The 43,001-nt window shown below is 73.3% G+C and carries 30 protein-coding genes and 1 pseudogene; 15 read left to right on the top strand and 16 right to left on the bottom strand.

Going from position 1 to position 43,001, the window contains the following annotated elements; all coding sequences use genetic code 11:
* The 6 genes from ACZ63F_RS01255 to ACZ63F_RS01230 form a co-directional block, all read left to right on the top strand.
* Positions 1 to 3,594, top strand: a 3,594-nt coding sequence (locus tag ACZ63F_RS01255; RefSeq protein ID WP_469707571.1) for a HAMP domain-containing protein, incomplete at its 5' end; no start/stop codon positions are given.
* 77 nt (positions 3,595 to 3,671) lie between these two features.
* A complete protein-coding gene (locus ACZ63F_RS01250; protein WP_469707569.1) occupies positions 3,672 to 6,182 on the top strand; it encodes a SpoIIE family protein phosphatase in 2,511 nt (836 codons plus the stop codon).
* 43 nt (positions 6,183 to 6,225) lie between these two features.
* Positions 6,226 to 6,582: a PRC-barrel domain-containing protein gene (locus tag ACZ63F_RS01245; protein WP_469707567.1), complete on the top strand. Its 357-nt coding sequence runs from the start codon at positions 6,226 to 6,228 to the stop codon at positions 6,580 to 6,582.
* A gap of 25 nt (positions 6,583 to 6,607) precedes the next feature.
* The gene (locus ACZ63F_RS01240) at positions 6,608 to 6,781 is read left to right on the top strand and encodes a hypothetical protein (RefSeq protein WP_469707566.1); all 174 of its coding nucleotides are present in this window, start codon (positions 6,608 to 6,610) and stop codon (positions 6,779 to 6,781) included.
* Positions 6,782 to 6,842: 61 nt separating this feature from the next.
* Entirely contained in the window at positions 6,843 to 7,307 is a 465-nt protein-coding gene (locus ACZ63F_RS01235) for a MarR family winged helix-turn-helix transcriptional regulator (protein WP_469707564.1), read from the top strand.
* Between the two features lie 116 nt (positions 7,308 to 7,423).
* The gene (locus ACZ63F_RS01230; protein ID WP_469709274.1) at positions 7,424 to 9,061 is read left to right on the top strand and encodes an MFS transporter; all 1,638 of its coding nucleotides are present in this window, start codon (positions 7,424 to 7,426) and stop codon (positions 9,059 to 9,061) included.
* On the opposite strand, the gene ACZ63F_RS01225 is transcribed toward ACZ63F_RS01230, so the two are convergent.
* From ACZ63F_RS01225 to ACZ63F_RS01200, 6 genes are all read right to left on the bottom strand, one after another.
* Complete coding sequence (locus tag ACZ63F_RS01225) at positions 9,039 to 11,126, bottom strand: xanthine dehydrogenase family protein molybdopterin-binding subunit (protein ID WP_469707562.1); 2,088 nt, start codon at positions 11,124 to 11,126, stop codon at positions 9,039 to 9,041. The genes ACZ63F_RS01230 and ACZ63F_RS01225 overlap by 23 nt on opposite strands.
* Before the next feature lie 32 nt (positions 11,127 to 11,158).
* Complete coding sequence (locus ACZ63F_RS01220; protein WP_469707561.1) at positions 11,159 to 12,154, bottom strand: FAD binding domain-containing protein; 996 nt, start codon at positions 12,152 to 12,154, stop codon at positions 11,159 to 11,161.
* Positions 12,151 to 12,681 carry a (2Fe-2S)-binding protein gene (locus tag ACZ63F_RS01215; RefSeq protein ID WP_469707559.1) on the bottom strand — a complete coding sequence of 177 codons (531 nt, stop codon included), beginning with the start codon at positions 12,679 to 12,681 and terminating at the stop codon, positions 12,151 to 12,153. Before ACZ63F_RS01215 ends, ACZ63F_RS01220 begins: the two co-directional genes overlap by 4 nt.
* A 146-nt stretch (positions 12,682 to 12,827) precedes the next feature.
* The gene (locus tag ACZ63F_RS01210; RefSeq protein WP_469707558.1) at positions 12,828 to 15,014 is read right to left on the bottom strand and encodes an RICIN domain-containing protein; all 2,187 of its coding nucleotides are present in this window, start codon (positions 15,012 to 15,014) and stop codon (positions 12,828 to 12,830) included.
* A gap of 32 nt (positions 15,015 to 15,046) precedes the next feature.
* Positions 15,047 to 16,411: a lectin gene (locus tag ACZ63F_RS01205; RefSeq protein ID WP_469707556.1), complete on the bottom strand. Its 1,365-nt coding sequence runs from the start codon at positions 16,409 to 16,411 to the stop codon at positions 15,047 to 15,049.
* Between the two features lie 194 nt (positions 16,412 to 16,605).
* On the bottom strand, positions 16,606 to 18,477 hold the full coding sequence (locus ACZ63F_RS01200) for an ABC transporter ATP-binding protein (RefSeq protein ID WP_469707554.1): 1,872 nt from the start codon (positions 18,475 to 18,477) through the stop codon (positions 16,606 to 16,608).
* Between the two features lie 159 nt (positions 18,478 to 18,636).
* Here ACZ63F_RS01200 and ACZ63F_RS01195 point away from each other — a divergent pair, with 159 nt between their 5' ends.
* Both ACZ63F_RS01195 and ACZ63F_RS01190 read left to right on the top strand, forming a co-directional pair.
* Complete coding sequence (locus ACZ63F_RS01195) at positions 18,637 to 19,620, top strand: lysylphosphatidylglycerol synthase transmembrane domain-containing protein (RefSeq protein ID WP_469707552.1); 984 nt, start codon at positions 18,637 to 18,639, stop codon at positions 19,618 to 19,620.
* Between the two features lie 22 nt (positions 19,621 to 19,642).
* Complete coding sequence (locus tag ACZ63F_RS01190; protein WP_469707550.1) at positions 19,643 to 20,407, top strand: crotonase/enoyl-CoA hydratase family protein; 765 nt, start codon at positions 19,643 to 19,645, stop codon at positions 20,405 to 20,407.
* On the opposite strand, the gene ACZ63F_RS01185 is transcribed toward ACZ63F_RS01190, so the two are convergent.
* Genes ACZ63F_RS01185 through ACZ63F_RS01170 form a run of 4 tightly spaced genes read right to left on the bottom strand, consistent with a single transcriptional unit; the run spans position 20,394 to position 24,253 of the window.
* Complete coding sequence (locus tag ACZ63F_RS01185; RefSeq protein ID WP_469707548.1) at positions 20,394 to 20,990, bottom strand: FAD-dependent oxidoreductase; 597 nt, start codon at positions 20,988 to 20,990, stop codon at positions 20,394 to 20,396. The genes ACZ63F_RS01190 and ACZ63F_RS01185 overlap by 14 nt on opposite strands.
* A 58-nt stretch (positions 20,991 to 21,048) precedes the next feature.
* Positions 21,049 to 21,426: an FAD-binding protein gene (locus tag ACZ63F_RS01180; protein WP_469707546.1), complete on the bottom strand. Its 378-nt coding sequence runs from the start codon at positions 21,424 to 21,426 to the stop codon at positions 21,049 to 21,051.
* A complete protein-coding gene (locus ACZ63F_RS01175; protein WP_469707544.1) occupies positions 21,423 to 22,805 on the bottom strand; it encodes an FAD-dependent oxidoreductase in 1,383 nt (460 codons plus the stop codon). The genes ACZ63F_RS01180 and ACZ63F_RS01175 overlap by 4 nt, the downstream gene beginning before the upstream one ends.
* Positions 22,802 to 24,253 carry an FGGY family carbohydrate kinase gene (locus ACZ63F_RS01170; protein WP_469707542.1) on the bottom strand — a complete coding sequence of 484 codons (1,452 nt, stop codon included), beginning with the start codon at positions 24,251 to 24,253 and terminating at the stop codon, positions 22,802 to 22,804. The genes ACZ63F_RS01175 and ACZ63F_RS01170 overlap by 4 nt, the downstream gene beginning before the upstream one ends.
* A 284-nt stretch (positions 24,254 to 24,537) precedes the next feature.
* Here ACZ63F_RS01170 and ACZ63F_RS01165 point away from each other — a divergent pair, with 284 nt between their 5' ends.
* Positions 24,538 to 25,614, top strand: coding sequence for a mechanosensitive ion channel family protein (locus tag ACZ63F_RS01165; RefSeq protein ID WP_469707540.1), 1,077 nt, complete (start codon positions 24,538 to 24,540; stop codon positions 25,612 to 25,614).
* A gap of 52 nt (positions 25,615 to 25,666) precedes the next feature.
* Here ACZ63F_RS01165 and ACZ63F_RS01160 read toward each other — a convergent pair whose 3' ends face one another.
* Entirely contained in the window at positions 25,667 to 27,319 is a 1,653-nt protein-coding gene (locus ACZ63F_RS01160; protein WP_469707538.1) for a M1 family metallopeptidase, read from the bottom strand.
* A 144-nt stretch (positions 27,320 to 27,463) separates the two neighbouring features.
* On the opposite strand from ACZ63F_RS01160, the gene ACZ63F_RS01155 reads away from it, so the two are divergent.
* The 3 genes and pseudogenes from ACZ63F_RS01155 (at position 27,464) to ACZ63F_RS01145 (ending at position 32,291) form a co-directional block, all read left to right on the top strand.
* Positions 27,464 to 29,680 (top strand): NADP-dependent isocitrate dehydrogenase, encoded by a 2,217-nt coding sequence (locus ACZ63F_RS01155; protein ID WP_469707536.1) that lies wholly within the window; start codon positions 27,464 to 27,466, stop codon positions 29,678 to 29,680.
* A 481-nt stretch (positions 29,681 to 30,161) separates the two neighbouring features.
* Positions 30,162 to 31,017 (top strand): annotated as a pseudogene (locus ACZ63F_RS01150) (N-formylglutamate amidohydrolase).
* Positions 31,014 to 32,291, top strand: a complete 1,278-nt coding sequence (locus tag ACZ63F_RS01145; RefSeq protein WP_469707534.1) for a cytochrome P450 — start codon at positions 31,014 to 31,016, stop codon at positions 32,289 to 32,291. Before ACZ63F_RS01150 ends, ACZ63F_RS01145 begins: the two are co-directional and overlap by 4 nt.
* A 4-nt stretch (positions 32,292 to 32,295) precedes the next feature.
* Here the strand turns inward: ACZ63F_RS01145 and ACZ63F_RS01140 are convergent, their stop codons facing one another.
* From ACZ63F_RS01140 to ACZ63F_RS01130, 3 genes are all read right to left on the bottom strand, one after another.
* Complete coding sequence (locus tag ACZ63F_RS01140; RefSeq protein WP_469709273.1) at positions 32,296 to 32,712, bottom strand: hypothetical protein; 417 nt, start codon at positions 32,710 to 32,712, stop codon at positions 32,296 to 32,298.
* Positions 32,713 to 32,783: 71 nt separating this feature from the next.
* Positions 32,784 to 33,383, bottom strand: coding sequence for an RNA polymerase sigma factor (locus ACZ63F_RS01135; RefSeq protein WP_390637952.1), 600 nt, complete (start codon positions 33,381 to 33,383; stop codon positions 32,784 to 32,786).
* 35 nt (positions 33,384 to 33,418) lie between these two features.
* Positions 33,419 to 34,861 (bottom strand): S8/S53 family peptidase, encoded by a 1,443-nt coding sequence (locus ACZ63F_RS01130; RefSeq protein WP_469707531.1) that lies wholly within the window; start codon positions 34,859 to 34,861, stop codon positions 33,419 to 33,421.
* A 112-nt stretch (positions 34,862 to 34,973) separates the two neighbouring features.
* On the opposite strand from ACZ63F_RS01130, the gene ACZ63F_RS01125 reads away from it, so the two are divergent.
* On the top strand, positions 34,974 to 37,577 hold the full coding sequence (locus ACZ63F_RS01125) for a CHAT domain-containing protein (RefSeq protein WP_469707529.1): 2,604 nt from the start codon (positions 34,974 to 34,976) through the stop codon (positions 37,575 to 37,577).
* A gap of 47 nt (positions 37,578 to 37,624) precedes the next feature.
* Here ACZ63F_RS01125 and ACZ63F_RS01120 read toward each other — a convergent pair whose 3' ends face one another.
* Positions 37,625 to 38,710 (bottom strand): DUF5937 family protein, encoded by a 1,086-nt coding sequence (locus ACZ63F_RS01120; RefSeq protein WP_469707528.1) that lies wholly within the window; start codon positions 38,708 to 38,710, stop codon positions 37,625 to 37,627.
* A 99-nt stretch (positions 38,711 to 38,809) separates the two neighbouring features.
* Here ACZ63F_RS01120 and ACZ63F_RS01115 point away from each other — a divergent pair, with 99 nt between their 5' ends.
* The gene (locus ACZ63F_RS01115) at positions 38,810 to 40,087 is read left to right on the top strand and encodes an MFS transporter (RefSeq protein ID WP_469707526.1); all 1,278 of its coding nucleotides are present in this window, start codon (positions 38,810 to 38,812) and stop codon (positions 40,085 to 40,087) included.
* On the opposite strand, the gene ACZ63F_RS01110 is transcribed toward ACZ63F_RS01115, so the two are convergent.
* On the bottom strand, positions 40,084 to 41,820 hold the full coding sequence (locus ACZ63F_RS01110; RefSeq protein ID WP_469707524.1) for a LuxR family transcriptional regulator AbsR2: 1,737 nt from the start codon (positions 41,818 to 41,820) through the stop codon (positions 40,084 to 40,086). The two genes, ACZ63F_RS01115 and ACZ63F_RS01110, sit on opposite strands and share 4 nt — an antisense overlap.
* A 94-nt stretch (positions 41,821 to 41,914) precedes the next feature.
* Here ACZ63F_RS01110 and absR1 point away from each other — a divergent pair, with 94 nt between their 5' ends.
* Positions 41,915 to 42,994 carry a beta-glucuronidase AbsR1 gene (absR1, locus tag ACZ63F_RS01105; RefSeq protein ID WP_469707522.1) on the top strand — a complete coding sequence of 360 codons (1,080 nt, stop codon included), beginning with the start codon at positions 41,915 to 41,917 and terminating at the stop codon, positions 42,992 to 42,994.
* The last annotated feature ends 7 nt before the right edge of the window (positions 42,995 to 43,001 follow it).

The following is a 43,001-nucleotide window of genomic DNA, read 5'->3' as shown; positions in this document are numbered from 1 at the left end:
CTCGAACTCAAGAACACCATCAACACCATGGTCGACCAGCTCTCCGCCTTCGCCGACGAGGTCACCCGCGTCGCCCGCGAGGTCGGCACCGAGGGGCGCCTGGGCGGGCAGGCCGACGTGAAGGGCGTCAAGGGCACCTGGCGCGACCTGACGGACTCCGTGAACTTCATGGCGGGCAACCTCACCGCTCAGGTCCGCAACGTCGCCCAGGTGGCCACCGCGGTGGCACAGGGCGACCTCTCCCAGAAGATCACCGTCGACGCCCGCGGCGAGATCCTCGAACTCAAGAACACCATCAACACCATGGTCGACCAGCTCTCCGCCTTCGCCGACGAGGTCACCCGCGTCGCCCGCGAGGTCGGCACCGAGGGCAACCTCGGCGGGCAGGCGATCGCACGGGGCGTGTCGGGGACCTGGAAGGACCTCACGGACAACGTCAACGTGATGGCGTCCAACCTGACCGGGCAGGTCCGCTCCATCGCCCAGGTCGCCACTGCGGTGGCGCGCGGCGACCTCTCGCAGAAGATCACCGTGGAGGCCAAGGGCGAGGTCGCCGCGCTGGCCGACGTCATCAACACCATGGTCGACACGCTGTCGGCGTTCGCCGACGAGGTCACCCGGGTGGCGCGCGAGGTCGGCACCGAGGGCCGGCTCGGCGGCCAGGCGCACGTGCCGAACGTGGCCGGCACCTGGAAGGACCTGACGGACAACGTCAACTCGATGGCCAACAACCTCACCGGGCAGGTGCGCAACATCGCCCTGGTGACGACCGCGGTGGCGGGCGGCGACCTGTCGAAGAAGATCGACGTGGACGCCCGCGGCGAGATCCTGGAGCTGAAGACCACCATCAACACGATGGTCGACCAGCTGTCCTCGTTCGCCGCCGAGGTCACCCGCGTCGCCCGCGAGGTCGGCAGCGAGGGACGGCTCGGCGGCCAGGCCGAGGTGGAGGGCGTCGAGGGCACCTGGAAGCGGCTGACGGAGAACGTCAACGAGCTGGCCGGGAACCTCACCCGGCAGGTCCGCGCGATCGCGGAGGTCGCCAGCGCCGTCGCCGAGGGCGACCTGACCCGCTCGATCACCGTGGAGGCCTCCGGCGAGGTCGCCGAACTCAAGGACAACATCAACGCCATGGTGGGGTCCCTGCGCGAGACCACCCGGGCCAACCAGGAGCAGGACTGGCTCAAGACCAATCTCGCGCGTATCTCCGGCCTGATGCAGGGCCACCGCGAGCTGCCCGTCGTGGCCGAGCTGATCATGGACGAGCTGACCCCGCTGGTGTCGGCCCAGTACGGCGCGTTCTACCTGGCGGAGGACACCGTGCGCGGGCCCGAGCTGCGCCTCGTCGGCTCGTACGGGGCTCCGGACGACGCGGACCGGCCCACCAGGATCCCGGTCGGCCGCTCCCTGGTCGGGCAGGCGGCGCGCAACCGGCGCCCCGTCACCGTGGAGGAGCTTCCGGAGGGCTACGTCACCATCTCCTCCGGCCTCGGGCAGGCGCTGCCCCGCGCCCTGGTGGTGCTGCCCATCGTGGTGGAGGAGCAGGTCCTGGGCGTCATCGAACTGGCCTCGCTGACCCGCTTCACGCAGATCCACCAGGACTTCCTGGCGCAGCTGATGCCGACCATCGGCGTCAACCTCAACACCATCGTGGCCAACGCCCGCACCGACGAGCTGCTGGAGGAGTCCCAGCGCCTGACCGCCGAACTGCAGTCGCGGTCGGAGGAGTTGCAGGTGCAGCAGGAGGAACTGCAGCGCTCCAACGCGGAGCTGGAGGAGAAGGCGTCCCTGCTGGTCGACCAGAACCGCGACATCGAGGCGAAGAACCTGCAGATCGAGCAGGCCAGGCAGGAGCTGGAGACCCGGGCGCAGCAGCTGGCGCTGGCCTCGAAGTACAAGTCGGAGTTCCTGGCCAACATGAGCCACGAGCTGCGCACCCCGCTCAACAGCCTGCTGATCCTCGCCCAGTTGCTGGCCCAGAACCCGTCGCGCAACCTCACGCCCAAGCAGGTCGAGTACGCGGGCATCATCCACTCGGCGGGCTCGGACCTGCTGCAGCTGATCAACGACATCCTCGACCTGTCCAAGGTGGAGGCCGGCAAGATGGACGTCGCTCCCGAGCGGGTCCCGCTGCGCCAGCTGCTGGAGTACGTCGAGGCGACGTTCCGGCCGATGACCTCCCAGAAGAGCCTGGACTTCGCGGTGGCCACCGCCCCGGGAACCCCTGCCGACCTGCTCACCGACGACTCCCGGCTGCGCCAGATCCTGCGCAACCTGCTGTCCAACGCGGTGAAGTTCACCGAGGAGGGCGGGGTGCGGCTGCGGATCGAACCGGCCGCCGACGCGGAGGTGCCGCCCGGGGTGCACCGCGGCGGGCCGGTGGTGGCCTTCCGGGTCGTCGACACCGGCATCGGCATCCCCCAGCAGCAACTGGAGACGATCTTCGGCGCGTTCCAGCAGGCCGACGGCACCACCAGCCGCAAGTACGGCGGCACCGGCCTGGGCCTTTCCATCACCCGGGAGATCGCGCACCTGCTCGGCGGTGCCGTCACGGTCGACAGCACGCCGGGGCAGGGCAGCACCTTCACGCTCTATCTGCCCGTCGCCCGTGCCGACTTCGAGGATCTCCTGGAGACCGGCGGCAGGCCGCTGGAGCAGCAGCGCGACGAGACCGGCGTCGAGGAGTCGCCGGTGCCGCGTGCGCTGACCGCTCCCGCGGCGGCCGCCGAGCCGCGCAGGCGCCGGCTGCTCGTGATCGAGGAACGGCCGCGCGGGCTGCTCACGCTGGTCGCAGAGCGGGCCGTGGCGGACATCGCGCAGCGCCCGGACGACCCGCACGGGGACATCGACATCATCACCGCGGTCGGGGCGCAGGAGGCGGCGAGCACCCTGGCGGCGCAGGCCTGCCACTGTGTGGTGCTGGAGCTCGGCATGCCCGGCCAGGAGGGTGCGGGCTTCCTCGAGGCCCTGCGCGGTGACTCGGCGCTGGCCGGCGTGCCGGTCCTGGTGCACACCGGGCACCGGGTGGACCTGGCCCAGGAACAGGGACTGCGGGCCCTGGCCGGCGGCCGGCCGCTGGACTTCCTGGCCAGCCTGGACGAGCTGCGCGAGCGCATCACCCTGCACCTGTCGGCCGAACAGCCGGGCGACGTGCTGTCGCTCGTGCGCGCCGAGGACTCGCACCCGCCGGCCGCGCAGGTCATCGACGACGCCTTCCGGGGCCGGACGGTCCTGGTGGTCGACGACGACGCCCGCAACCTCTTCGCCCTGAGCGGGGTGCTGGAACTGCACGGCTTCCAGGTCCTGCACGCCGACAACGGCCGCAAGGGCATCGAGATGCTGCTCGCGCACCCCGACGTCTGCCTGGTCCTGATGGACGTGATGATGCCGGAGATGGACGGCTACGCCGCCACCGCGGAGATCCGCGCCATGCCCCAGTACGCGGAGCTGCCCATCATCGCCGTGACCGCGAAGGCGATGCCGGGCGACCAGGAGAAGAGCCTCGCCTCCGGGGCCAACGACTACGTCACCAAACCCGTCGACACGGGGGAACTCATCGGCCGAGTCCGGCGCTGGCTGTCCGGGCCCGGGTGAGCACGCGGTACGGCCGCACCGTCCACCAGCCCACCGCGTGACGCCGCGCGGCGTCCCAGCCGAGGAACAGACTGACCGTGAGCGACCTCCGCAAACCGCCCGATCCGCAGGGCCCGCACCTGCCGGCGGACACCCGGCCCGCACCGGCGCAGACCATCCCGGCGGACACCGGGCCGGCCGACGCCGCTGGCGAGGCCGACGCCGCTGTCGCTGCCGGCACCGCCGAGCCCGGCGGCCCGTCGCCCGTCGGCAGGCTCACCGCGACCGTGGAGCGGCTGCGCCGCGAGGTGCGGGCGGCGCAGGCGGAGGCCGACGGGCGTGCCCTCATCGAAATGGCCAAGGGCATCCTGGTCGAACGACTGCGCTGCGGCCCGGCGCAGGCCGCGCGGCAGCTGGCCGAGCTGGCCGGTCAGGCGGGGGTCACGCCCCTGGAGTTCGCGGTCGACGTCATCAACCAGGCGGCCCGCGACCGGCTTTCGGAGGTGACCGCGACCTTCCTCGCGGCCACCACGGCCGCGGCCGACGCGCGGCCCGCGGAGCCGGCGGACGGCCGCTCCTCGGCCGTACGGCTGCGCGCCGCCGAGAGCGGCGCGCTGGCCGCCCACGACACCCAGGCCGTCGCCGACTCCCTGCTGGAGCACGCCCTGACCCCGCTCGGGGCCGAGGCGGTGGCCATCTGGGCCCTGGGCACCGACGGCTCGCTCGCCCTCGCGGGCTCCGCGGGGTTCCCCGCCGCCGAGGCGGGGCGGTGGCGGCACGTGCCGCCCGGGGTGACGACCGTGGCCCGGCGCGGGCTGGCGGAGCGCGCGGGTCACTGGATCCGCAGCCTGGCCGAGACGGGGATGCCGTCCATCGGCCAGCACCAGCATCCTCAGGGCGGCCGGGTCGCCGTACCGGCCGGGACCGCCGGACGGATCCACGGTGTCCTGGAGATCGCCTGGCCCACCCCGCTGGCCCCCCCTCCCCCGCCCGTCGTCCGCCAGATCGAGGCACTGGCCGAGCTGTGCGCGCACACCCTGGAGAGCTACGCCCGGCCTCACCCGGACGGCGCCGACGGCCCGCGCGTGCTGCCCGACGTGACGGAGCTGATGGACCTGGCCGACGGGCTCCACGACCCCGCCCTGGTGCTCGTCCCGGTGCTGGACGTCGACGGGGAACTCGCCGACTTCCGCATCCACCACGTGAACAGCCGCTTCCTGGACCCGGCCGGCCGGCCCCGGGGAGTCGTCAACGGGGCGCTGCTGCTGGAGACGTACCCGGTGGCCGCCGGTCACAGCGAGCTCTTCGAACGGATAGAGCGCGTCCACGCCACGGGCGAGCCCTACCGTGCCCACCGCATGCGGCTGACCGCCCTGGTCGACCAGGTCCCGCTCGCGGCGGTCGCCGACATCAACATCAGCCGCCACGGGAACTGCGTGCTGCTCGTCTGGCGCATCGAGGACGAGACGGCCCGGCTCGCCAACCTGCTCCAGCACGCCCAGCGGCTGGGCCGCATCGGCGGCTTCGAGGAGAACCTGCTCACCGCCGAGATCACCTGGAACGGGCAGCTGTACGAGCTCTACGGCAGACCCGTCACCGATGCCCCGGTGGCACTGGAGGACCTGCCCGCACACGCCCATCCGGACGACGCCGTGGCCATCGGACGGTTCCTGCGCACCCTGCTGCACCACCGCCGGGCGGCGACCACCGCGTTCCGCCTGCAGCGGCCGGACGGGGTCACCCGGCACATCCGGGTGGTGGCCGAGCCGGTCCTCGACTCCGACGGCCAGCTGTACGTCGTACGCGGCGCCTACCAGGACATCTCCGCCCAGCACTGGACCGAGGTCGCCCTCGCCGCCACCCGGGACCAGCTCGCCCACACCGAGCAGCAGGCCAGCGAGCGCAACCGGCTCACCCTCCAGCTGCAGCACGCCATCATGCCGCCCGCGCAGACCCCGCTGGCGGTTCCCGGACTGGACCTCGCCGTGCGCTACCGGCCGGCCGAGACCCAGCACCTGGTCGGCGGCGACTGGTACGACGCGGTCGTGCTGCCGTCCCGCAGGGTGCTGCTGTGCGTGGGGGACGTCGCCGGACACGGCATCGACGCGGCCACCAGCATGGTGGTCCTGCGCAACGCGCTGCGCGGGCTCGCCGTGACCGGAGCCGGACCGGGGCAGCTGCTGTCCTGGCTCAACATGGTGACCCACCATCTCACCGGATCGGTCACCGCCACCGCGGTGTGCGGCCTCTACGACCCCGACCGCCAGACCCTGCGCTGGGCCCGGGCCGGGCATCTGCCGCCCGTCCTGGTGCGCGGGGGCGAGGCGGAGCCGCTGCCCCTCGTGCGGGGCCTGCTGCTGGGTGCCGTGCCGGAGGCCGACTACCAGGAGCACGAGGTGCAGCTCGCGGTCGACGACACCCTGCTGATGTACACCGACGGCCTGATCGAACGCCGTGACCGGTCCGTGGAGGAGTCCCTCGCGCAGCTGCTGAAGGCCGCCCGCACGGTGCCCCAGGCCCTGGACCAGCAGGTGGACCGGCTGCTGACGCACAGCCGCTCCGACACCGACGACGACACGTGTGTGGTGGGCATCCGCGTGTCTCCATGACTGCCGGGGTCCGCACCGGGTACCCGCTCCGTGGAGGTGCCCGATGTTCGAAGCAACCGACATCCGAGAGTGGCGCGGTCACGACGTCGTCGACGTCGCCGGGCACAAGATCGGCGTCCTGGAGTCGGTCTACGTGGACACCACGACCGACAAGCCCCGCTTCGTGACCGTGACGGTCGGGCTGCCCACCCGCCGTCGCCTGGTGTTCGTCCCGGTCGCCGAGGCGACCGTCGGCCCGGCCTACCTGAAGGTCGCGTACCGCAAGGACATGGTCAAGAAGGCCCCGTCGATCGACACCGACGGCGAGCTGCCGGCCGCCGGGGAGCCCGCGGTGTTCGCGCACTACGAACTCGACTACGTCCCGGGTGCGGGCGGCGAGCGCCGCCTGGCCCGCCGCTGACCACCGAGCCCGTCCGGGAGAGCCGATGAGTCTGTTCCTGCTCCTGATCCTCGTGGCCGTCGTCCTCGGCATCATCGGATTCGCCGTCCACGGGTTGTTCTACCTGCTGGTCATCGGTGCCGTCGTGCTCCTCGCCGACCTCGGCTACGCCGCGTTCCGCCTGCGGCGCGGCGGCAGGCGCCACCACCTGGCCCGCTGACCGTCATATTTACTAACAGCAGGTTGAGCAGTTCGAACTGCTCAACCTAGTGTTAGTACATGTGAAGGCAGACACAGCCGCCGACGGCGGTATACGCGACCTGAGCGACGCCACCCGGCTCGCTTCCGACCTCCGGCTCGCGGTGGGGCGGGTGACGCGGCGGCTGCGGCAGGCCCACGCCGTGGGAGACGTGTCCCTGTCGGGCGTGTCCGTCCTTGCGCGGCTCGCGGGCGAGGGCCCGGCCTCCCCGAGCGCCCTCGCCGAGACGGAGCGGGTGCGGCCGCAGGCCATGGCGAGCACCCTCGCCCAGCTCGAACAGCGCGGCCTGGTCCGTCGTACCCCCGACGCCGCGGACGGGCGGCGGAGCATCGTGGCCGCCACCGACGAGGGGCGGGCGGTGCTGGCCGAGCGGCGCTCCGAGTCGGTCCAGCGGCTCGCGGCCGTTCTCGACACCTTCTCCGCGCAGGAGCGCGCGGCGCTCGGGGCGGCCCTGCCGCTCCTCGACCGGCTGGCGGAACGGCTGTGAACGGGCGCGGATGGACCGCCACCCTGCGCTCGGCCCGCCACAAGGACACCCCCGCCGGGCCCGGCTACAAGTGGGTGGCACTGTCGAACACCACGCTCGGCGTGCTGATCGCCACGATGGACGCGTCGATCGTGATCATCTCGCTGCCGGCGATCTTCCGCGGGATCGGGCTCGACCCGCTGGCGCCGGGCAACATCGGCTACCTGCTCTGGATGATCCTCGGCTACCTGCTGGTCTCCGCCGTGCTGGTGGTCGTGCTCGGGCGGCTCGGCGACATGTTCGGCCGGGTGAAGATCTACAACCTGGGCTTCCTGATCTTCGCGTGCGCCTCGGTCGCGCTGTCGCTCGATCCGTTCCGCGCGGGGGCGGGCGCCCTGTGGCTGATCCTGTGGCGGATCGTGCAGGCCTTCGGCGGGTCCATGCTCACCGCCAACTCGGCCGCCATCCTCACCGACGCCTTCCCGGCCCGGCAGCGCGGCATGGCCCTCGGCATCAACCAGATCACCGCGCTGGCCGGGCAGTTCCTCGGTCTGCTGGCGGGCGGGCTGCTCGCCGTCGTCGACTGGCGAGCGGTGTTCTGGGTGAGCGTCCCGGTCAGCATCACCGGGACGATCTGGTCGTACCTGAGCCTGCGCGAGACCTCGGCGGGCCGCCCCGGCCGGATCGACTGGCTCGGCAACCTCACCTTCGCGGCCGGCGCCGGCATCCTGCTGGCCGGGATCACCTACGGGATCCAGCCCTACGGCGGCAGCGCCACCGGCTGGGGCAACCCGTGGGTGCTGACCGGCCTGATCGGCGGCGTCGCCCTGCTGCTGGCCTTCTGCGTCATCGAGACGCGGGTCGCCGAGCCCATGTTCAACCTGGCGCTCTTCAGGAACCGGGCGTTCGCGGCGGGCAACGTGGCCGCCCTGCTGACCTCGATCGCGCGCGGCGGCCTGCAGTTCATGCTCATCATCTGGCTGCAGGGCATCTGGCTGCCGCTGCACGGCTACGACTTCGAGGACACCCCGTTGTGGGCCGGCATCTTCATGCTCCCGCTGACGCTGGGGTTCCTGATCGCGGGGCCGGTGTCCGGATACCTGTCGGACCGGTTCGGCGCGCGGTTCTTCTCCACCGCGGGTCTGGTCGTCGTCACCGCGTCCTTCCTGGGGCTGCTCGCCCTGCCCGTCGACTTCGGCTACGGGCTGTTCGCGGCGCTGCTGCTGCTCAACGGCCTCGGCCAGGGCATGTTCTCGGCGCCCAACACCTCGTCGATCATGGGCAGTGTGCCGGCCGAGTACCGGGGCGTCGCCTCGGGCATGCGGTCCACGTTCCAGAACTCCGGTACGGCGCTGTCCATCGGGGTCTTCTTCTCGCTGATGGTGTCCGGGCTCGCCTCCTCGCTCCCGTCGACGCTGAAGAGCGGCCTCATGGCGCACGGTGTGCCGGCCGCCTCCGCCGCGCACGCCGCGTCGCTGCCGCCGGTGAGCACGCTGTTCGCGACGTTCCTCGGCAACAACCCCATCGAGCACCTGCTCGCCTCGGAGGGCGTCCTGGACCACGTCACCAAGGCCCAGCGGTCCGTCCTGACCGGCCACACCTTCTTCCCGCAGCTGGTCTCGGGCCCCTTCCACCACGGCCTGGCCATCGTCTTCGGCGTGGCCGCCGGCATGGCCCTGGTCTCGGCGGTCGCCTCCGCCCTGCGCGGCGGCCACCGGCCCCCCGAAGGTCAGCAGGCCCCGGTCACGAAGGTCACCGTGCGTTCAGAGCGGTGAGGATCCGGTCCGGGGTCAGCGGCAGGGTGCGGAAGCGGATGCCCGTGGCGTGGTGCACGGCGTTGCCGACGGCGGCGGGGGTGCCCACCATGCCGAGCTCGCCGATGCCCTTGCCGCCCACGGGGTTGAGGTGCGGGTCGTCCTCGTCGATCCAGTGCGCCTCGATGTCGGGGACGTCGGCGTGCGCGGGGATGTGGTAGGCGGCCAGGTCGGCCTCCGCGAAGTCGCCGTGGGTCGCGTCCACCGTGCTGCCCTCGGTCAGGGCCATGCCCAGGCCCATCGTCATGGCGCCGACGAACTGGGAGCGCGCGGTACGGGAGTTGAGGATGTGCCCGGCCGCGTAGACGCCGAGCAGCCGGCGCACCCGGACCTCGCCGGTGACGGTGTCGACGGCGACCTCGGCGAAGTGGGCGCCGAACGCGTGGCGGGCGTAGGAGCTGTCGGCGTCGGCGCGCCCGCTGGTGTCGGCGCGCACCCCGATCCCCCGCTCGGGCAGCGGACCGGTGTGGTCGGCGAGCCGGGTCAGCAGCCGGGCGCAGGCCTCGTACACCGCCCAGCCCCAGGAGGCGGTCCCGGAGGAGCCGCCCGCCACCGGTGCCGGGGGCAGGTCGCTGTCGCCGATCTCGGTACGGACCCGGTCCAGGGGGACGCCGAGCGCGTCGGCGGCGATCTGGGCGAGGACGGTTCGGGCGCCGGTGCCGATGTCGGCGGCGTTCACGCGGATCCGGTAGAGGCCGTCCGGGCACGCCTCGGCGGTCGCCGTGCACGGGAAGGCCAGCACCGGGTAGGTGGCGGCGGCCACGCCGGTGCCGATCAGCAGCGGGCCCTCGGCGCGGCGCACCCGGCGGCTCCAGCCGAACCGGCGGGCGCCCTCGCGCAGGCACTCGACCAGGTGCCTGCTGCTGAAGGGCAGGCCGCCGGCCGGTTCACGGTCGGGTTCGTTGCGGATCCGCAGCTCGACGGGGTCCGCGCCGAGTGCGTCGGCCAGTTCGTCCATCGCCGACTCCAGGGCGTACATGCCGGTGGCCTCGCCGGGTGCGCGCATCCAGGAGGGGCTGGGCACGTCCAGCGGGACGACGTGGTGCACGTAGGACAGGTTCGGGGTGGCGTACATGACGCCGGAGGTCGTGCCAGCCAGCTCCACGAAGGACCGGACGGGCGAGGTGTGGGTGGTCACGTCGTGCAGGAGGGCGGTGAGCCGGCCGTCCGAGGTCGCGCCCAGCCGTATCCGGTTGAGGGTGGGGGCGCGGTGGCCGACGACCGTGGGCAGGTGGCGGCGCGGGTAGGCCAGGGTGACCGGCCGGCCGGTGTGCCGGGCGGCCATGGCGGCGAGGACCACGTCGGGGCGCGGGGAGCCCTTGGAGCCGAAGCCGCCGCCGACGTGCTCGGCGCGCACCGTGATCCGGTCGACGGGCAGGGCGAACAGCCCGGCGAGCACGCTGCGGACGTCGCTCGTGCCCTGGCTGGAGGTGTAGACCGTGAGCCGGCCGCGGTCCCAGTACGCGGTGCTCGCGTGGGGCTCCATCGGGTGGTTGTGCAGCGGCGGGGTGCGGTAGGTGACGTCCACACGGACGGGGGCCGCGGCGAAGGCGGACTCCGGATCGCCGCGCCGGCGGCGGGCGGGCTGGCCGCCGTTGGCCTCTTCTGGTTCGCGGGCGCCCGGGTGGCCGGGGGTGAGGACGACGTCGTGGCCGACGGTGTCGTAGGTGATCCGTACGGCGGCGGCTCCGGCGCGGGCCGCTTCCGGGGTCTCGGCGACGACCAGGGCGACGCACCAGCCCCGGTGCGGTACGTCGGGGCTCTGGAGCAGGGCGAGGGTGGCGTCCTCGGGTTCGGCGAGGTGCGGGGCGTTCTCGTGGGTGAGGACGGTGAGGACGCCGGGGACGGCGCGGGCCGGGCCGGTGTCGATGCCGGTGATCCGGCCGCGGGCCACGGTGGCGGGCACGGCGCGGGCGTGCGCGCGGCCGGGCAGCGGGTACTCGGCGGCGTAGCGGGCGGCGCCGGTGACCTTCGCGAGCCCTTCCCGGCGCTCGGCCGGGCTGCCGAGGGCGGCGGTGCGGGCCATGGGGACCTCCGGGTTCGGAACGGGACGCGTGGTCAGAGCGGGACGGCCGCCGGGGCGAGCCGGGCCAGGACGTCGAGGGCGAGGTTGCGGGCGAGGGGCACCTTGTAGGCGTTGTCCGGCAGCGGGCGGGCGGCGGCGAGTTCCAGGTCGACGGCGCTGGCGAAGACCGCCGGGGTGGCCGCCTCGCCCAGCAGGGCCGCCTCCGCGACCCGGGCCCGCCAGGGGCGGTGGGCGAGGCCGCCGAAGGCCAGGCCCACCTGGGTGACCAGCTCGCCCGCGACGCGCAGGACGACGGCGACGGAGGCGAGGGCGAAGGCGTACGACGCCCGGTCGCGGGCCTTGCGGTAGGCGGAGGGCGCGCCGGCCGTGGCCGCGGGCAGCAGCACCCCGGTGATCAGCTCGCCGGGGCGGAGCTCGGTGTCCTGCTCGGGGTGGTCCTCGGGCAGCCGGTGGAAGTCGGTCAGGTCCAGGGTGCGGGCGCCCTCGGGGCCGTAGAGCTCGACGCGGGCGTCGAGGGCGGCGAGGGCCACGGCCATGTCGGAGGGGTTGGTGGCGATGCAGTGCGGGGAGTGTCCGAGGACCGCGTGGTCGCGGTGGACGCCGTCGAGTGCGCCGCAGCCGCTGCCCGGATCGCGTTTGTTGCAGGGCTTGCCGGGGTCCTGGAAGTAGCCGCAGCGGGTGCGCTGGAGCAGGTTGCCGCCGGTCGTCGCGACGTTGCGCAGCTGGCCGGAGGCGCCGGCGAGCAGGGCCTGGGACAGCACCGGGTAGCGGTCGCGGACGAGCGGGTGGGCGGCGAGGTCGCTGTTGCGGACGGTGGCGCCGATGCGCAGGGCGCCGTCCGGCAGCTGTTCCACCCGGTCCAGCGGGAGGCGGCTGACGTCGATCAGCGCGGTGGGCCGTTCGACGCCGAGCTTCATGAGGTCGACGAGGTTGGTGCCGCCGGCCAGGTAGTGGGCGCCGGGGCGGGCGGCGAAGGCCTCGACGGCCTCCTCGGGGGTGCGGACGCGGACGTAGTCGAAGGACCTCACGGGATCACGTCCTCGACCGCCTCGACGATGCGGGGATAGGCCCCGCACCGGCACAGGTTGCCGCTGAGCCGCTCGCGGATCTCGGGCCGGTCGAGCGGGACGGGCCGGCCGGAGGGCGCGGCGGGGTCGGTGACGTGCGACGGGTGTCCGGCGGCGGCCTCGGCGAGCATGCCGACGGCGGAGCAGATCTGGCCGGGTGTGCAGTAGCCGCACTGGAAGGCGTCCCGGTCGAGGAAGGCACGTTGCAGCGGGTGGGGGCCCTCGCCGTCGGCGGGCAGGCCCTCGATCGTGGTGATCTCGCTGCCGTCGAGGGCGACGGCGAGCAGCAGGCAGCTGTTCACCCGGCGGCCGTGGGCCAGCACGGTGCAGGCACCGCACTGGCCGTGGTCGCAGCCCTTCTTGGCGCCGGTCAGGCCGAGGTCCTCGCGGAGCACGTCCAGGAGGACGCGCCGGTGGTCGAGGAGCAGGGTGTGCGGTTTGCCGTTGACCCGGAGGGTGGTTTCGGAGCGCTGGATCTCACTGCCCATGGCGTGCCTGACTTCCGGACGGGCCGTGCTGCCGTTTGGTCCGGGTATCCAGGTCACGCCGTTCCACACGCGCCGTCCGCGGGAAAGACCGCGGGTGACCCGGCGGACACACCGGGTCACCCACCGTCCGACTCAGGTACCGACGGTCACGGGTACGAGGTCAGGTTCGCGACGTTGGTCGACGAGTTCGACGGGCCTCCGCTGTTGTTGATGACGTGGGTGATGGTGCCGGTACCGCCGAGGGAGACCGTGACCATGCTGGTGAACTTGACGTTCGAGTTGGTCGGCGCCTCGATCGCGTGGTCGGCGACGACGCTGGAGTTGGTGCTGAAGTAGCAGTAGCTGCCGAGGCCGTACGCCTGGTGGCTGGTGACCGAGTCGGCGACCTTGTAGGCCGCGTAGCCCCGGGTCGAGCCGTTCATCCAGGACGACTGGTTCGGCGGGTCGTAGGGCATCTCGTTCTGGTAGAAGTACGTCTTGCCGCCGTTGCCGTTCCAGATGGTCTGGTACTTCTGGAAGTGCTCGACGAACAGGCCGTACATGGTCACGTTGTCGCCGTTGACGACGAGTCCGGTGTCGGCGGTGTTGCTGGTCCAGCCGACTCCGCTGCCGTGGTCGGCGCGCCAGATCCACATGTGGTCGCCGATGACGTTGTCGCTGTTGACGACGAGGCTCGTGGTGGCCTTGCCGACGCCCGCGCCGCCGATGCGGAAGTACACGTCGTGCAGCGAGGTCGGGTCGGACGCGTGCGAGGCCGAGGAGCCGCTCGGTCCGACCTCCACCAGGGTGGAGGAGTTGGTGGTGCCGGCGTCGAAGAGCAGGCCCGAGATGTTGACGCCGTCGACGTCGGCGACCTTCATGGCGGTGATGCCGTTGTCCGGGACGAAGGTGGCGAGGCCGAGGCCGAGGACGACGGTGTCGGCGCGGTTGATCTGCAGGGTCTGGTCGAGGTGGTAGACACCCGGGGTGACCAGGAGGTTCTTGCCCGCCGTCAGGGCCGCGTTGATCTGGGACGCGGTGGCGCCCGGCTTCACGACGTAGAAGCTGTCGAGCGAGAGCGACGTACCGGCCGCCGAGCCCGAGGTCCAGCTGGTGCCGGAGGAGTTGGTGCGGGTGGACGGGACGAACACCTGGTAGTTGCCGGAGCCGTCGACGTACAGGAACGGCTTCTCACGCGTGGTCGGGCTCTGCGCGACCGTGGTGTCCGGCGGGCTGGGGAAGGTGGTGGACGGCACGCCCGTGCTGCCGACGAAGACCATGTTCCAGTTGGAGCCGGTCCAGCTGCCGAGCTGCGAGTTGCGGGTCAGCCACTGCTGCTGGGTACCGGAGTTGACCTGACCGTTGATCTGGCTGTCGGCGATCAGGCCGCCGCTCGACCAGCCGCCGTCGTCCAGGGCGAGGTTGCCACGCAGGTGCACCCGCCGGTAGGCGGACGCCTGCGAGACCGCCCAGCGGTCGCTGCCGCCGGTCGGGTTGACGGAGAGGTTCTCGGCGCCGCGCCAGAAGTTCTGGGTGGCGTTGCCCTGGAACCAGTCGGCCTCCGCGTGCACCGCGCCGTTGATCGAGACCGCGTCGGGCGACAGGCCGAGGCCGAGGACCTGGGTGTAGAAGCCGACGTTGACGTCCGCGCTGTAGGCGCCGGGCTTGAACATCACGGCGTAGCGCTGGGAGCCGAACTGGTTGGTCTCCTGCTGCGAGAAGATCGAGTCCAGCTTGCTCTGGATGGTCGACGCGGACATCGACGGGTCGAAGATGACCACGTTGGAGCCGAGGTCCGGGTTGCTCGACTGGGTCACCGGGACGACCTGGAACCGCTGGGCCTGGGTGCCGTTGCAGGTGTACTGGACGAACTGCACGCTGTCCGCGGTCGAGGCGCTCGGGTCGTCGAGGCACTTGCCGCTGTTGCGGTTGACGAAGTGGTAGGCGCCGCCGCCGTCGTCGACGGGCAGCCACTGCTGGTTGTTGCCGCCGCCGTAGGTCCACATCTGGACGGGCGCGTTGTCGGCCGTGGAGACGCCTGTGACGTCCAGGACCTCGTTGGTGTTGTTGGCGTTGTTGATGCGGACGTAGCCGTCGCTGGTGGCGGTGAGACTCCACTGCTGGGCGGTGGTGTTGTTGCAGGTGTACTGCTGGACGACGGTGCCGTCGGCGGTGGCGGCGGCCTTGGCGTCCACGCACTTGCCGCTGGCCGCGTTGAGCAGGGTGGTGTTGCCGCTGGGCAGCGTGGCGGCGGACGCGGGCGTGGCGGCGCCCGCCGCGGTGAGCAGGGAGGCGGCGACAACGGCCACCGCTGCGGCGGCCGTTGCTCTGCGGCCCCGGGGAAGGGAAGGCACTGGTTCTCCTTGGAGGCGGCTTGCGGAGGGGGTCAGCCGGTGTATCCGGCGAAGACGCGCGTGTAGTCCCAGTTGGACTGGCTCACGCCGGAGCAGCTGTCGGCGGAGCCGCCGGTGCAGGGCCGGTCGCGGTTGGCGGACCAGAAGGTGAGCCGGGCCAGGTGGTGCTGCTGGGCGTAGGCGAGGATGGTGCGGAAGTCGGCTACCGTCACCGTCTCGTTGTTGTCGGTGATGCCGTTCATGGACGAGATGCCCATGTCCCGGTAGGCGGTGTCGTCGCTGTAGCCGTACGCGTTCTTCAGCGCGTTCTTGAGCCCCTCGGCCGCCTGGGTGGTGAGGTTGCCCATGTTCTGGCCGGCGCCGCCGAAGTCGAACGGCATGATGGCCCAGGCGTCGACGGTCAGCCCGGAGGACGCGGCCCGGTTGATCAGGCTGGTGTCCGGGCCGCTCTGGCCGGTGCCGATGGTGATGTACACCTTCAGGCCGGAGTTGTTGGCCTTCACCGTCTTCAGCGCGTCCACGACCCGCTGCTGCACGGTCCCGTTGCTGTAGGCGTCGGCTTCGAGGTCGATGTCGATGGCCTTGAGACCGCCGTAGGCGTTGATGACCTTCTGGTAGGCCGCCGCCAGCTCGCTCGCGCTGGAGCAGGAGCTCTCCAGCTTGTTGCCGCTGTAGCCGCCGAAGGACGGGATGACGTCACCGCCGTTGGCGCGAACGGTGTTGATGGTGCTCTGGTCGACGCCGCCGGTCAGCGCCCGGCTGCCGTCCCACTGCGGGTTGCAGTAGCCGTTGCTGAGGACGAACGCGAGCGTGTAGTACTTCACGCCGGTCGCGTTGGTGATGGTGGTCGGGCTCGGCGGGTCGCCCCAGCCGTTGTAGAGGTAGGGCGCCACGGCCATCGGCGAGGAGGGGGTGGTGCCGCCGCCGTCGGCCGCGGGGGCCGTCCACTTCTGGTTGGCGGTGCCCGCGCAGGTCCAGATCTGTATCCGGGTGCCGTTGGCGGAGTTGTTGTCGGTGACGTCCATGCACTTGTTCGCCTGCGGGTTGACGATGTCGTTGGCGGACGACACGGTCCACTGCTGGTTCGCGCCGCCAGTACAGGTCCACAGTTGCAGCTTGGCGCCGTCGGCGGTCGAGTTGCCGGTCACGTCGAGACACTTGCCGAGGGCCCGGAGGGTGCCGTCGCTGCCGCGGGTCCACTGCTGGGCCGAGGTCCCGTTGCAGTCGTAGAGCTGTACGGCGGTGCCGTCGGCGGAGTTGGCTCCGGCGACGTCGAGGCACTTGCCGGCGAGGCCGGTGATGGTGCCGGTGGCGGCCTGCGCGGGGGATGCGGCGAGCAGGCCTGCGGAGAGCGACAGGGCGGCGAGGGCGACAGCCGCGGGCAGAGGTCTGGCCATTGCGGGGGTTGGCCTTTCACGCGGGGGGTGGCAGCACGGGGTGGGCCCAACGCGCGTGGGTACACTGGGCGTTGGGCACATCCGTGAGGCTTTGTTTAAGGCGTGAAGCTAAAGGTCCGGACCACCGCCGTCAAGTGGGGGAGCGCTCCCCCGCACCACTCACAGGAAAATGTGACGCCGCGGTGAACGCTACGTCAGGGCGCGGTCACCTCCGCGAACTGGGTGCGGTGCAGTTCGGCGTACCGGCCGTCCGCCAGCAGCAGTTCCTCGTGGGTGCCGCGCTCCACGATCTCTCCCGCTTCGACCACCAGGATCTGGTCGGCGGCCCGGATCGTCGACAGCCGGTGCGCGATGACGACCGCGGTACGCCCCTCCAGCGCCTCGGCCAGTGCCTCCTGGACGGCCGCCTCCGAGGTGTTGTCGAGGTGGGCGGTGGCCTCGTCGAGGATGACCACGCGCTGGCGGGCCAGCAGCAGCCGGGCGATGGTCATCCGCTGCCGTTCGCCGCCGGAGAGCCGGTAGCCGCGTTCGCCGACCACCGTGTCCAGGCCGTCGGGCAGCGACCGGACCACCTCGCCGAGCCGGGCGCGGTCCAGGGCGTCCCACAACTCCTCGTCGGCGGCGGCGGGTCGTGCGAGCAGCAGGTTGGCGCGCACGGAGTCGTGGAAGAGGTGGCCGTCCTGGGTGACCATGCCGAGGGTGGCGCGCAGCGAGGCGGCGGTCAGGTCGCGGACGTCCGTGCCGCCGATGCGGACGGTGCCCTCGTCGACGTCGTACAGGCGCGGCAGCAGCTGGGCGATGGTGGACTTGCCGGCGCCGGAGGAGCCGACGAGGGCGATCGTCTGGCCGGGTTCGGCACGGAAGGAGATGCCGTGCAGGACCTCGCTGCCGCCGCGCGAGTCGAGGACCGCGACCTCCTCGAGGGAGGCGAGGGAGACCTGGTCGGCGGCCGGGTAGGCGAAGCGGACGTCCTCGAACTCGACGGCGACCGGGCCCTCGGGGACCTCGCGGGCGTCCGGTCTCTCCTCGATCAGGGGCTTCAGGTCGAGCACTTCGAAGACCCGCTCGAAGCTGACCAGCGCGCTCATCACCTCGACGCGGGCCCCGGCGAGCGAGGTCAGCGGGGCGTAGAGGCGGGTCAGCAGCAGGGCGAGGGAGACCACCGCGCCCGGCTCCAGGGTGCCGCGCAGCGCGAACCAGCCGCCGAGGCCGTAGACCAGAGCGAGGGCGAGGGCGGAGACCAGGGTCAGGGCGGTCATGAACACCGACTGGGCGGTGGCGGTGCGCACGCCGATGTCCCGGACCCGGGCCGCGCGCGCGGCGAACTCCGCCGACTCCTCCTCGGGGCGGCCGAAGAGCTTGATCAGGGTGGCACCGGGCGCGGAGAACCGCTCGGTCATCCGGGTGCCCATGGCCGCGTTGAGCGCGGCGGCCTCCCGCTGCATCCGCGCCATCCGGCCGCCCATCCGGCGTGCGGGCACGACGAACAGCGGCAGCAGCACCAGCGCGAGCAGGGTGATCTGCCAGGACAGGGTGAGCATCACCACGAGCGTGAGCAGCAGCGTGACCAGGTTGCTGACGACGCCGGAGAGGGTGTTGGCGAAGGCCCGCTGGGCGCCGATCACGTCGTTGTTGAGACGACTGACCAGCGCTCCCGTACGGGTACGCGTGAAGAACGCGACGGGCATCCGCTGCACATGATCGAACACAGCCGTGCGCAGGTCGAGGATGAGGCCCTCCCCGAGCGCCGCCGAGAGCCGCCGCCCGAGCACCCCGAGCGCCGCCTCCGCGACCGCGACCAGCGCGATCAGCAGCGACAGGCGTACGACCGTGCCGGTGTCGTGACCCGACACGATCGCGTCGACGACATGCCCGGCAAGCACCGGGGTGGCGACCGCGAGCAGGGCGGTGACCACCCCGAGGAGGACGAAGCGGACTATCCCGGCCCGGTGCGGGCGGGCGAAGGCGGCGATACGGCGCAGCGTCGCCCGGTCGAACGGGCGCCGCTCCTGCTGGGCGGTCATGACGCTGTGCAGCTGCGTCCAGGCGGTGGTCTCCATACTCATGGAGGAGAACGTAGGACCTCAAGCATCGTTGAGGTCAATGTCCGCGCGCCGTCCCCCCGTACGAAGGACCCGATGAGCCCCCACCCGCTTCGCGGCCGTCATCCGGTGTCTCCTCTTCCGCCACCCGCAGTTGGGGCGGCGCGGAAAACCTCTCCCGGTGTGACAGCGGAAAGAATCCCCGGCTTCCGTGAGAGCCGTCTCCCCCGGCTCGCCCGTCGTGTTCCCTGGCGGCACGTCCTCACGCTCGTTCCGCTCGTGCTGGTCGCGGTCATCGCGGTGCAGCACTGGCCGGTCCTCGTCGACGGCTTCGGCCACCTGCGCGACGCCTCCTGGCCCTGGCTGCTCGCGGCCGGCGGTGCCACCTGCCTGACCTGGGTGGCCGCCGCCTTCACCCGGCAGGGCGCGGTGATCCAGCCGCTGCCCCGCTGGCGGCTGCTGGCCACCCAGCTCGCGGCCGGCTCGGCCAACCACCTGCTGCCCACGGGTCTGGGCTCGGGCGCGGTCAACCTGCGGTTCATGACCGTGTGCGGGGTGCCGCTCGCCACCTCCTCCGCCGCGCTCGCCCTCTATCTGCTCGCCGAGTCGATCGCGCGCGTGGGCCTGATGGCCGTGTTCTTCGTCGCCTTCCCGGACGCCCTGCGGCTCGACGGCCTGCTGCCCGACGGGGACGTCGGACCGGTCCTGGCCGTTGCCGGCGCCCTGGTCGCCGTGGCGCTGGCCGGACTGCTCCTCGTCCGGCGGGTGCGCGAACCGGTGTTCCGCTTCGTGCGCAGCGCCCTGGGCGAGGCCCGCTCGGTGCACACGCGGCCGTCGCGGGCGCTGGCGCTGTGGGGCGGCTCGCTGGCCTTCCCCGCGCTGCAGGCGGCCGGTCTGGTGGCGGTGGGGCGGGCCCTGGGCCTCGACGTGCCGCCCGCGCACATGGCACTGGCGTACCTGGCGGCCACGGTCGCCGTCGCCCTCATCCCCACGCCGGGCGGCCTGGGTTCGGTGGAGGCGGCGCTGATCGTGGCGCTGGTGGCGGCCGGCGGACCGGTGGCGGTGGCCACGGCCGTCGTCCTCGCGTACCGGATCATCACCGTGTGGGTGCCGTTGCTGCCGGGAGCACTGACACTGGGAGCGCTGGTGCGACTGAAGGTCATCTGAGAGCTCGCCGCGGAGGAAACGCATGCCGGTCCGTCTGGAACGCAAGGGTCCCGTCACCACCGTCGTCCTCTCCCGCCCCGGGGTGCGCAACGCGGTCGACGGGCCGACGGCGGCCGCACTGGCCGACGCCTTCCGGGAGTTCGAGGCGGACGACGACGCGCGCGTGGCGGTGCTGTGGGGTGAGGGCGGCACGTTCTGCGCGGGCGCCGACCTCAAGGCGATGGGCGCCGGGCACGGCAACCGGGTGGCGACGGACGGCGACGGCCCGATGGGCCCGACCCGGCTGCGCCTCTCCAAGCCCGTGATCGCGGCGATCGCCGGGCACGCCGTGGCCGGGGGCCTGGAATTGGCCCTGTGGTGCGATCTGCGGGTCGCCGAGGAGGACGCGGTGTTCGGCGTCTTCTGCCGCCGCTGGGGCGTGCCGCTGATCGACGGCGGCACGGTGCGGCTGCCCCGGCTGATCGGCACCAGCCGGGCGATGGACCTGATCCTCACGGGCCGCCCGGTCCCGGCCCCGGAGGCCTACGACATGGGCCTGGCCAACCGGCTCGTCCCCACCGGCCGCTCCCGGGCGGCGGCCGAGGAACTGGCCGCCTCGATCGCGGCCTTCCCCCAGGCGTGCCTGCGCAGCGACCGCGCGTCGCTGCTGGACCAGGAGGGGCTGCCCGGGCCGGCGGCGATGGACGCCGAAATCCGGTACGGCATGGGCGTGCTGGCGGAGGGCCTGGAAGGCGCGGCGCGGTTCGCGGCGGGGGCGGGCCGGCACGGCTCCTTCACGGGCGACTGACCAGCCACTCCAGCACCGCCCCGGCCGCCCCGGCGCCCTGCCGGGCCGCCGCCCGCACGTCCAGCCCCGGCCGCCGCAGGCCGCCGACGGCGAAGACCCCCGGCCGGCCGGTGTACGGGGCGGGCCCGCCGCTCAGGGCGATCCGGCCCCGGCGGGCCAGTTCGTCCTCGGCGGCGAAGTCCCCGGTGAAGACGACGGTGTCGCAGGCCAGGACGCCGGTACGCCCGTCGCGGTGCCGGATCCGCACGCCGGACAGCCGCCCGTGCCCGAGGATCTCGGTGACCGCCGTGCCGGTGAGGAGCGGCACGCGGGAGCGGAGCCGGGCGTCCAGGGCCCGGACGGATCCGGCGCGCGGCCGCTCGGTGACCATCGCGACGACCTCGGCGCCCGCCGCCCGCACGGTCCCGGCGGCGACGTACGACACGTCCTCGGCCCCGACCACCACCGCCCGCTCGCCGATCGGCTGCCGGTAGCGGTGCACGGCCTGCAGCAGCTCGCCCCCCGTGTACACCCCCGCGGGCCGGGTGCCCGGGACCAGCCGTGCCGCGCGCGGTCGTTCGTAGGCGCCGGTGGCGAGGAGCACGGCCCGTGCGGTGACCGTCTCCGGGCCGCGCTCGCCGATCGTGGCGAGAACCGAGCGGTCACCTCCTGTGTCTACCGCGGCATCGCCGTGGCTGGTCGCGCGGTTCCTCCCCCAGCCTTCGGCCGGGGGTACTCCCAGCGCCCTTCGGGGCGCTGGGAGTACCGGCCCAGTCCAGCACGGTCACCCCGGTACGGACCACCGCTCCGGCCCGCGCGGCCGCCTCCACGAGCAGGCCTGCGTACGCCGGGCCGGTCAGCGGCCGGGTCCAGGTGCCGAAACCGCCATGGGCGCAGTAGCGGGGCACTCCCCCGGCCTCCTGTTCCCGCTCCAGGACCTCCACCCGGCCGGCTCCGGCGGCGGCGAGCCGGGCGGCGGCCGCGAGACCGGCTGGACCGGCGCCGACGACCAGGACGTCGACGTGCCGTTCGGCCCTCACGGCCGTCCCGCCCGCTCGAACAGCTGCCGTACCGTCGCCCCGCAGTGGAAGCCCTGGCAGCGGCCCGCCCCGGCCCGGGTACGGCGGCGCAGGCCCGCCAGGCTGCGCGGCGGGACGGTCCCGGCGAGGGCGTCCCGGATCTCGCCGAGGGTGACGTGCTCGCAGTGGCAGACGAGGACGTGACCGCCCTCCTGCCAGGGGCGGGGGAAGGCCGCACCGAGATTCGGCATGCGCACCGGTTCCAGGTCGACGGGGTCCGCCAGGGCGAGGCCCGAGTCCCTGAGCAGTCCGGTGACATGGGAGGCGATGGCGAGCGAGGCGGTGAGGCCCGTGGAGCGGATGCCGCCGACGGTGACGTACGCCTGGTCGGGGTGGGCAAAGACGCGGTAGTCGTCGTGCTCGGTGGCGGCGCGCAGACCGGCGTAGACGGCAGTGACCTCCTCGTCCAGGAGCGCGGGCAGGATCCGGCGGCCCTTGTCGCGCAGTGCGGCGAGGCCCTGCGCGGTCGACTCGGTGGCGGCCTTGTCGTCCAGGTCCTCGGCGGTGGGGCCGAGCAGGACGTTGCCGTAGACAGTGGGGGTCACCAGGACGCCCTTGCCGAGGGCGGTGGGGACCGGCAGCAGGATGTGCCGGACGAGGCCGCGGGCGAGCCTGTCGTAGACGATGAGCTGGCCCCGGCGCGGGGTGACGGTGAAGGTGCGCCGGCCGAGCAGACGGTCGAGGGTGTCCGCGTGCAGGCCGGCCGCGTTGACCAGGTGACGGGTGTGCAGGGGGCCGCGCGAGGTGGTGAGGGTGTGCACGCCGTGGTGCCGGTCCGCGCCCGTCACACGGGTGTTGAGGTGGAGGTCGACGCCGCCGCGGACCGCCTGGGTGGCGTACGCCAGGGTGGTGCTCCACGGGCAGACGATGCTCTCACCGGGCACGTGCAGCGCGCCGAGGGCGCCGGGGCCGAGGTGGGGTTCGCGGGCGTACAGCTCGGCGGCGGCCAACCGGGCGGTGTCGTGGCAGTCGTTGCGTACGGCCTTGCGCGCGAGGTCCGGCAGGGCGGCCAGTTGCTCGCGGTCCCAGGCGACGAGCAGCGCGCCGACCGGCTCGACCGGGATGCCGGACTCGGCGGCGTACGCGGCGAGGAGGCGGCCGCCCTCGCGGACCAGGCGGGACTCCAGGGTGCCGGGGTGCGCGTCGAAACCGGTGTGCAGGATGGCCGTGTTGGCCTTCGAGGTGCCCTGCCCGACGTCGTCCTGGGCCTCGGCCAGGGCGACCTTGAGATGCGGGTGGCGGGCGAGTTCGCGGGCGATCGCGCAGCCCACGACCCCGGCGCCGACGACCGTCACGTCGTACGGCACGGCCGGCAGGGGTCCGGCGGCGGTGACCGTCACCGGGGCGCTCCCGAGCCCGCTCCGGCCACCGGCCCGTCCAGCAGGGCGGCGACGGCGGCGCGGAAGACCCCGAGGCGCTCCGCCGCCTCGGCGGCGCCGATGCGCGGCTCGTAGACGGCCGAGGGGCTGCCGTCGGGCAGGAAGTCGACGGGGTCGCTGCCGAGGTGGGCCAGCGCGCCCACGCCGAGGGCGGTGGCGTCGGGCAGCGTGGACACCTCGACGGGGCGTTGCAGCAAATCGGCCTGGGTCTGCATGAGCACGGCCGAGCGGGTCAGGCCGCCGTCGACACGCAGGGCGGTCAGCGGGGTGCCGAGGTCGCCCTCGGCGGCTTCGGCGAGCTCCGTCACCTGGGCGGCGAGGCCCTCGCACAGGGCCCGCACCAGCTGCCCGGGGCCGGTGTCGAGGCCGAGCCCGGTGAGGGAGCCGCGCAGTTCGCCACGCCACCAGGGGGCGGCGAGCCCGGCCAGCGCGGGGACGAAGGTGACCCCGCCGGCGTCGGGGACGGCGCCGCCCACCCGGTCCAGGTCGGCGGGGCCCGAGATCACGCCGAGGTCGGTGAGCCAGCGCACCGCGGAGGCGGCGGTGTACACCTGGCCGTCCAGGCAGTAGGCGGTCTCTCCGGCGAGGCGCCAGGCGACGCAGCCGACCAGTCCGGAGCTGCTGTGCCGGGGCGTGTCGCCGGTGTGCGCGAGCAGGAAGGCCCCGGTGCCGTAGGTGCACTTGGCGCCGCCGGGGCCGGTGATCCGCTGGGCGAGGAGAGCGGCCTGCTGGTCCACGGCGAGGCCGGTGAGCGGGATCCTGTCCCCGAACTCCTTCGTCGTACCCACGAACTGGGCGTTGTCGACGATCTCGGGGAGGTGCTCGGCGGACAGCCCGTAGAGGTCGAGGGCGCGGGAGGACCACCGCACCTGGTCCAGGTCGAGGAGGTGGGTGCGGCTCGCGGTGGCGGCGTCGGTGACGTAGGCGCCGGTGAGCCGGTGGACAAGCCAGGCGTCCGTGGTGGTGACGACTCCCTCGGTGGTGAGGTGCCGGCGGATCCAGGCCATCTTGGGCGCGGCGAAGTAGGGGTCGAGCGGCAGGCCGGTGAGGGTGCGTAACTCCTCGGCGTGCTCGGCGAGTCCGGCGCAGACCGGTTCGGCCCGGCGGTCCTGCCAGACGATGGCGTCGGTGAGCGGCCGCCCGGTGCCGGGGTCCCAGGCGAGGACGGTCTCGCCCTGGTTGGCCAGGCCCAGCGCGGTCACCGGTTCGCCGGCCTCGGCGAGCGCCCGGCGGCCGGCCACGAGCACCGACTCGTACAGCTCCACGGGGTCGGCCTCCACCCGGCCGCCCGGCAGGTGCCGGGTCCGTACGGCGACGAATCCGGTGCCGATGACGCCCCGTTCGGGACAGATCACCAGGGCCTTGGTGCCGGACGTGCCCTGGTCGACCGCGAGCACCGGACCTGTCATCGGACCTCCCAGACGATCACTGCGCGACAGCCTGCCGCCGGGCGGCAGGCCGCGTCAACCGAGCGCGGTGGCGTGGCCGGTCGCGTGCCGGGTGCGGACCACCTCCTGATCCTGCTCCGTCACCGGTCCGGTGCGCCGGCAGGTCGTGGAAGCCGTTGCCGCAGCCCGTACACCGACGGCAAGTTGACAGGCTCCGCGTGGTCTCCGTGCGGGCGGGCGCCGGTCCGGACCTTCGTGCGGATACGGCAGGATGAGCGGCTGCACAACCGAAAGGGAGGTAACCGGTGAACCGAGCGCTCACCGTCGATGACCTGGTTCTGGCCGGAATCGCCCTCGCGGCGGGCCTGTTGGCGGCCTTTCTGTCACGCGGGCTGCTGCGCTGGCTGGCCAGGCACGCGAAGCGGACCCGCTGGAGCGGTGACGACGTCGTCGTGGACGCGCTGCGCACGGTGGTCCCGTGGGCGGCGCTCGCGGGCGGGGCGGCGGCCGCGGCGGCGGTGCTGCCGCTGACCAGGACGGTCCAGCACCACACGAACCAGTGCCTCCAGGTGCTGCTCATCTTCGCGGTGACGGTGTCGGCGGCGCGGGTGGTCGCCGGGCTCGTGCAGTCGGTCACCCAGTCCCGCTCCGGGGTCGCCGGTTCGGCCACGATCTTCGTGAACATCACCCGGGTGCTGGTCCTGGCGATCGGTTTCCTGGTGATGCTCCAGACGCTGGGCATCTCCATAGCGCCCCTGCTCACGGCCCTGGGCGTGGGCGGTCTTGCGGTCGCGCTCGCTCTCCAGGACACGCTCGCCAACCTCTTCGCGGGCATCCACATCCTCGCCTCCAAGACCGTCCAGCCGGGTGACTACATCCAGCTGAGCAGCGGCGAGGAGGGCTATGTCGTGGACATCAACTGGCGCCAGACGACCGTCCGTCAGCTCTCCAACAACCTGGTGGTCGTCCCCAACGGCCAGCTGGCCAAGACCAACATGACCAACTACACGCGTCCCGAGCAGCAGTTGACGATCCTGGTGCAGGTGGGTGTGGCCTACGACAGCGACCTGGACCACGTCGAGCGGGTCACGCACGAGGTCATCGCCGAGACCATGACCGAGACCACCGGCGCGGTCCCGGACCACGAACCCGCCATCCGCTTCCACACGTTCGGCGACTCACGGATCGGCTTCACGGTGATCCTGGGCGTCGGCGAGTTCAGCGACCAGTTCCGCATCAAGCACGAGTTCATCAAACGCCTGCACCGACGCTACCGCGAGGAGGGCATCCGCATTCCGGCACCGGCCCGCACGGTGGCCCTCCAGCAGGGGGCGGTGGTGATCCCGCACCAGCGCACCCGGGAGGATGCGCCGGCCGAGTAGCCGCCCGCTGGAGTCCGGCACGCCGCCGGCCTGCGACTTCGGTTCCCGTTGGTCACAGCGTGGCCGAGTTGTCGTGGTGGTGGCCGCCGCGCAGGCTGTGCGGGGTGGCCAGGGACGGGGTCACCGGGGTGACGGTCCAGTCGGGGTGGCCGGGCATGCGCGGGGTCGTCGTGCCGTAGAGCCAGTCGCGGAGGAAGCCCGACCGGTCCTGGCCGGTGACCTCGCCGACCACCGCGATGTAGTCCTCGGTCGAGGCCGAGCGGTGCCGGAAGCGGTCCAGGAAGGTGCGCTCGACGGCGTGGAAGGCGTCCTCGCCGACCAGCTCGCGGAAGGCGTACAGGACCAGGACGCCGCCGAGGTAGCGCTGGCTGTCGAAGAGGTCGACCTCGTTCGGGGCGGCCACCGGGCCGGAGTCGTGGCGCCACTGGTCGCCGCGGGCGTAGGTGTCCTTCATCCGGGCCTCCATGGTGGTGAGGCCCAGGGAGTCCGGCCAGCCGCGTTCGTAGCGGTAGAGCAGCCCGTAGAAGTCGGCGTGGCCCTCGTTCAGCCAGAGATCGGCCCAGGTGGCGGGCGAGACCAGGTTGCCGAAGTAGGAGTGGACCAGCTCGTGCATCATGTGCGAGCCGATCTTCGCCTCCTCCTGGAGCAGGAAGTTCGGCTTGTAGAGGGTGAGGGTCTGGGTCTCCAGGCCCGTGAAGTCGAAGGCGTCGGGGTCGTCGGAGTTGCAGGGCAGCAGGCCGTACGTCTCGAACGGGAAGGCGGCGCCGAGCCGGTCCTCCAGCCAGGCGACCTGGCCCGGGGTGAGGGCGAGCGCCGGTTCCAGGGCGGCGGCGCGGGCCGTGGGGACGACGTCCCGCAGCGGCAGGCCGTGCGGGCCCGGCCGGTCCTTTACCACGTAGTCGCCGACGGTGATCTGCACGAGTTCGGTGGCGATCGGCGAGCGGGAGCGGTACGCGTACGCGGTCCGGTCGCCAGGCAGGTGCTCGACGCAGGTGAGCAGGCCGTTCGCGACGCCCCGCAGGCCGTTCGGGACGGTGATGCGGAAGGTGAAGCCGGCCTTGTCCGAGGGATGGTCGTTGCACGGGAAGACGGTGTGCGCGGAGTTCGGCTGCGGGCAGACGGCGAAGCCGTCCGGGGTGGGCACCCAGGCGGTGTGCGGCAGGGTGCGGCGCGGGTCGGCCGAGTAGGTCACGCACACGGTGGCGTCGGTCCGCCGGCACAGCGGCCGGGCGGGGGTGATCCGCAGTTTCTCGTCCGCCTGCTCGAAGACGGCGTCCCGGCCGTCGACCCGGACGGCGGACACGTCGAGGCCGAGGGCGTCCAGGGAGAGGCGGGACAGGTCCTGGGTGGTGCGGATGCGCAGGGTCGCGGTGGCGTCGACCAGGCGGGTCGTGGCGTCGTAGGCGAGGTCGAGGTCGTAGGCGCGGACGCGGTAGCCGTCGTTGCCGAGGGCCGGGTAGACGGGGTCGCCGAGGGTCTCGGAACCCGGCGCGGGTGTACTGCCCCCGGCCCTCGCGTCGCCGCTTTTCTCCCCCGCGGAGAAGGGGCGCGCGAGGGCCGGGGCCCCGTGGCCAGGACGGTCGCCGTGCCGAGCAGGGCGGCCGCCGGGGCCGTGACTCTGGTGCGATGTCTCATGGTCCGCTCTCGCTCGGGCGGGCCGGGTGGTCGGTCCGGCCCACCGGGTCGGTGGTGACTCGTTTGTCATGACCACCGTTGTGGCCGATTCGGTTGCCCGTCGTACGGCAACCGGACAACCGGATCTTCCGAGTCGCGGACCCCTGTCGAGCACGGGTCGATCACGAGATATCTTGATGTCGAGCAATGTTGCAGACGTGGAGCGGAGCACCCGGTGACTGACTCGACCATCATCTACACCTACACAGACGAGGCCCCGGCCCTCGCGACGCACTCGTTCCTGCCGGTGATCCAGGCGTACGCCTCGCAGGCCGGTGTCGCCGTGGACACCCGCGACATCTCGCTGGCCGGGCGCATCATCGCCGTCTTCCCGGAGTACCTGAACGAGGACCAGCGCATCCCGGACGCGCTCGCCGAGCTGGGCGAGCTGGCCAAGACGCCCGAGGCCAACATCGTCAAGCTGCCGAACATCTCGGCGTCGATCCCGCAGCTGAAGGCCGCCGTCGCCGAACTCCAGGGCAAGGGCTACGCGCTGCCGGACTACCCGGACGACCCGAAGACCGACGAGGAGCGCGACATCCGCGCCCGCTACGACAAGGTCAAGGGTTCCGCCGTGAACCCGGTCCTGCGTGAGGGCAACTCGGACCGCCGTGCCCCCGCCTCGGTGAAGAACTACGCCAAGACCCACCCGCACCGCATGGGCGCCTGGTCCTCCGAGTCCAGGACCAACGTGGCGACCATGGGCGAGAACGACTTCCGCTCCACCGAGAAGTCCGCGGTGATCTCCGAGGCCGGCCAGCTGAAGATCGAACTGGTCGCCGAGGACGGCACCACCACGGTCCTCAAGGAGTCGGTACCGGTCCTCGCGGGCGAGGTCGTCGACGCCTCCGTGCTGCACGTCGCGCAGCTCAACGACTTCCTGGCCGCGCAGGTCGCCCGCGCCAAGGAAGAGGGCGTCCTCTTCTCGGTGCACCTCAAGGCCACGATGATGAAGGTCTCCGACCCGATCATCTTCGGTCACGTGGTGCGCACGTTCTTCCCGAAGACGTTCGCGAAGTACGGCCAGACCCTCAAGGCGGCGGGCCTCAGCGCGAACGACGGTCTCGGCGGCATCCTCAAGGGCCTGGAGAACCTGCCCGAGGGCGCCGAGATCAAGGCCTCCTTCGACGCCGAGATCGCCGAGGGCCCGGCCCTGGCGATGGTCGACTCCGACAAGGGCATCACCAACCTGCACGTGCCCTCCGACGTCATCATCGACGCCTCGATGCCGGCCATGATCCGCACGTCCGGCCACATGTGGGGCCCGGACGGCCAGGAGGCCGACACCCTCGCGGTGATCCCGGACTCCTCCTACGCCGGCGTCTACCAGGCCGTGATCGAGGACTGCCGCGCCAACGGCGCCTTCGACCCGGCCACCATGGGCTCGGTCCCGAACGTGGGCCTGATGGCGCAGAAGGCCGAGGAGTACGGCTCCCACGACAAGACCTTCGAGATCGCCACCGCGGGCACGGTCCGCCTGGTCGACGCGGCCGGCAACGTCGTGATCGAGCAGCCGGTCGCCGCCGGTGACATCTTCCGCGCCTGCCAGACCAAGGACGCGCCGATCAGGGACTGGGTGAAGCTGGCCGTCACTCGCGCCCGCGCCACCGGCGACCCGGCCGTCTTCTGGCTGGACGAGGGCCGCGCCCACGACGCGCAGCTGATCGCCAAGGTCGAGCAGTACCTGACCGAGCACGACACCGAGGGCCTGGACATCCGGATCCTCTCCCCCGTCGAGGCCACCAAGCTGTCGGTGGAGCGCATCCGCCGCGGCGAGAACACCATCTCCGTCACCGGCAACGTGCTCCGTGACTACCTGACCGACCTGTTCCCGATCCTGGAGCTGGGCACCAGCGCCAAGATGCTGTCGGTCGTCCCGCTGATGGCGGGCGGCGGCCTGTTCGAGACGGGCGCCGGCGGCAGCGCGCCGAAGCACGTCCAGCAGCTGGTCAAGGAGAACTACCTGCGCTGGGACTCCCTCGGCGAGTTCTTCGCCCTGGTGCCGTCCTTCGAGCAGTACGCCGACTTCACCGGCAACGCCCGCGCCAAGGTGCTCGCCGACACCCTCGACCGGGCCACGGCGACCTTCCTCAACGAGGACAAGTCCCCGACCCGTCGCGTCGGCGGCATCGACAACCGCGGCAGCCACTTCTACCTGTCCCTGTACTGGGCGCAGGAGCTGGCCAAGCAGACCGACGACGCCGAGCTCGCGAAGGCGTTCGCGTCGCTCGCCGAGACGCTTTCTGCGAACGAGCAGAAGATCGTCGACGAGCTGCTCGCCGTCCAGGGTTCCCCGGCCGACATCGGCGGCTACTACCAGCCCGAGAAGGCCAAGGCGGACGCGGTCATGCGCCCGTCGGCCACCTGGAACGCGGCCCTCGCGGCCCTCTAGGCCCGCCCGGCCCTCCGGGCCGCCCCGTCACCGTCTCCGCCCCGTCAGGCACCACCTGCCGGGGCGGAGCCGTGACCGGCTCCGTACGCCCCTCGGACCAGTCCGGTTCGGTGCGGTCAGCGGCCGGTGGGGCCGTCCCCGCGGAACGCCCCTGCCGCCACGGGGACCGGCTGCCGCTCGATCTGCTCGGCGGGCAGCGCGACCGGCTCGGTGCCGATGGGGGCCAGCCGCGAGCCAGTTCAGCAGGCCGGCCGCGCAGCGCGTGCGGAAGATCAGTTCCTGCTCGTCGAACCCGGGGAGGTTCGCCGTCAGCACCCGGAGGGCCGCCCGGCGGCTGCACTGACCCGCTCCCCGGCGGGTGGTGCCCGGTCCTGCCGGGCGCCGCCCGTCGGCGCGGCCGCGCCGACGGTGCCGGCCCGTCGATGTGACACCGTGGTCCCGTCCTGCACGCCACCCCGGACAGACGCACCCGGAGCCGCCCGTGTCCCAGCCCTCGTTCACCCTCCTGCCCGGCGCCGACGAGTCGCCCGTGATCCTTCACGTGCCGCACTCCGCGCGAGCGGTCCCGGCCGGTGTCCGGGCGGGCATCGTGCTCGACGACGCCGCCCTGGAGCGGGAGCTGGACCACATCACGGACGCGCACACGGCCGAGATCGCCGCGGCCGCGGCCGGGCTGGCCGCGGTGCCCCCCTGGCGGTTCGTCAACCGGCTGTCGCGGCTGGTGGTGGATTCCGGAACGGTTCCCGGACGAGCGGGAGGAGATGCTCGCCGTCGGGATGGGGGCCGTGTACACACGGACCACGCACCGGGGCGTGCTCCGGGCGGAGCCGCACGACCCCGGGCCGCTGGTCGAGCGGTACTTCCGGCCGTACGCGCGGGCGATGACGGAAGCCGTCGCCGGACGGCTGGCCGCGACCGGGCGGGCCGTGATCGTCGACGTGCACTCCTATCCGAGCCGGCCGCTGCCCTACGAGCTGCACGCTGCCGGGCCGCGGCCGCCGGTGTGCCTGGGCACGGACGCCTTCCACACGCCGGCCGAGCTGACGGAGGCGGCCCGCGAGGCCTTCGCGGAATGCGGGGGGACGGGGCTGGACAGCCCGTTCGCCGGGACCTACGTACCGCTGGAGTTCTACGGGACGGACGCGCGGGTCGCCGCGCTGATGGTCGAGATCCGGCGCGACCTCTACATGACCGAGCCCGGCGGGAAGGCGGGCCCGGGAGCGGACCGGCTCGCAGCAGCCCTCGCCGCCCTGGTGGACGCCGCCGGGCGCCGGCCCTCCGGCTGGAGCACTCCGGCAGGACACGGGGGTGAGGGCCGTACGACCGTGGAGACATGACCACGGAGAGCACCGCGTCCACCCCCACCACGGAGCCGGCCGAGTCCGGGACGGCGGGGCCGCTCCCGACCGGGTGCGAGGCCGCGCCGCCGGTGCGGGACTGGCCCGCGCTCGAACTGGCGGGGACGGACTTCGACCCGGTCCTCGCGGACCTGATGAGGGAAGGGCCGGTGACCCGGATCCGGCTGCCCCAGGGCGAGGGCTGGGCGTGGCTCGCGACCCGCTACGAGGACGTCAGGACCGTCACCAACGACCCGCGGTTCAGCCGCGCCGAGGTCACCCGGCGCCAGGTGACCCGGCTGGCCCCGCACTTCGACCCCCGTCCCGGCTCGCTCGCCTGGGCCGACCAGCCCGATCACAACCGGCTGCGCAAGCCGCTCGCCGGTGCCTTCACGGTCGGCGCGATGAAGCGGCTGCGGCCCCGCGCGCAGGAGGTCCTCGACGCACTGGTCGACGGGGTCCTGCGGGACGGGCCGCCCGCCGATCTCGTCGAGCGGGTGCTGGAGCCGTTCCCGGTCACCGTGGTCAGCGAGGTGATGGGGGTGCCGGAGGCGGACCGGGAACGGGTGCACGCCTGGACCCGGCGGATCATCTCCACCTCGGGCGGCGCCGAGGCCGCCGAGACGGCCAAGCAGGGACTGTACGGATGGATCACCGAGACGGTGCGCGCGCGGGCCGGCAGCACGGGCGAGGACGTGTACTCGCTGCTCGGGGCCGCCGTGGCCCGGGGCGAGATCGGCGAGGAGGAGGCCGTGGGACTGGCCGGCCCGCTGCAGATCGGCGGCGAGGCGGTCACCCACAACTGCGGGCAGATGCTGTTCCTGATGCTGACCCGGCCGGAACTGATGGCGCGGATGCGGGAGCGCCCCGCGGAGCGCGGACCGGTCCTCGACGAACTGCTGCGCTGGATCCCGCACCGCAGCACGGTCGGCCTCGCCCGGATCGCCCTGGAGGACGTCGAACTGAGCGACGGCACCCGGATCCCGGCGGGCGATCCGGTCTACGTCTCCTACCTCGCCGGCAACCGGGACCCGGCCGTCTTCCCGGACCCGGACCGCATCCTGCCGGACCGCGATCCCCACCCCCACCTCGCCTTCGGCCACGGCACGCACTACTGCACGGGCGCGGTCCTGGCCCGGCTGCAGACCGAACTGCTGGTCGACACCCTCCTCGACCGGCTGCCCGCGCTGCGGCTCGCGGTGCCGGCCGAGGACGTGGAGTGGCGGCGCAGGACGATGATCCGCGGGCCGCGGGCGCTGCCTGTCACCTGGTGACGCCTCACGCCCGCAGCCACTCCGTCACGATCACTTCCCCGCCGGTGCGCAGCCGGAGTGCGAACGGGCCGGCCGGCGGGGTGTCGTGGGCGAAGCGGCCCATGGCGTCGACCGTGAGCGCGAGCGCCGCCGCCGGACCGCCGAGCACCTCGATGCGCGCGGACTGCGGGGGCAGCAGCTGGCCGAGCAGCCCGTCCTCGGTGACCTCGACGTCCACGGTCAGCTCGCCCGCCTGGAAGGTCAGCATGCGGGGCGGGTCCTCGACACCCCTGACCGGGATCGCGTCGACCAGGGAGTCGAAGGTCAGCTCGGCGACCCGGGCGTCCAGGTCGTGCAGCAGGTAGGCGTCCATGGCCAGTTGGAGCAGCTCGGCCGGGAGCGGGTCGAGGACGGCGGCCGCGCCGCGCAACTCCTCCTCCAGGAGGTCCGCGTCGAAGCCGACGTCGCCCGTGACCTCGTCGAGGGCCTCGTCCGCCGGGAACTCGTCGTCGCTCACGCCGCACCCCTCGCGTCGAGCCGGGCCCGCAGCCGGCGCAGACAGCGCTGGCGCAGCGGGCCGATGCTGCCCACGGCGATGCCCAGCGCGACGGACACCTCGACATAGCTGGGCGGCGGTGAGGCCATCAGGACCCGCAGCAACTGCCTGCAGCGGTCGCCGAGTTCCTCGAACTCCTGCCACAGCAGACGGATCCGCTCGGCCTCGTCCGCCTCGTCCTCCGCGTCGATCAGGGACTGTTCCGGCGTACGGTCCTCGCTGACCCGGTCCAGGACCTGCGGATCGTCGGTCGGCAGCAGCCGGGTCAGGCCGCGGATCACCTTCAGGCACTCGTTGCGCGCCGTGCTGGCCAGCCAGGAACCCGCCTTGTCGGGCTCGCGGATGCGGCCCAGGTGCTGGGCGAAGCGGAACCACACGGTCTGGTACACCTCGTGCCCGTCGGCGTCGGAGAGCCGGTGCGCGCGCACCACGGACCACACCAGGGGGCTCAGCCCCTCCACGAGCGCCTTCCAGGCCGCCGCGTCGCCGTCGACGGCGGCCCGGACCAGCGCGCCGACCTCTGCTCGGTCCACGGTCCCACCCCTCGTGTACGGCAAGTCATGGTACGCCGTGGAGGGGAGTGTTCCGGACCTCAGGCCGTGGCGGCCGGCATCACGACCGGCACCGGCTGCCAGCCGGCCGGGCGGAGCGCCGGTACGTGGGCCCCGCGCACCTCCGCGTACTCCGTGATGTTCTCCAGGAGTCGAGCACGCGCCGCGCGCGGGTCGGACTCCTCGAGCGTGGTCATCAGGTCGGCGACGAGGCCGGCCACGATGGGGGTGGCGAACGATGTTCCACTCCACTGTGCGAACCCTTCGAACATCACTTGGTCCGGTTTGCCGGGGCCGGTCGTCCCGGTGTCGGTCAACACGCCGGTGTGGCGCGGGTACTGGCAGGTGCAGGCGTAGGTGAAGCCGAACCGGCAGGCGTCGTAGGTGGTGTGCTGGTACACGTACGGCACGGGCGCGTCGAAGCCGGCCATGGCGCCGATGAGCTGCTCGCCGGGGGCGTAGACCTTGACCCAGTCGCCGTGGTTGGTGAAGCAGGCGCCGTAGTCGCCGTCGCTGCGCAGCGCGCCGACCGAGAGGACCGTGTCCTCGTAGCCGGACAGGTCGGCGCAGGCGGCGGGCCAGAAGCGGCTGGTGCTGCCGTTGTTGCCGGCGGCGGCGACGAGCAGGGTGGACTGCTCGCGCAGGGCGTCCATGAAGGCCTCGACGGCGAGCAGTCCGTCGGCGCTGCCGTTCGGCGTGCCGGCGGAGAGGCTGATGATGTCGGGCCAGCCGTGCTGGTCGATCGCCTCGAAGAGTCTGGCGCCGAACTCGGACTCCAGGATGGCGCCCGCGTCGTTGAGGGTGTTGGTGACGGTGATGTCGGTGTTCGGGGCGAGGGCGGCGATGAGTCCGGCGATGAACGTGCCGTGGCCGACGTACTGCTGGAGGATGCCGTCGGCGTCGGTCTCGTTGAGCTGCGGGTCGCCCTGGACGCGGGCGAGGAGCGGGTAGGTGCGGTAGTCGTGCACCAGGCCGGTGTCCATCACCAGGACGCTGACGGCGGTGTCCGGGTCGTGACCGCCCTCCGCCGGCGTCGGGTTGGGGGCCTGGGTGAGCAGGGCGGGGAGCGGTTCGCAGGGGTTGCAGGAGTTGGCGTTCGGCGTGGTGGACACCACGTGGTTGCGGCTGACCAGGCGGCGGCCGGCGCGGCCCTCGGCCTCCCGCAGGGCGCGCAGCGCGTGGCCGACCGCGGGGTCGGCGGTGCGGTCGCGGTGGTTCGGGTCGCCGACCCGGATGCGGGTGACCCCGGTGCGGTTGGTCTCCGGTCCGGTCCTGCCCACGTGGTCGGCGACGAGGCCGGCGGTGGCGGTGAAGTGGGCGCGCACGGTGTCCTCGACGACCCGGGCCTCCTCGCCGTCGCGGGCGAGGACCACCCCCTTCTCGTACAGGAACTCGGCCGCGTCGTCGGGCCCCATCGCCAGTGGAACGTCCGGCATGGAGCGCTGGATCTGCTCGAACTGCTCATGGAATCGCTGAGGTGCCATGGCCTGTCTCCTCCCCCAGAAACGGCGTTCTTCAGTCAGACTCGCGAGACCGCCGCTTGATACAGCGTCAAACCAGTGGGGCATGTATGCCCAGGCCACTACCATCCGAGGGGTGAGTGCGGGAAGCGATTCGGTTACGGAACTCCTGCCGATGGTGTTCGCCGCCCCGGGCGAGGCCCTGGCGCGGGCGGAGGGCGTCCTGCGGGCCGATCCGTCGCCGCTGGACGCGTCCGTCGCGCATCAGGTGATCGGCATCTGGCAGCGGGACTTCGGGGACCTGGCCGTGGCCCTCGACCATCTGCGGCGGGCCCGGGACTGGGCGGCGCGCGCGGAGTCCGCGGATCGGGAGGCGGATGTTCTCGCCACCCTCGGAGTCGCCCTGGTGCACGCGGGGCGCACCCGGCAGGGGCTGGCCGCGCTGGACCGCGGGGTGGCCCGGGGCAACGGGCACACCCGGGCGCGGGTGCTGTACCGGCGGGCGTTCGCCGGGTGGGTGCTGGGCCGGCACCGGGAGTCCCTGGAGGACCTGCGGCGGGCGATACCGGTGCTGCGGCAGGCCGACGACGTGATCTGGACCGCGCGGGCGCTGAGCGTGCGGGCCACCGTGCATCTGGCGATGGGCGCGGTGGAGCGGGCCGACGCGGACTTCACGGCGGCCGAACTGCTGTGGGAGACGACGGGCCAGGAGCACGACAAGGCGGTCGCCGTGGAGAACCGGGGCCTGGCCGCGTACCGTTCCGGCGACATCCCGGCGGCACTGCGGCTGCTGGCCGAGGCCAAGGAGCGGTACGACGAGCTGGGCACGCCCTCGTTCATGCTGTACATCGCGCGCTGCGACGTGCTGATGGCGGCCGGTCTCGCCCCGGAGGCGCTGGCCGAGGCGGACGCGGCGATCGCGACCCTGGACCGGATCGGCGGGCAGTCCACCCGCAAGGCCGAACTGCTGCTGACCGCCGCCCGGTCCGCGCTGTCGACCGGGGACGCGCAGACCGCGATCGCCCGTGCGGCCGTCGCCGTACGGCTGTTCTCGGGGCAGCGGCGGAGCTGGTGGGAGACGCATGCCCGGCTGGTGCTGATCGAGGCGCGGGTGGCCGGCGGGGCCGCGTCGGGGCGGCTGGTGCAGGACGCGGCGGCGGTCGCCGACCGGCTGGCGTCCTTCGGCGCGCCGGCCGCGCCGGAGGCCTCGCTGCTCGCCGGGCGGATCGCGCTGGCACTGGGCTGGACGGCGGACGCGGAGCGGCATCTGGCGGTGGCCGCGCGCAGCAGGCACACCGGCCCGCCGCTGGCCCGGATGACCGGCTGGGCGGCACAGGCGCTCCGGGCGCGGGCGGCCGGTTCGGGCCGTGGCGTCCTGGAGGCGTGCCGGCGCGGCCTCGCCGTCCTGGACGACCACCGGATGACCCTGGGCGCCTCTGAGCTGCGAGCCCGGGCCACCGCGCAGGGCGCCGAGCTGGCGGCGCTGGCCCAGCAGGCGAGCCTCGCGCACGGCGGTCCGCGCCGGCTCCTGGAGTGGAGCGAGCGCTGGCGGGCCACGGTGCTGTCCACTCCGCCGACCCGGCCGCCCGCGGACCCTGCCCTGCTCGCCTCGCTGACCGCGTTCCGGGAGATCGCGTCCCGCGCGGAGGAGGCCCGCCGGGAGCGCCGTCCGGTGCCCGCCCTGGAGCGGGAACAGCGGCGCCTGGAACGGGAGATCCGCGCCCGCACCCACCACACCCGGGGCGACGCCCCCGGCGGCGGCGACCGTTTCGAACCGGCCAGGCTGCTGGAGCGGCTCGGCGACGCCCGGCTGGTCGAACTCGCCGTCCTGGACGGCCGGGTGCACGTCCTGCTGTGCGGACAGGGCCGGGTACGGCGCTTCGCGGGCGGCCTGCTGGCGGAGGCGGTCGCCGAGGCGGAGCACGTCCAGGCAGGGCTGCGACGGCTCGCGCACCCGGGTGCGGAGGGCCGGCTGCCGGTGGTGGAGGCCGCCGGGAAGCGGCTGGAGGAGCTGCTGCTCGGCGCGGCGGCGGACCAGCTCGGCTCCGGGCCGGTGGTGATCGTCCCGCCGGGCGCGCTGCACCGGGTGCCGTGGGCCCTGCTGCCTTCCCTGCGGGATCGGGTGCTCAGCGTGTCCCCGTCGGCGTCGAGCTGGCTGCGGGCCCGGGAGACCGAGCCGCCGCCGGGCGGCCGCCATGTGCTCGTCCGGGGACCGGGGCTGGCGACCGGCGGCGCGGAGGTGCCGGAAGTGGCGGGCCGGTACGCGGCGGCGCGGATCCTGGAGCACGACGAGGCGCACGTTGCGCGGGTCCTGGAGGAGTTGGACGGCGCGGCACTCGCCCACATCGCGGCGCACGGCACGTTCCGCGCGGACAGCCCGCTGTTCTCCTCGCTGCGGATGGTGGACGGCCCGCTGATCGTGCACGACTTCGAGCGCCTCGCCCGCAGCCCCTACCGGATCATCCTCTCCAGTTGCGACACGGCCCGCCTCGCCTCGGTCGGCGCCGACGAACTCCTCGGTCTGGTCACGGCGTTGCTGCCGTTGGGCACGGCCGGAGTGGTGGCGAGCAGCGCACCCGTGAACGACGCGGCCGTGGTTCCGCTGATGCTGGCCCTGCACAAGGGGCTGGGTGCCGGGCTGTCGCTGGCGGAGGCGCTCCGCGACGCCCGGGCCGCCCTACCGGGCGACGCCCTCCACCAGGCCACCGGGTGGGCGTTCGCCGCGTTCGGGGCGGCCTGAGCCGGCGGCACCGGACGGCTCGGCGGGACAGGGGCCGCCGCAACCGCTCAGCGCAGTACGGCCGCCAGCAGGTCGGCGCCCAGCGCCGCCAGATCAGGAACGTTCAGGGTGTAGCGGACGTAACGCCCCTGCCGTCGGGTGGTGAGCAGGCCCGCGCGGCGCAGGACGGCGAGGTGGCGGGAGACCTCCGGCGGCGTGAGTTCCCAGGCCTGGGCCAGTTCACCGGTGGTGTGCGGGCCGCGGGCCAGGGTGCGCAGCAGCCGCAGCCGTACCGGATGCGCGAGTGCCTCCAGCCGCAGCGTGACCGTCTCCAGCGGCACCGGTTCCGACGGGCTCGCCTCGGCCACGGGGTACTGCAGCACCGGCTGCCATCCAGGCGCGTGGATCGCGACCAGATGGGGGCGGCCGAAGACGCTGGGGAGGAAGGTGACACCGCTGCCGTGCGCGGCGGTCGCGTTGTCCTGCAGCTTGTCGACGACGATGCTGCCGCCGTCCGGCGCGAGGGCGACGGCGCCGGAGACCGACGCGAGGGCCGCCCCGAGGCCCTGGCGCTTCAGCAGGTCGTTCTTCAGGCGCAGGTCGGTGGCGAGCCGCACGGTGGCGCCCGCCCAGGCGGTGTCGAAGAACGCCCCGGCGCACTGTTCGAGGGTGTCACGCACCCGGGCCCGCACGGCTGCCGGGTCCGCGAGCAGCCGTTCCGCGAACGCCTCCTGGAGCACGCCGCGGGCCTGGGCCAGGTCCAGGGCCCGCTCGCGGGCCGTCGCGTCGGCGAGCGGCGACGGCCCGGTGAAGTGGACCCGGTTGCTGCCGCACGTGGTGGTCAGCGCGGCGGTCACATAGGCCTCGTCGTCGATCCGGTCCACGTCGTCCAGTTCCTCGGCGAGGGTCGGCCGGGGACGCGCGGGGACCAGGAAGTCGGCCCGGGAGGAACGCCACAGGAACTCCGCCTCCCTGAGCCGCTCGGCCAGTTCCGGCGGCAGCCCGGCCCAGACGTCCGCGGCCCAGCCGGCGAACTGCGGGTGGTGTCCGGGTTCGGCCAGCACGTGCAGCATCGCGGTCAGCTCGGCCAGCGGGGAGGCGGCGAATCGCAGTCGCCCGGACGGCAGGCCCGCGATGTCGATCCTCAGCGTCATCCCCTCATCATCGCCGGCCGGTCGGGTGCCGACCGCGTCGGTTGACGGGGTTCGTCAATCGGCGTGGCCGTCCCGGCGGCCGTACGCACCGTTGGCGCCATGACAACCATCACCAAGGTCCGGCCGCGCGCTCTCGTCCGTGCGTCGGGAGGCCCCCGCTATGCCGTCGCCCTGGCCGTGGACGCGCTCGGCACCGGCCTGCTGCGGCCCTTTCTGCTGCTCTTCGGGGTGACGGTGCTGAGGCTGTCCGCGTCGGCGACCGGCATCGCCATGACGGTCGGCGTCGTCATGGGTCTGGCGTGCATGCCCGCTGTCGGCCGATGGCTGGACCGCGGTGCGCGCAGCACGGTCGTGGCGGCGTCGATGCTGGTACGGGTGGTGGGCGTGGCCCTGCTGCTGGCCACCCCGGCAGGGCACGCCGGGCTGTTCGCGGCGGCGGCCCTCTTCCTCGGCATCGGCAACCAGGCCTGGCCGGCCGCCCACGCGGCCCTCGTGGCGACGGTCGCCCACGGTCGCGAGCGCGACGCCGCGCTCGCGGGAGGCCGCGCCCTGCGCAACGCCGGGCTGGGCGCGGGCGCCCTCCTCGCCACCGCATGCCTGGCGGGCGGCACCACCGCCCTGCGGGCGCTGGCGGCCGGCACCGGACTCGCCTACCTCGCCGCGGCAGCCCTGGCCTGGTCGGTCCACCTGCACGCCCGCCCGGTCGCCGCTCCGGCCGGGGACAGGACCGACGCAGCCGCACCCCGGATGGGCGCGCTGCTGGCCGCCAACGTGGTCTACGCCTTCTGTCTCAACGTCACCGAAGTCGCGCTCCCCCTCGTCCTGGTGACTCAGTTGCACGCGTCCCCGATGTGGTCGGCAGCCGTCTTCGTGACGAACACGGTGCTGGTGGTCACCCTGCAGGTGCCGGTAACCGTCCTGTTGTCCCGGTTCTCCCGGCGGACCGTGCTGGCTCTCGCCGGCCTGGTGGTCGCCGCGTCCTACCTCGGCTTCCTCGCGGCCACCTCGCTGCGACCCGGCTGGAGTGCCCCGGCCGTCGCGGCGGTGTCCGTGGTCTGCACCCTCGGCGAGATCATCTACGCCGGCAGCGCCACGGCGCTCGTCACCGCCCTCGCCCCGGCCCCTGCCCTCGGGCGCGCCCTCGCCCGCTTCCAGCTCTCCACGGGCGCCGGCCTCGCCGTCTCCCCGGCGGTCATCACCACGCTCGCCGCCCGCGGTCCGGCCGTCCTGTGGGGCACCCTCACCGCCGCGACGCTGCTGTCCGCGACCGCCGTCGCCACCGAGCAGGACGACACCACGCAGCTGGGCGACACCACGCAGCTGGGCGATCGCCCGTGTCGGGCGCGAGCGGGCTCCTCGGCTCCCCGGTCCTGCTAGGCCGACTGCCGGTCCGGCTGGTCCACCAGCCACGGCAGTGCCGCGCGGTCGTTCGCGCCGAGGCGGGTGTAGGCGCCGTAGAGGTGGTTGCCCACCGTCCGTACGGAAAGGGTCAGGTGCTCGGCGATCTGGCGGTTGCTGAGACCCGCGGCGGCGAGGGTGACGATCTGCCGCTGACGGGCGGTGAGTTCGCCGAGCACCAGGCCGGACAGGGCCGGGGTGCGGGCGCCCTGGCAGCGGCGGGCGAGAGCGAGGGCGCGGGTGCGGGACATCCGGGCGGCACGCGGGTCGCGGTGGGCGCGGACCGCCTGGGCGTGGGCCTCGGCCGCGAACAGCAGCAGACCACGGGCCGCCAGCGCCTCGGCCGCCCGGTCCAGGGCGGGGCCGGCACCGCGGGCGACCGCCTCCGCGTGCCGGCCCAGCACGCCGTCCAGCCGCGCCGCGGCCGCCGCGGCCCCCTCGGGGTCCCCGAGCCGTACGGCGCCGTAGTGCGCGAGACCCCCGTCCCCGCGCACTACGGCGTCCTCCCCCCGTTCGGCGGCGGCACGGGCGAGTTCGGTACGGCAGGCGGCGTCGTCCGGCGCCGCCCGCAGTCCCTCCCTCGCCCACGCCGCCGCCTCTCGCAGCTCCCCCCGAAGCCACGAGTACCGGGCACGCACGGCCGCGTACCCGGGCGGTACGGGCAGGTCTCCCGCCGCCAGCCACTCCCCCACCGGGGCCGGCACCTCCCGTACGTCCAACTGCTGGATGCGCTCCTCCAGTTGTTGCTGTTCGGCCGTCAGGGCGGGTTCGCACTGCTCGGGGGTGCGGGCCAGCCGGCGGGCCCGCAGCCGGCCTGCCGAGGCGCGCAGCGCCGGGCCGTGCAGGGGGTGGGCGAGGCGGACGGCGCCCCGGTCGTCGACGTGGACGAGGCCGTCGGTCTCCAGTCGTTCGAGGGCGGCCAGGTCGGGGGCGTCGTCGAGGCGGAGCGGCAACGGCTCGGCGAAGGCCAGGCGTTCGAGGGTGTCGCGCTCGCCGGGCCCCTGCCCGTCCAGCAGGGTGGCGATCCGGTCCCGTACGGCCGCGGTGCGGGGCAGCGGGCCGCGCCAGGCCCATTGGCCGGTGTCCGGGACCCGGGTCAGCGGGCCGGACTCGCGCAGCGCGCCGACCAGGTCGCGCAGCAGCCTGAGGTCGCCCCGGCAGATCCGGTGCAGGCGGCGCACGGTGAGCGGTTCCAGGCCGCCGCCTTCGAGCAGCGCGGCCGTCTCGTCGTACGGCAGCGGTTCCAGGGCGAGGTGGGTGAGGAGTTCTCCGGTCCACAGCCGGGCGACCGCGCCGGGGACGGGTGCCGTGCCGGTGGCGGCCACCACGAGGCGGGTGCGGCCGTGCGCGGCGAGCTGGTGGACGAGGGCGGCGGAGGCCTCGTCGAGGAGGTGGGCGTCGTCGACGACCAGGAGCCGTACCCCGGACAGGTGCCGGACCGCGCCGGGCAGCGAGACGCGGTCGGAGAGCAGGTGCGCGAACGCGGCGAACGGGAGGGCGCCGGTCTCGGGGGTGCCCGTCACCCGGACGCAGTCGGTGCCGCGGACGGCCTCGGTGATCAGCCGGGTCTTGCCGACGCCGGCCGGGCCGGTCACCACGACACCCTGCCGTCCTGCCACCGACGCCCGCCTGACCAGCTCCAGTTCGTCCTCCCGGCCGGTGAAGGGCCAGGGGAGTTCGAGGGTTCGCGCATCCCGTCCGTAAGTCGTCACGTGAGTATGAGCCGCGTTACTCAGCTCTGATACAGGGGGACTTGAGTAGCTTCCGACTCAGGCGTGCGGCCGGGTCGAACGGCAGTCTGGGCGCATGACCCGACGCTACTGCTCGCTTGCGCAGCAGCCTGCTCCGGCGTTCGCGCCGGGACTGGCCTCCGAGCGGCTCGGCGCGCTCGTCGGCGGGCGGCGGATGTGGGTCAACGGCACGGTCCTGCACTACTACTTCTTCGACGCCGACACGGACGCCTCGGTGATCCCGGTCCCGGGGACCGGGGAGACCCGCCGGGTGCCGTGGGCGGGTGCGAGGGAGCAGCGGGACGTGGTGCGCGCGTCCTTCCGGGAGTGGCAGGACCTCGGCATCGGGGTGACGTTCGCCGAGGTCTTCGAGCGGTGCGAGGCGGAGCTGCGGATCGGCTTCCAGCCGGGGGACGGGTCCTGGTCGGCGGTGGGCCGGGACGCGCTCTCGGTGGGGGCGGGCGAGCGCACCATGAACCTGGGCTGGGACCTGACCGAGCCCGGCGGGCGCTGGACGGCGCTGCACGAGATCGGGCACGCGCTCGGGATGCGGCACGAGCACCAGAGCCCGTTCGCGGGCGTCCACTGGGACGACGAGGCGGTCTACGCCGACCTGGCCGGACCGCCGAACCACTGGAGCCGGGACCGGACCCACTTCAACATCCTGCGCACGCTCGATCCGTCCGAGGCCAACGGTTCGGTGTGGGACCCGCAGTCCGTGATGCAGTTCCCCTTCGGCCCGGGGCTGGTCCTGGAGCCGGAGCAGTACCACAACGGCGTGTACCCGCCGGGGTCGCTGTCCCCGGCCGACAAGGAGTTCGTGCTCCGCTGGTACCCGCCGGCCGAGCCGCCTGCCGAGCTGGTGCCGTTCCGCTCGGTGCCGCTCAGCCTGGGACCCGGCGAACAGGCCGATTTCGCCGTGGAGCCGCCGGAGACCCGCGTCTACCGCGTGGGCACCTTCGGGGAGAGCGACTCCGTCGTCGTGGTCTTCGAGGAGCGCGACGGGGAACCGCGCTACCTCGCCGGCCACGACGACGGAGGCACCCCGCACAACACGAGGATCAGGGTCAGGCTCGTCAAGGGCCGCCGCTATGCCGTCCGCGTCCGTCTCCATTCCACGTGGGGGTCGGGGGAGACAGCGGTCATGTGCTGGTGAGAGCACG

It is taken from the genome of Streptomyces sp. NPDC104761, from assembly GCF_055583445.1.
The sequence above is the reverse complement of the archived record's forward strand: the minus strand, read 5'-3'. Positions and strand labels throughout refer to the sequence as shown.

What these genes read in the sequence shown, in the direction of transcription:
- ACZ63F_RS01245 (WP_469707567.1), top strand. Translation starts at nt 6,226, where the DNA reads ATGTTCGAAGCAACCGACATCCGAGAGTGGCGCGGTCACGACGTCGTC.
- ACZ63F_RS01240 (WP_469707566.1), top strand. Translation starts at nt 6,608, where the DNA reads ATGAGTCTGTTCCTGCTCCTGATCCTCGTGGCCGTCGTCCTCGGCATC.
- ACZ63F_RS01230 (WP_469709274.1), top strand. Translation starts at nt 7,424, where the DNA reads ATGGACGCGTCGATCGTGATCATCTCGCTGCCGGCGATCTTCCGCGGG.
- ACZ63F_RS01225 (WP_469707562.1), bottom strand. Translation starts at nt 11,126, where the DNA reads ATGGCCCGCACCGCCGCCCTCGGCAGCCCGGCCGAGCGCCGGGAAGGG.
- ACZ63F_RS01215 (WP_469707559.1), bottom strand. Translation starts at nt 12,681, where the DNA reads ATGGGCAGTGAGATCCAGCGCTCCGAAACCACCCTCCGGGTCAACGGC.
- ACZ63F_RS01205 (WP_469707556.1), bottom strand. Translation starts at nt 16,411, where the DNA reads ATGGCCAGACCTCTGCCCGCGGCTGTCGCCCTCGCCGCCCTGTCGCTC.
- ACZ63F_RS01200 (WP_469707554.1), bottom strand. Translation starts at nt 18,477, where the DNA reads ATGAGTATGGAGACCACCGCCTGGACGCAGCTGCACAGCGTCATGACC.
- ACZ63F_RS01190 (WP_469707550.1), top strand. Translation starts at nt 19,643, where the DNA reads ATGCCGGTCCGTCTGGAACGCAAGGGTCCCGTCACCACCGTCGTCCTC.
- ACZ63F_RS01170 (WP_469707542.1), bottom strand. Translation starts at nt 24,253, where the DNA reads ATGACAGGTCCGGTGCTCGCGGTCGACCAGGGCACGTCCGGCACCAAG.
- ACZ63F_RS01160 (WP_469707538.1), bottom strand. Translation starts at nt 27,319, where the DNA reads ATGACAAACGAGTCACCACCGACCCGGTGGGCCGGACCGACCACCCGG.
- ACZ63F_RS01145 (WP_469707534.1), top strand. Translation starts at nt 31,014, where the DNA reads ATGACCACGGAGAGCACCGCGTCCACCCCCACCACGGAGCCGGCCGAG.
- ACZ63F_RS01130 (WP_469707531.1), bottom strand. Translation starts at nt 34,861, where the DNA reads ATGGCACCTCAGCGATTCCATGAGCAGTTCGAGCAGATCCAGCGCTCC.
- ACZ63F_RS01120 (WP_469707528.1), bottom strand. Translation starts at nt 38,710, where the DNA reads ATGACGCTGAGGATCGACATCGCGGGCCTGCCGTCCGGGCGACTGCGA.
- ACZ63F_RS01115 (WP_469707526.1), top strand. Translation starts at nt 38,810, where the DNA reads ATGACAACCATCACCAAGGTCCGGCCGCGCGCTCTCGTCCGTGCGTCG.
- absR1 (WP_469707522.1), top strand. Translation starts at nt 41,915, where the DNA reads ATGACCCGACGCTACTGCTCGCTTGCGCAGCAGCCTGCTCCGGCGTTC.